General features: G+C 47.8%; 48 protein-coding genes (2 of these 48 cut by a window edge). 16 read left to right on the forward strand and 32 right to left on the reverse strand.

Annotation, left to right across the window (positions count from 1 at the left end):
• On the reverse strand, positions 1 to 592 hold the start of the coding sequence (locus M0415_RS09035) for a DEAD/DEAH box helicase (protein WP_249554242.1). Its footprint begins 740 nt before the window's first position; 592 of the gene's 1,332 nt are visible here — the first part of the coding sequence; it begins with the start codon at positions 590 to 592; its stop codon lies off the left edge, out of view.
• Between the two features lie 677 nt (positions 593 to 1,269).
• Between M0415_RS09035 and M0415_RS09040 the strand changes: the two genes are divergently transcribed.
• Positions 1,270 to 1,959 carry a hypothetical protein gene (locus M0415_RS09040; protein ID WP_249554240.1) on the forward strand — a complete coding sequence of 230 codons (690 nt, stop codon included), beginning with the start codon at positions 1,270 to 1,272 and terminating at the stop codon, positions 1,957 to 1,959.
• Between the two features lie 338 nt (positions 1,960 to 2,297).
• Here M0415_RS09040 and dnaJ read toward each other — a convergent pair whose 3' ends face one another.
• Positions 2,298 to 3,431, reverse strand: coding sequence for a molecular chaperone DnaJ (dnaJ, locus tag M0415_RS09045; protein ID WP_011716086.1), 1,134 nt, complete (start codon positions 3,429 to 3,431; stop codon positions 2,298 to 2,300).
• Positions 3,432 to 3,540: 109 nt separating this feature from the next.
• A complete protein-coding gene (gene dnaK, locus M0415_RS09050; protein ID WP_011716085.1) occupies positions 3,541 to 5,460 on the reverse strand; it encodes a molecular chaperone DnaK in 1,920 nt (639 codons plus the stop codon).
• Between the two features lie 285 nt (positions 5,461 to 5,745).
• On the opposite strand from dnaK, the gene M0415_RS09055 reads away from it, so the two are divergent.
• The 3 genes from M0415_RS09055 to M0415_RS09065 all read left to right on the forward strand — a co-directional run bounded on the left by M0415_RS09055 (position 5,746) and on the right by M0415_RS09065 (position 7,703).
• Positions 5,746 to 6,666: a DMT family transporter gene (locus M0415_RS09055; protein WP_249554231.1), complete on the forward strand. Its 921-nt coding sequence runs from the start codon at positions 5,746 to 5,748 to the stop codon at positions 6,664 to 6,666.
• Between the two features lie 133 nt (positions 6,667 to 6,799).
• Positions 6,800 to 7,276, forward strand: coding sequence for a Cys-tRNA(Pro) deacylase (gene ybaK, locus M0415_RS09060; protein WP_249554229.1), 477 nt, complete (start codon positions 6,800 to 6,802; stop codon positions 7,274 to 7,276).
• 124 nt (positions 7,277 to 7,400) lie between these two features.
• Positions 7,401 to 7,703, forward strand: a complete 303-nt coding sequence (locus M0415_RS09065) for a hypothetical protein (RefSeq protein WP_011716082.1) — start codon at positions 7,401 to 7,403, stop codon at positions 7,701 to 7,703.
• Positions 7,704 to 7,776: 73 nt separating this feature from the next.
• On the opposite strand, the gene M0415_RS09070 is transcribed toward M0415_RS09065, so the two are convergent.
• The 5 genes from M0415_RS09070 to M0415_RS09090 all read right to left on the reverse strand — a co-directional run bounded on the left by M0415_RS09070 (position 7,777) and on the right by M0415_RS09090 (position 16,684).
• A complete protein-coding gene (locus M0415_RS09070) occupies positions 7,777 to 9,054 on the reverse strand; it encodes a glutamate-5-semialdehyde dehydrogenase (protein ID WP_249554227.1) in 1,278 nt (425 codons plus the stop codon).
• A gap of 12 nt (positions 9,055 to 9,066) precedes the next feature.
• Positions 9,067 to 10,185, reverse strand: coding sequence for a glutamate 5-kinase (gene proB / locus M0415_RS09075; RefSeq protein ID WP_086903377.1), 1,119 nt, complete (start codon positions 10,183 to 10,185; stop codon positions 9,067 to 9,069).
• Positions 10,186 to 10,359: 174 nt separating this feature from the next.
• Positions 10,360 to 11,649: an NCS2 family permease gene (locus M0415_RS09080; protein ID WP_011716079.1), complete on the reverse strand. Its 1,290-nt coding sequence runs from the start codon at positions 11,647 to 11,649 to the stop codon at positions 10,360 to 10,362.
• A 406-nt stretch (positions 11,650 to 12,055) separates the two neighbouring features.
• Positions 12,056 to 14,221, reverse strand: coding sequence for a TonB-dependent siderophore receptor (locus M0415_RS09085; protein ID WP_249554225.1), 2,166 nt, complete (start codon positions 14,219 to 14,221; stop codon positions 12,056 to 12,058).
• Positions 14,222 to 15,145: 924 nt separating this feature from the next.
• The gene (locus tag M0415_RS09090) at positions 15,146 to 16,684 is read right to left on the reverse strand and encodes a M17 family metallopeptidase (protein ID WP_249554223.1); all 1,539 of its coding nucleotides are present in this window, start codon (positions 16,682 to 16,684) and stop codon (positions 15,146 to 15,148) included.
• A gap of 218 nt (positions 16,685 to 16,902) precedes the next feature.
• Between M0415_RS09090 and M0415_RS09095 the strand changes: the two genes are divergently transcribed.
• Positions 16,903 to 18,366 (forward strand): aminoacyl-histidine dipeptidase, encoded by a 1,464-nt coding sequence (locus M0415_RS09095; protein WP_249554221.1) that lies wholly within the window; start codon positions 16,903 to 16,905, stop codon positions 18,364 to 18,366.
• A gap of 196 nt (positions 18,367 to 18,562) precedes the next feature.
• Here M0415_RS09095 and dinB read toward each other — a convergent pair whose 3' ends face one another.
• From dinB to M0415_RS09180, 17 genes are all read right to left on the reverse strand, one after another.
• Positions 18,563 to 19,642 (reverse strand): DNA polymerase IV, encoded by a 1,080-nt coding sequence (dinB, locus tag M0415_RS09100; RefSeq protein ID WP_249554219.1) that lies wholly within the window; start codon positions 19,640 to 19,642, stop codon positions 18,563 to 18,565.
• Between the two features lie 150 nt (positions 19,643 to 19,792).
• The gene (locus M0415_RS09105) at positions 19,793 to 21,796 is read right to left on the reverse strand and encodes a methyl-accepting chemotaxis protein (protein ID WP_249554217.1); all 2,004 of its coding nucleotides are present in this window, start codon (positions 21,794 to 21,796) and stop codon (positions 19,793 to 19,795) included.
• Between the two features lie 298 nt (positions 21,797 to 22,094).
• Positions 22,095 to 22,562, reverse strand: a complete 468-nt coding sequence (gene bfr, locus M0415_RS09110) for a bacterioferritin (RefSeq protein ID WP_011716073.1) — start codon at positions 22,560 to 22,562, stop codon at positions 22,095 to 22,097.
• A 9-nt stretch (positions 22,563 to 22,571) separates the two neighbouring features.
• Complete coding sequence (bfr, locus tag M0415_RS09115; protein ID WP_249554215.1) at positions 22,572 to 23,045, reverse strand: bacterioferritin; 474 nt, start codon at positions 23,043 to 23,045, stop codon at positions 22,572 to 22,574.
• Between the two features lie 238 nt (positions 23,046 to 23,283).
• Positions 23,284 to 23,508, reverse strand: a complete 225-nt coding sequence (gene nqrM, locus M0415_RS09120; protein ID WP_007645837.1) for a (Na+)-NQR maturation NqrM — start codon at positions 23,506 to 23,508, stop codon at positions 23,284 to 23,286.
• An 11-nt stretch (positions 23,509 to 23,519) separates the two neighbouring features.
• A complete protein-coding gene (locus tag M0415_RS09125) occupies positions 23,520 to 24,578 on the reverse strand; it encodes an FAD:protein FMN transferase (protein WP_088211137.1) in 1,059 nt (352 codons plus the stop codon).
• Positions 24,579 to 24,676: 98 nt separating this feature from the next.
• A complete protein-coding gene (gene nqrF / locus M0415_RS09130) occupies positions 24,677 to 25,933 on the reverse strand; it encodes an NADH:ubiquinone reductase (Na(+)-transporting) subunit F (protein WP_011716070.1) in 1,257 nt (418 codons plus the stop codon).
• Between the two features lie 46 nt (positions 25,934 to 25,979).
• Complete coding sequence (gene nqrE / locus M0415_RS09135; RefSeq protein ID WP_006080469.1) at positions 25,980 to 26,588, reverse strand: NADH:ubiquinone reductase (Na(+)-transporting) subunit E; 609 nt, start codon at positions 26,586 to 26,588, stop codon at positions 25,980 to 25,982.
• A gap of 6 nt (positions 26,589 to 26,594) precedes the next feature.
• Complete coding sequence (locus M0415_RS09140; RefSeq protein WP_011621733.1) at positions 26,595 to 27,227, reverse strand: NADH:ubiquinone reductase (Na(+)-transporting) subunit D; 633 nt, start codon at positions 27,225 to 27,227, stop codon at positions 26,595 to 26,597.
• The gene (locus M0415_RS09145; RefSeq protein WP_011716069.1) at positions 27,227 to 28,015 is read right to left on the reverse strand and encodes a Na(+)-translocating NADH-quinone reductase subunit C; all 789 of its coding nucleotides are present in this window, start codon (positions 28,013 to 28,015) and stop codon (positions 27,227 to 27,229) included. The genes M0415_RS09140 and M0415_RS09145 overlap by 1 nt, the downstream gene beginning before the upstream one ends.
• On the reverse strand, positions 28,008 to 29,207 hold the full coding sequence (locus tag M0415_RS09150) for an NADH:ubiquinone reductase (Na(+)-transporting) subunit B (RefSeq protein ID WP_208661877.1): 1,200 nt from the start codon (positions 29,205 to 29,207) through the stop codon (positions 28,008 to 28,010). Before M0415_RS09150 ends, M0415_RS09145 begins: the two co-directional genes overlap by 8 nt.
• Positions 29,207 to 30,541: a Na(+)-translocating NADH-quinone reductase subunit A gene (locus M0415_RS09155; protein ID WP_249556578.1), complete on the reverse strand. Its 1,335-nt coding sequence runs from the start codon at positions 30,539 to 30,541 to the stop codon at positions 29,207 to 29,209. Before M0415_RS09155 ends, M0415_RS09150 begins: the two co-directional genes overlap by 1 nt.
• A 404-nt stretch (positions 30,542 to 30,945) precedes the next feature.
• A complete protein-coding gene (locus tag M0415_RS09160; RefSeq protein WP_249554213.1) occupies positions 30,946 to 32,997 on the reverse strand; it encodes a TonB-dependent receptor domain-containing protein in 2,052 nt (683 codons plus the stop codon).
• A 154-nt stretch (positions 32,998 to 33,151) separates the two neighbouring features.
• The gene (gene luxS, locus M0415_RS09165) at positions 33,152 to 33,661 is read right to left on the reverse strand and encodes an S-ribosylhomocysteine lyase (RefSeq protein WP_011716065.1); all 510 of its coding nucleotides are present in this window, start codon (positions 33,659 to 33,661) and stop codon (positions 33,152 to 33,154) included.
• Between the two features lie 155 nt (positions 33,662 to 33,816).
• On the reverse strand, positions 33,817 to 34,929 hold the full coding sequence (locus tag M0415_RS09170) for a TRAP transporter substrate-binding protein (protein WP_249554211.1): 1,113 nt from the start codon (positions 34,927 to 34,929) through the stop codon (positions 33,817 to 33,819).
• A gap of 260 nt (positions 34,930 to 35,189) precedes the next feature.
• Positions 35,190 to 35,510 (reverse strand): BolA family protein, encoded by a 321-nt coding sequence (locus M0415_RS09175; protein WP_011716063.1) that lies wholly within the window; start codon positions 35,508 to 35,510, stop codon positions 35,190 to 35,192.
• Between the two features lie 134 nt (positions 35,511 to 35,644).
• On the reverse strand, positions 35,645 to 36,304 hold the full coding sequence (locus M0415_RS09180) for an alpha-ketoglutarate-dependent dioxygenase AlkB family protein (protein ID WP_249554209.1): 660 nt from the start codon (positions 36,302 to 36,304) through the stop codon (positions 35,645 to 35,647).
• 190 nt (positions 36,305 to 36,494) lie between these two features.
• Here M0415_RS09180 and M0415_RS09185 point away from each other — a divergent pair, with 190 nt between their 5' ends.
• Both M0415_RS09185 and M0415_RS09190 read left to right on the forward strand, forming a co-directional pair.
• Positions 36,495 to 37,628 (forward strand): methyltransferase, encoded by a 1,134-nt coding sequence (locus M0415_RS09185; RefSeq protein WP_249554206.1) that lies wholly within the window; start codon positions 36,495 to 36,497, stop codon positions 37,626 to 37,628.
• 207 nt (positions 37,629 to 37,835) lie between these two features.
• On the forward strand, positions 37,836 to 40,979 hold the full coding sequence (locus M0415_RS09190; RefSeq protein ID WP_249554204.1) for a DUF2339 domain-containing protein: 3,144 nt from the start codon (positions 37,836 to 37,838) through the stop codon (positions 40,977 to 40,979).
• 75 nt (positions 40,980 to 41,054) lie between these two features.
• Here the strand turns inward: M0415_RS09190 and M0415_RS09195 are convergent, their stop codons facing one another.
• Together M0415_RS09195 and M0415_RS09200 are read right to left on the reverse strand one after the other, a co-directional pair.
• Positions 41,055 to 42,347 carry an O-acetylhomoserine aminocarboxypropyltransferase/cysteine synthase family protein gene (locus tag M0415_RS09195; RefSeq protein WP_249554202.1) on the reverse strand — a complete coding sequence of 431 codons (1,293 nt, stop codon included), beginning with the start codon at positions 42,345 to 42,347 and terminating at the stop codon, positions 41,055 to 41,057.
• A 205-nt stretch (positions 42,348 to 42,552) separates the two neighbouring features.
• On the reverse strand, positions 42,553 to 43,965 hold the full coding sequence (locus tag M0415_RS09200) for an aminotransferase-like domain-containing protein (RefSeq protein ID WP_249554200.1): 1,413 nt from the start codon (positions 43,963 to 43,965) through the stop codon (positions 42,553 to 42,555).
• A gap of 145 nt (positions 43,966 to 44,110) precedes the next feature.
• Here M0415_RS09200 and M0415_RS09205 point away from each other — a divergent pair, with 145 nt between their 5' ends.
• From M0415_RS09205 to M0415_RS09220, 4 genes are all read left to right on the forward strand, one after another.
• Positions 44,111 to 45,451, forward strand: a complete 1,341-nt coding sequence (locus tag M0415_RS09205) for a cytochrome ubiquinol oxidase subunit I (protein ID WP_249554198.1) — start codon at positions 44,111 to 44,113, stop codon at positions 45,449 to 45,451.
• Positions 45,452 to 45,506: 55 nt separating this feature from the next.
• Entirely contained in the window at positions 45,507 to 46,514 is a 1,008-nt protein-coding gene (cydB, locus tag M0415_RS09210) for a cytochrome d ubiquinol oxidase subunit II (protein WP_249554196.1), read from the forward strand.
• Positions 46,515 to 46,575: 61 nt separating this feature from the next.
• Complete coding sequence (locus tag M0415_RS09215; protein WP_084294915.1) at positions 46,576 to 46,710, forward strand: DUF2474 family protein; 135 nt, start codon at positions 46,576 to 46,578, stop codon at positions 46,708 to 46,710.
• Positions 46,711 to 47,171: 461 nt separating this feature from the next.
• Positions 47,172 to 47,558 (forward strand): GreA/GreB family elongation factor, encoded by a 387-nt coding sequence (locus M0415_RS09220; protein ID WP_011716055.1) that lies wholly within the window; start codon positions 47,172 to 47,174, stop codon positions 47,556 to 47,558.
• Positions 47,559 to 48,125: 567 nt separating this feature from the next.
• On the opposite strand, the gene M0415_RS09225 is transcribed toward M0415_RS09220, so the two are convergent.
• Positions 48,126 to 48,905: an AraC family transcriptional regulator gene (locus M0415_RS09225; protein WP_249554194.1), complete on the reverse strand. Its 780-nt coding sequence runs from the start codon at positions 48,903 to 48,905 to the stop codon at positions 48,126 to 48,128.
• Positions 48,906 to 49,097: 192 nt separating this feature from the next.
• On the opposite strand from M0415_RS09225, the gene M0415_RS09230 reads away from it, so the two are divergent.
• Both M0415_RS09230 and M0415_RS09235 read left to right on the forward strand, forming a co-directional pair.
• The gene (locus M0415_RS09230; RefSeq protein ID WP_249554192.1) at positions 49,098 to 49,988 is read left to right on the forward strand and encodes a DMT family transporter; all 891 of its coding nucleotides are present in this window, start codon (positions 49,098 to 49,100) and stop codon (positions 49,986 to 49,988) included.
• Positions 49,989 to 50,130: 142 nt separating this feature from the next.
• Positions 50,131 to 51,762 carry a methyl-accepting chemotaxis protein gene (locus M0415_RS09235; RefSeq protein WP_249554190.1) on the forward strand — a complete coding sequence of 544 codons (1,632 nt, stop codon included), beginning with the start codon at positions 50,131 to 50,133 and terminating at the stop codon, positions 51,760 to 51,762.
• 86 nt (positions 51,763 to 51,848) lie between these two features.
• Here M0415_RS09235 and M0415_RS09240 read toward each other — a convergent pair whose 3' ends face one another.
• The 4 genes from M0415_RS09240 to M0415_RS09255 form a co-directional block, all read right to left on the reverse strand.
• Positions 51,849 to 52,316, reverse strand: coding sequence for a hypothetical protein (locus tag M0415_RS09240; protein WP_249554188.1), 468 nt, complete (start codon positions 52,314 to 52,316; stop codon positions 51,849 to 51,851).
• Between the two features lie 56 nt (positions 52,317 to 52,372).
• Complete coding sequence (locus tag M0415_RS09245; RefSeq protein WP_249554186.1) at positions 52,373 to 53,221, reverse strand: FAD:protein FMN transferase; 849 nt, start codon at positions 53,219 to 53,221, stop codon at positions 52,373 to 52,375.
• Positions 53,221 to 53,772, reverse strand: coding sequence for an FMN-binding protein (locus tag M0415_RS09250; RefSeq protein WP_011621715.1), 552 nt, complete (start codon positions 53,770 to 53,772; stop codon positions 53,221 to 53,223). Before M0415_RS09250 ends, M0415_RS09245 begins: the two co-directional genes overlap by 1 nt.
• A 79-nt stretch (positions 53,773 to 53,851) precedes the next feature.
• Positions 53,852 to 54,760 carry a DUF6662 family protein gene (locus M0415_RS09255; protein WP_220054802.1) on the reverse strand — a complete coding sequence of 303 codons (909 nt, stop codon included), beginning with the start codon at positions 54,758 to 54,760 and terminating at the stop codon, positions 53,852 to 53,854.
• Between the two features lie 535 nt (positions 54,761 to 55,295).
• Here M0415_RS09255 and M0415_RS09260 point away from each other — a divergent pair.
• The 3 genes from M0415_RS09260 to M0415_RS09270 all read left to right on the forward strand — a co-directional run.
• Entirely contained in the window at positions 55,296 to 56,633 is a 1,338-nt protein-coding gene (locus M0415_RS09260; RefSeq protein WP_249554184.1) for a Na+/H+ antiporter NhaC family protein, read from the forward strand.
• 185 nt (positions 56,634 to 56,818) lie between these two features.
• Positions 56,819 to 57,511, forward strand: coding sequence for a hypothetical protein (locus M0415_RS09265; protein WP_249554182.1), 693 nt, complete (start codon positions 56,819 to 56,821; stop codon positions 57,509 to 57,511).
• An 11-nt stretch (positions 57,512 to 57,522) separates the two neighbouring features.
• Positions 57,523 to 57,671 carry the 5' end (the start) of a 23S rRNA pseudouridine(2604) synthase RluF gene (locus M0415_RS09270; RefSeq protein WP_249554180.1) on the forward strand. 562 nt of this gene lie beyond the right edge of the window, so only the first 149 of its 711 coding nucleotides appear in the window; it begins with the start codon at positions 57,523 to 57,525; the stop codon falls past the right edge of the window.

Consider the following 57,671-nt stretch of genomic DNA (forward strand, 5'->3'; position numbering starts at 1 on the left):
TAGGCATCATTGCCATCAGCTTTTGCACATCGGGCCAAAATCCCATTTCCAGTAAGCGGTCGGCTTCGTCTAGTACTAGGTATTTTACCGAGTCGAGACTGATATGGGACTGTGTGCATAAATCCAATAAGCGCCCTGGGGTTGCCACCACAAGCTGCGGGTTAGCGGCAAGTTCGGCTAATTGCTCTTCCTGCGCGATGCCGCCACAGAGGAGTTGAATCTTCAAAGGGACAGGTGATAACTGACTCGCCAGCGCTTGCAGTGCCATCGTTACCTGCTGCGCTAACTCCCGTGTCGGCACGAGCACTAAAGCCTGCGCCTTACAGGCCGAGGATGACACTGACTCGAGTTGTTGATGGATGGTTTGCAACAAGGGCAAACCGAAAGCCAAGGTCTTACCGCTACCAGTTTGCGACAGCGCTAACACATCTCGCCCCGCAAGAATCGCCGGAATCGCTAATTGCTGCACCCGTGTCGGATGCTTGAGCGCGGCAGGCAATACCGAACATAACGCCGAATTGATGCCAAGCTCAGCAAAGGTTAACGACTCAGGAGAAGGCTCTGGGGAAGTAGAAGGCTTAAGAATGGTCATCGCAACACCAATATAAACATGGGAGCGAAAGTTTACGCAGAGTTGGCAGTTAATACCAATGTTGTTTGGGCTTTGACTAAAGCCTTGGGGTAGTTTTCGACGGGATATTTAACTATTCACGTTACGTAGGCCCAAAGCCTAATTTTCAAACTTCATTTAAATTTTTAAATCAAAGATAAAATCAAAGTCAAAGTCGTGGGGCTTCACCCCACACCCGACCAAGGAGGACTGCTCGTCCTATCCTCCTTGGATGCTCCAAGACGCCCCTAGCGAAGTTGAAAGCTCCTTGTGCTCATTGCCAAATTTGCTATCGCTTCCGAAGGATGCGTCCCTGCACCTGCGAAAGCTAGCCGGTCATCCATGACCGGACTCACGCAATTTGTCTATTCGCCCTGCGGCAACTCCGAGGGGAGGTGTATTCCTTGGAGTTTTGAGTAGTTTGATAGCGATTCATCTGCAAAAAATAAGCGCTATAAATAATAAATCAAATAATATCAAATAATTACAAACAAAATCGTATGGAAACCGCTACCGCAAAAAAGCAAATTCCTATAGCATCATTTATATCAATTGACATGGATGTCGCAGCGGCCAAGTCCAACAAGCGATTTATGCCCTGCAAACAGCGCAGCGCATAAATACTAAGACGTTAGGTAACTAAATCAGGAGTTGTGAGTTTGAATCAAAGACAAAATCAGTTTCTACACTATCTTGGAAATACTCTCTCTGAGTTAGAGTATCGACTTAATGAAATTCTAAATTTACGTGATAGATCCATTGTACAATATCAAAATGGAAATTCAGAGCTCAAAGATCAAGAACTTAACTTTGCATTTTCTGCATTCAGTGGGCAATTACAAACCATAAAGGATGTATTACCTGTAATATCTGAAGATCAAATATCTTGGGCAATGCTTGAGACGGTTAGGCATGCAAAATTTATCAAAGGTTGTCGCAATGCTATAACTCATGATGGTCAACAAGTTATCAATATGTGGGTAAAAGGAAAATATTACGTAGCCTGCGACTTTCATCGGATAGCCTGTAAAGAGGTGGAGCTCATTACGGCACCTTCTGAAGATATTGCTACTATCTGCACTGAGTTTACGTTAGAGCTTCTCGACTTAATTAAGCAATGTTTAGATGGCTTAGTTGATGATTTAAGTAAGTGTCAACCTTTGTATGATGTTCACTTTTATGAAGCCGCAATCCGTCACCCTGCAATCAGCGATTCGGTTCGAGAAATGTACGTTGATGCAGATAAAAGTAAGTTAGATCGACCAGTCGACCTAACAGCTGAACTCAACTCTAAAATTGATAAATTGCGCTCGATATGCACCCCAATACTTACCGAACAAAGCATTTAAGAGGGATTCTCAACGCTTGGCACTTTATGCTTCTACTTCAAATTTAGTAGTCTACCGAAAGATCGGACAGGCATAACATTTATCAGATATACGCAGGACTTAAAAGGAATTAAGCGCTGCCATGGAAGTGACCGTTGACGGCATGGATGCCGTCGTCGAGCCCTCAGGGATGAGTTCATGGCGAGTCACTGAAATGACAGTGCTTAATTTATTGCTGCGGACAGAGTTTGAAATTTGAGCATGCAATCAAGCATAAAAAAGCCCCGCTAGTGTTAAACACTGCGAGGCTTTATTTATCTAGTGCGCAGCTAACATAACCGCTGCGCCACCAAACCTAATTAGCTATTTAGGTCTTGGAAAAACTTCTTCACGCCATCGAAAAAGCCTTCAGCCTTTGGGCTGTGCTTCTTTGATTCGCCGGTTAATGTCGCCTCAAACTCACGCAGTAATTCTTTCTGACGCTCATTGAGGTTAACTGGCGTTTCCATCACGACTTTGCAGAGCAGGTCGCCCACCGCATGGCTGCGAACCGATTTAACCCCTTTGCCACGCAGACGGAACATGCGGCCCGTTTGCGTTTCGGCTGGGATCTTCAGGCTGACTTTGCCGTCCAGTGTTGGGACTTCAATCTCGCCGCCGAGCGCCGCTTTGCTGAATGAAATCGGCACTTCGCAGTAGAGGTTGTTGCCATCACGCACGAAAATAGCATGTTCACGTACTGTGACCTGAACATATAAATCGCCCGGTGGCGCACCAAACTCGCCCGCTTCACCTTCACCCGCTAAGCGGATACGGTCGCCAGTGTCGACACCCGCAGGGATCTTAACTGACAATGTTTTGGTCTTCTCGACACGGCCATCACCATGGCACTTAGAACAAGGATCTTTAATGATCTTGCCGCGACCATGACAGGTTGGACATGGCTGCTGTACGGTGAAGAAACCTTGGCGCATTTGCACTTGGCCTTGACCATGACAGGTGCCACAGGTAGTCGCCGAAGAGCCTTTTTTCGCCCCGCTGCCGTCACACACATCACAGCTGGCTAAGGTTGGAATACGCAGTTCTTTGGTAAGGCCTTTTACGGCTTCTTCCAGTGATAACTCTAGGTTGTAACGTAAATCTGAGCCGCGGGCCGCTTGGCGTTGACCGCCACGGCGTCCACCGCCGAAAATATCGCCAAAGACATCACCGAAAATATCGCCGAAATCTCCCGCGCCGCCGTAGCCACCACCGCCGCCACGATTAGGATCCACACCCGCATGACCAAATTGGTCATAGGCCGCTTTTTTGTTGGCATCGGTAAGGATTTCGTAGGCTTCTTTAACTTCTTTAAAGCTCGCCTCGGCAGCTTTGTCGCCAGGGTTGCGATCGGGGTGAAACTTCATCGCCAAACGCTTGTAGGCTTTTTTAATTTCACGTTCGCTGGCGTCACGACCAACGCCTAATACTTCGTAATAATCTCGCTTTGACATAATCTCATGCTTCTCAGCTTAAGTTGAACGAACGGGCGTTAGGGTTTCCCCGTAACGCCCGCCTAGAAATTAACTATTTGAAATCAATCAATTTGATTGAGAGCAAATGTTATTTCTTGTCGTCTTTCACTTCTTCAAATTCAGCATCGACAACGTCATCGGCAGTCGCGTTAGACTGTTTAGCAGCACCTTCTTGTGCGCCGCCTTGAGTTTGAGCTTTAGCCTGAGCAATTTCCATCAGCTTAGCAGACGCTTCAATCAGCTCTTGAGTCGCTTTTTCAATGGCTTCTTTGTCGTTGCCTTTAGTTGCAACTTCAACTGCGCTCATTGCCGCTTCAATCTTAGCTTTGTCGTCTGCTGGCAGTGCATCGCCCGCTTCTTCAACTTGTTTCTTAGTTGCGTGAACTAAGCCGTCAGCTTGGTTGCGAGATTGCACTAACTCTTCAAACTTCTTGTCTTCTTCAGCGTGTGCTTCAGCGTCACGTACCATTTGCGCCACTTCTTCTTCGCTTAAGCCTGAAGAAGCTTTGATGGTGATGTTTTGTTTCTTACCGGTTTTCTTGTCGGTCGCAGAAACATGCAGAATACCGTCAGCGTCGATATCGAACATCACTTCGATTTGTGGCATGCCACGTGGTGCTGGCTCAATACCGTCAAGGTTGAACTGACCTAATGACTTGTTCGCGCTCGCTTGCTTACGCTCACCTTGCAGTACGTGAATGGTTACTGCACTTTGGTTGTCATCGGCTGTTGAGAACACTTGCTGTGCCTTAGTCGGAATAGTGGTGTTTTTCTCAATCAGCTTGGTCATTACGCTGCCCATGGTTTCGATACCCAGAGACAGTGGTGTTACGTCTAACAGCAGAACGTCTTTCACGTCGCCTGACAGTACGCCCGCTTGAATCGCAGCACCTACGGCTACGGCTTCGTCTGGGTTTACGTCTTTACGAGGTTCTTTACCGAAGAAGTTAGAAACCGCTTCTTGAACCTTAGGCATACGGGTTTGACCGCCCACTAAAATCACTTCGTTAATGTCTGATACTGATAAGTCAGCGTCAGCCAGTGCCACTTTTAATGGCTCTAAAGTACGAATGATTAAGTCTTCAACCAGTGACTCTAACTTAGCACGGGTGATTTTCACCACTAAGTGCTTAGGACCTGTTGCATCGGCAGTGATGTATGGCAGGTTCACTTCAGTTTGGTTGGTGCTTGAAAGCTCAATCTTCGCCTTTTCAGCCGCTTCTTTCAGACGTTGCATTGCTAATGGATCTTTACGCAGATCTAAGCCTTGCTCTTTCTTGAATTCGTCAGCTAAGTAGTTGATTAAACGGTTGTCAAAGTCTTCACCACCTAAGTGAGTGTCACCGTTAGTCGCTAATACTTCGAAGGTTTGGTCGCCGTCGTTGCTGTCGATTTCGATGATAGAGATATCGAATGTACCACCACCTAAGTCGTACACGGCAACGATGTTGTCACCTTGCTTCTTGTCGATACCGTAGGCCAGTGCGGCAGCCGTTGGTTCGTTGATAATACGTTTAACTTCAAGACCCGCGATGCGGCCCGCATCTTTAGTGGCTTGACGTTGTGAATCGTTAAAGTATGCAGGAACGGTAATTACCGCTTCTGTCACTTCTTCACCTAAGAAGTCTTCTGCTGTTTTCTTCATCTTTTTCAAGATTTCAGCAGAAACCTGTGGTGGAGCCATTTTGTTGCCACGTGATTCAACCCATGCATCACCGTTGTCGGCTGCAATGATTTTGAATGGCATGATGTTCACGTCACGTTGAACTTCGTCGTCTTTGAAGCGACGACCGATCAAACGCTTGATCGCGAAGAATGTGTTGTTTGGGTTAGTTACAGCTTGGCGTTTTGCTGGCTGACCCACGATGGTCTCATCATCGGTGTAAGCGATGATAGACGGGGTTGTGCGATCGCCTTCAGCATTCTCTAATACGCGTGCTTTGCCACCATCGAGGACAGCTACACAAGAGTTTGTTGTGCCTAAGTCGATACCAATAATTTTACCCATGAGGTCCTCCGAAAAATTTCTGTCTAACTAAATTTATAAGTTGGTTTTGATATGGGGCCGGACGGTTTTTTTTCAAGTCCACTGTTGGCCACCTTCTCTGCCTTAACACCTATATTGGGACAGGGAATTTAATTACAAGGGCCGATAAAAAATTTTTCTGATTTATCTTTTCAAAGGATATGACTGTATAAAATATTCAAAACCGCAAAATCCGCTTGCTTATCAGCAATAGCTGTTATTCAATCTGCGCACATTGAGTGATGTTTAAGCGCATAGGGTAATAGTGTGAAATCTTCAAATTTGGCATATGTGTACGGCATGGCCGCGGTATTCCTCTGGTCGACGGTGGCAACCGCCTTTAAGATTGCCCTCGGATTTTATAGCCCATTGCAGTTGGTGTTTGTGGCGGTACTCACCTCAATCATCGCCCTAGGTGCCATTCTCGCTTGGCAGAAAAAACTGCCACTCCTTAAAGCGCAGCTCCAGCGTCGCCCTGCGTTTTATCTGATTACCGGGCTGATTAATCCTTTTCTGTATTATGTAGTGCTGTTTAAAGCCTACTCACTATTACCCGCCCAGCAGGCACTCTCACTCAACTACACTTGGGCGGTATTGCTGCCGCTGTTAGCCGCGCCGCTGCTGAAACAACATTTGCGTAAGAGCGATATGATTGCGGCACTGATTGCCTACTCAGGGGTCTTTATTATCGCCACCGGCGGCGATGTCAGTGGTTTTCGCTTCGACAGTCCACTCGGGATTGGTCTTGCATTAACCAGCACTTTGCTCTGGTGCCTATATTGGATTGTGAACACTAAAGATCAAGGCGACCCCGTCGTCAGCCTACTATTGAGCTTTTTAATTGGTTTACCTTTTATTACCGTGACACTGCTGCTGACCGATACCCTACCCAGCTTTAGTTTGAGCGCCGTGATGGCGGGCATGTATGTTGGCTTATTTGAGATGGGCATTACCTTCGTGCTGTGGTTAATGGCACTTAAAACCGCGACTCGCACGGCTAATATCAGTACCTTAGTATTTTTATCGCCAGTAATGTCGATTGGTTTTATTGCCTGGATTCTGCAAGAAACTATCGCCACCGCAACGTATATCGGATTAGGTTTTATTTTGAGTGGCATGATGTTGCAGCAGTTATTCCCGCGTTACCTTGAGCGCAAAACCAAGCTTAATGCCAAGCTTGCAGACTGAGTAAGGTGTATCACATGGGCATAGGTAATTTATGCCCGAGCTAACATTTTAACGCCGCAGAAAGGGCTACTATGGCGGACTTTTATTGCCCCTAGACTTTTATTGCACCTAATTGGGGCGCGAGGACGAGAGCATGACACCAGCCGTACAAATGGCCAAGAAAGCCAAAATTCCCTTTGAAATCTTAGAATACAGTCACGACCCACACTGCGCCGCCTACGGCGAAGAAGCCGCCAATGTGTTAGGGCTCGCCCCCGCGCAGGTATTTAAAACCTTACTGGTCGCGACCGATAAAGCCCATCCGCCGCTTGCTGTTGCGCTCGTTCCAGTTGGTCATCAACTCAATTTAAAAGCCGTCGCTAAATGTTTAGGCCTGAAGAAACTGCAAATGGCCGATGCGGATTTAGCGCAAAAATCCTCTGGCTACCTCGTTGGCGGCATTAGCCCCCTAGCTCAGAAAAAACAGCTGCCAACGCTGATCGATGCGACGGCTCAGCAATTCGATAAAATCTATGTCAGTGCCGGCCGCCGCGGCCTTGAAATCTGCCTTGCGGCGAATGACTTAGCGAAATTATGCCGCGGATCATTTGCGGATATTAAAACCCTTTAAGGCAAAACATCAGATATTGCTAAAATATGCTGAGAGCGTCACAGCATTTATCCTCAACAGAGTTGAAAACTGCAGCATATCCGTCTATAAATTGAACTGTACGCAGACGACTAAGGATAGTCAGATGGAAAAATCAACTCAATGGAATCAAGAAGATGGCATAAGCCCTATCGGTTGGGTCGCCATGCTCATTTGTATTGCCCTGTTTATCTATGAGCATTTTTTCGGAAATGGTTTCACAACCATGGTGGTGATGCTCTATTGCACTTTTTTACTCCCCTCGGTACTGATCACCCGCAGAGTGCAGGAGAAGTATTTTTTGTATACCTTGGAGTACATTAGAGCCTTTCGTAAGTTCACCACTGCGATGTCGGTAGCATTTCTGTGCCTATGGTTAATTGCCACTTACACCCCGCTTATCCATTAACCGAGATATTTGCCAACAAAAAAAGCCGCTATTGCGGCTTTTTTAATGGAACGATTTGATAAAACGATAAGGACTAAGCGCGGCTAGTGTAATCACCCCATGCTAACCACTTATAGGTGGTCAGTGCCTCAAGCCCCATAGGACCACGGGCATGGAGTTTTTGCGTGCTTACGGCCACCTCGGCCCCTAAGCCAAATTGACCGCCATCGGTAAAGCGAGTACTGGCATTCACATACACAGCAGCCGAATTCACTTCGTTCATAAAATGCGTTGCCGCATGGATATCATCGGTGATAATCGCCTCAGAGTGCCCACTGGAATAGGTACGGATATGGGCAATGGCTGTATCAATGTCGCTCACCACTTTAATGCCTAAGGTCAAAGACAACCACTCTGTCGCAAAGCTTTGCTCAGTTGCCGAGGAAATATCAAACCCCAGCCCATCGAGCAGTGCATAGCTTTGTTCACACACCGAAAAACGCACACCTAAGCGATGTAAGTACTCGGCAATTTGCGGCACAAAGCGCTCGGCAACTGCGTTATCCACCAGCAAAGTATCCAGCGCGTTACATACCGTGGGACGTTGCACTTTTGCGTTGGCAATCACCTCGAGTGCGCGCTCAAGATCGGCATGTTTATCGACATACAGATGGCAGATCCCAATGCCGCCTAAGATCACAGGAATCGTCGCTTGCTCGGCGCAAAGCCGCTGCAGTGCTTGTCCGCCACGGGGGACGATCATATCGACATATTGGTCGAGCTTGAGTAAACCAGTGACTAAGGCTCTATCGGGAGAATCAATCAGCTGCACCGCATCGACTGGCAGACCTTGGCTCGCAATCGCGCCACGGATCACTTCACTAATCAGTTTGTTAGATTCGAGCGTCTCTTTTCCGCCGCGCAGAATCACCGCATTACCAGTTTTAAGTGCCAGCACAGCAATATCAACCGTCACATTCGGCCGCGCCTCGTAGATAACCCCGATCACCCCCAGCGGTACGCGGCGGCGCGTGAGCCTTAACCCATTGTCCAACACTCGGCTGCCAAACTCTTCGCCAACGGGATCGGCAAGACGAACCACATCGCCGATATCACCGATAATCCCCGCCAGACGCGACTCGTTAAGCAACAATCTATCGATCATTGCATCATTCAAGCCTTCAGCCTTAGCGGCGGCAACGTCTTTGGCGTTAGCCGCGAGAATCGCCGGAGTATTCTGCGTCAGGGCCTCGGCAATCGCCTCGAGTAAATCCGCTTTCTGTGCGGCGCTAAGATTCGCTAAGGCATAGCTGGCTTGCTTAGCCTGACTACCCAGTTGTTGTAAATATTGCGCTTGATTCGTTTGACTCAAAACAGACCTCGCTTATAAGACGACCATGTCGTTGCGGTGCACTATTGCGTCACCATAATCGTAACCGAGCACTGACTCGATTTCGTCGGAATGTTTACCCGCAATTAACCCTAAGGCCTCACCACAGTAGCGAGTGATGCCTCTGGCAATGATTTTGCCTTTTTGGTCAACCAATTGCAGGGTTGCACCACGTTCAAATTCCCCTTTAACGCCAATAATCCCCTTCGATAACAGGCTGCGACCTTTTTCGGTCACAGCTTTCACCGCGCCCGCATCGAGCACCAGTGAACCTTGGGCGGCAGGTCCCGCTAAAATCCACTGTTTGCGGCTCTCTAACGGATTTTCGATGGCACTAAAATGCGTGCCGACAGACTCTTTGCCGACCACTTTTTTAATCACATCGGGGTGATGACCCGAGGCTATCACCACTTCAATGCCCGCACGGCGAGCAATATCCGCAGCTTCTAGCTTAGTCGACATTCCGCCCGTGCCTAAGCCAGAAACCGAACCACCCGCTAACAGACGCAGACTGTCGTCAATTTTCTCGACCTGAGAAATCAGCTTAGCATTAGGGTTAGTGCGCGGATCGGCATCGAATAAGCCCTTTTGATCCGTCAACAAAATCAACAGGTCGGCATCACACAGCAGTGCAGCACGCGCCGACAAGTTGTCGTTGTCGCCCACTTTGATCTCGTTAGTGGCGACCGCATCGTTTTCATTGATGATGGGGATAATATTGTTTGCCAGCAAGGCATTAAGGGTATCGCGGGCATTCAAATAGCGCTCTCGATCGTGTAGGTCAGCACGGGTCAGCAGCAATTGCCCCACATGTAAACCGTAGATGCTAAAGAGTTGTGCCCAAGCGAGAATAAGTTGACTCTGCCCGACAGCGGCTAATAACTGTTTATTGGCCATAGTGTCGGGCAATACCGGGTATTGGAGATGTTCGCGTCCGGCGGCAATTGCGCCAGAAGTGCATAATACGACTTCGACCCCTGATCTCATCAGTGCGGCCATTTGACGAGCAAGCTCAACCATATGGGCTTTATCTAGCTGTTTACTGCCAGACGTCAGCACACTCGTCCCTAACTTCACTACCACGCGGCGATACGCAATCTCACTTAAATTCATTATTCATATGTAGAAAATAACCGGATAATCCTTATACCTAATCCGCAGAGCAATTGGTAGTTAGTGGGCCGGATGTTGGTAGAAATTTTCAATTCTGCTTGGGATCGCGCATAAAAAAGGGCCATCGATTAGATGCCCCTCAAAAAAACCGCCTAATTGGCGACTGGCTAAGTATCAGCCGTAAATAAATTTCGCAATAAACATCGCCGCGAGCACAATCACCCCGATATTTAAATCGCTAAAACGGCCTGTTAACAGTTTGATAGCAGCATAGGAAATAATCCCCAGCGCAATCCCCGTAGCGATAGAGAAGGTCAACGGCATTAGGATACAGACCACAACTACTGGCGCTGCTTCTGTTAAATCTTCCCATTCGACGTGAACCAGTCCGGACATCATCAGAATCGCCACATAGAACAGCGTACCAGCCGTGGCATAGGCGGGGATCATCCCTGCTAATGGTGATAGAAATAAGGCCAAGATAAACAGTAAGCCGACCACGACAGCGGTTAAGCCAGTACGGCCACCCGCGCTCACACCCGCTGTACTTTCGATATAACTGGTAGTCGTTGACGTACCTAAAGCTGCGCCCGCAATCGTCGCTAAACTGTCCGCAGTTAAGGCACGGTTTAAGCGAGGTAAACGGCCTTTTTCATCGAGGAAACCACCACGCTGCGCCACCGCCACTAAGGTGCCCGAGGTATCAAAAAGATCCACAAATAAGAAGGCAAACACCACAGACAGCATTGTCACTTCAAATACTTGGGATAAATCCATCGCCATAAAGGTCGGTGCGACGGAAGGCGGCATAGAGACGATGCCGTTGTAATGCACATCACCGAAGATTAATCCCAGTCCTGTGATGATAAGGATGCTTAAAATCACCGCTGACTTCATGCCACGTTGCACCATGGCGATGATCAGGAAGAAACCTAACACGGCCATTACCGCAGGGAAGGCGGTGATATCACCCATGGTCACTAAGGTCGCAGGGCTTGCTACCACAATGCCAGCACTCTTGAGACCGATCAACGCGAGGAATAAACCAATACCCGCGGCAATACCGATACGCAGCGACATAGGAATACTGTTCACAATCCACTCGCGAATACGCACTAGAGACAGAATTAAAAAGCAAATTCCCGACAGAAAAACTGCGCCGAGTGCAGTTTCCCAGCTGTAACCCATTTCACCCACGACTGTGTAGGTAAAAAAGGCATTGAGTCCCATACCTGGGGCCAGTGCAATGGGATAGTTCGCCATGACACCCATCACAATACAACCCACCGCCGCCGCTAAACAGGTGGCCACAAACACGGCGCCATGATCCATACCCGCATCGGCTAACATCATTGGATTCACAAAAATGATGTAGGCCATAGTCATAAATGTTGTCAAACCTGCTATCGCTTCCTGCTTGAGGCTCGTTTGATTTTGTTTCAGTTTGAACAGCTTTTCTAACATGGAACTGTGTTCCTTTTCTTTTAAAGTAGGTAGGGTCAAAAATGTAAACACTATGTAGTCGTGTTTTTCGCAGGGGATTATAGGGAGTTTGTGCTGGTCAGGCCAGAAAATTGATGGAGATTTTCTTGATAGAAATCGCTAAACAGAACAAAAAACCACCGAGCTTAATTTACATTAAAGCTCACGCTAAATAGGGGTTAGTAAGCCAATCTTAATACCGGGAAAATTCGAATACCGTTCAGGATGAACAGCACATTGTTTTTAAAGCGAAATAATCACAAAACAGCACAATGCTTATCCCATACCGACATATTCGGTCGCCTCTGCGCAGCAAATAGGATTGAAGTCGATAGCAAAAAGCCGGTGCCCTTAAGGGCACCGGCTTTTTGAGTTCAACGGGAAATGCTTAGAAGCGATAGTTAAAGCTAACGGTAAAGTTACGTGGCGCGCCGTAGTGATACGCACTGTAAGCAAGGCCAGACGCTGTCATATAGGCATAATATTTCTCATCCAACAGATTCTCTACGTTAACCTGCAGATCCATATTCTCAGCCAGATCGTAGCGCGCCATCAGATTCACTAAGGAATAGTCATCCTGCTTAATTGCTACACCACTGACATCAGAGTAACTGTCACTTTGCCAGTTCACCCCACCACCTATGGTTAACTCGGGCAATAAATCCACAAATTGGTAGGTAGTAAAGAGTTTAAATTGCTTCTGCGGGCTGGTCGTCGCGACTCGTTTACCCTCTGCATCTTCGGCATTAAATTGCGAGTAACCTGCAGAGATATTCCAGCCATCGGCAGGCTCACCTACGACTTCTAGCTCAAAACCCTTACTCTTAGTGCCTTGTGCGGCTTCATAGTAATTCACGGGTTTGCCACCGATATTAATTGTCCCGGCTAAGGTTGCCAAGTTATCTTGGTCAATTTGGAACAAGGCCACAGTGGTATGCAGGCGATCGTCAAGATAGGAACTCTTCAAACCTAATTCGTAGGCTTTACCTTCTAATGGATCGAGGTAATTTTGATTGGCATCGAAATTATTCTGCGGATTAAAAATCCCGGTATAGCTGGCGTAAATACGGTGCTCTTCATTGATATCGTATAATGCACCAACATAGGGCACAAACACACCATCATCGCCAAAGTTAGTATCGGTACCATAGCTCACGCCTTCACGGTTCCAGCTTGAGATACGTCCACCGGCAATCAGTTTGAAATCATCGGTGATGGTCAGGCGAGTCGCCGCATAAAAGCCTTTTTGCTCGGTATCCATATTGAGCTGACGGTTCGCATTGGTCGACCATTCAGGCTCGGCAAACTGATTTTGTTGCCATTCGTAGAAGTTATCGACCACTTGTGAGTCCCAACCCGTCATATCGTCACGGATAGGCTCATAGGTATCGGCGTAGGACTTTTGCTTACTATACAAGGCGCCCGTCACAAACTCATGGGTTTGACCAAAGAGGTCATAGTCGCCTTTAAGCTGCACATCAAAGTTATTCGAGTTACTTTCACCATGGCTGTGATAACGCTGACCAGTAAGCCCTGCCCCGGTGTCTTTATCGAGCATACCCGACATGTAGATCATCTTAGTGGTGGTCTCATACTCCATGCGGTTGTAGTTAGCGACTAGTTGCCAACCATTGCTGAAGTAATGATTTAGGTTAGCAAAGTAGTTGATATTCTTGGTTTCCCAGCGGCTCCAATCGGCGGCTGTGGTGGCGGAAGTATCCCAATCTGTGGCTGAGCCATCGCTAAAGACGGCGGGCAACGCGCCCCACATCGCGCCTTTTGGATCGTTGTGGTTATAGCTAGCACCGACACGCAGTAAAGTGTTGGCGGTGATATCGCTATCGACCACACCATAGAGAATGGTTTTACGGTCTTGATACAGATTTTGATAGGAATCGCTATTCACATACTTAGCGACTAAACGGCCACGGACACTGCCGTCTTCATTCAAACCATTGGACACATCCGCAGTGACTTGTTTTTTATCCCAACTTCCCGTTGCGACATCCACATAACCTTTAAGATCTGAGCTGTCGGCATGCTTACGCACTAAGTTAATCGAGGCCGAAGGATCGCCTGCACCCGTTAATAAACCGGTAGCACCACGCACAACTTCAACACGCTCGTAGATAGACACATCCGATACAGTTTCACCGGCATCGCCGCCTAAACTCCAAGATAAAGGCACGCCATCAATTTGATAGTTTTGCACGGTAAAACCGCGGGCCGAAAAACCGTTACGCACGTTATCGGTTTTTGAAGAAGACAGGCCCACAGTGTTATTCACCACGTCGACCACAGTATTTAACGCCTGATCTTCAATCCGATCCGCCGTCATGATGCTGACCGACTGTGGCGTTTCCCGTAATGTGAGTCCGAGACCTGTCGCTGTATCAATATTTCGACTCACAGTGTATTTACCCATCACTGTGATTTTTTCGATATTTTGATCTTGTGTCTCTGTTTTAGAAGAGGTTTGTTCTTCGGCCATCAACGCCAAAGGATTCAATGCTAGTGTTACCGCAGCCGCAAGAGGAAGTAGATTAAAACGCATAGTCGTTCAGCAAGTTTTGTTAAGGTGCGCATACGGTAACACCATTGAGAACGATTTGCATTTGTATTTTATGTGATAAATATAACAAATTTGTCATTCTTAAGTCGTATCAAATAAAAGCCGCACTAACAAAAAAGTTTTACGCTTTAAAAACAAATAATTAAAGAGACTCATCAACACAGGACATTTTTTGCCATTAGGCAAAAAATTTTTGACGAGATACTGGGATATGAGCGAAATCAGTTATCTAAGCTGAAAAACAGGTAAAAAAAAGCCTGCTCAATGAGCAGGCAAGACATATTTCAAGCGTCCCTTTCGGGGAAGTACATTACCGCGCTAGCGGAAAAACCTGGCATACCCATGCAAAAACACCGATATGCTACTTGAGTCTAAACACGCCAAAAAAGCGATACAAAGGTTGATGGATGATGGATGATGGAAACTAGGTTTAAAGGGATAGTTAGCCCTTAAAGCTCATAGCGAATAAACCGCCACGCAAAACATCTGAGTTAATCCAAGTGTTTTGCCAAACAAAGTGATTCTTGCCTGTATAAGACATAGTCAATTACTCCTAAGTAAAGTTGAGATTAAGTACTCTAGTAAAGCTTGGCTCGGTTCCTTGGAACTAGAGATTCTCAAATCCGTTGAGACGACTTGTCACTCGGGTCCTTGGAGAAGGATATCCATCCTGGATAGACTAGAGGGGATGGGCGCATTGCCCTGTCCACGAAAACCATTATATGTTTTCGTAGTTTTATTACAAGTTTTATTTGTATTTTTTTAATTAAGGCTTTTTAATGTAATTCAATTACGTAAAACCATCAGAAATCTTGGCGACCTGCGTCACATAAAAACAGAAATAATCCTGTAACCACCTAATAAGTAAGATATTACAGAATTATTTCTATTTGTTACGTAAAATTGTTAACGATTGATCAGATATTGATACAGACCGACTAAGGGACTCGCAGTGGGTTTACCATAGAGCGGATCGCCCTCAGTGGCACTGCCAGCGATATCTAAGTGTGTGTAAGCTAAAGGAATTGCGGCGTTAATACCGTGATCAAACAATCCCGAAGCCTTGAGCAGAAAGGCCGCAGGATATTGATGCCCACGGGCCGTCACCGAAGATGGCGCATTGTTAGAAGATAAAATATCGGCCGCCCCCGACACTTCGCGGATCTTGGCAAAGTCCTCGCGACGTAATGTAGAAACCTCAAAGGGTTCGCCCCATTGGCTTGCCTGTAGCGCGAGTGTCTGCGCACACTGGGCGCCACTGGCGACCGCATTTTCAACCGCAGCAGGATAATTACCATAGCAACGCACCACATGGCCCGTCAGCGTCGCGACCGAGAACAGCTCTGGTTGCACCGCCGAAACCGCTTTAATACGCAGATGACTTAACAGGTCTGCCAATACTAAGCGCCCTTCCGCATCCGTATTACCAATTCGTACCCGCACGCCCGCATGGCTAGTGATAATTTCATCGGTGACAAAGGCTTCGCTGCCAATGCTATTACGCACTAAGCCCAGTTCGGCGATCACTCGGATACCTTTAGGCTTGAGCATTGACAAGGTTTTAAATAACCCCGCCACGGCAGAGGCGCCGCCTTTATCGCGACTCATGCCAGCCATTGCGCCACCGACTTTCAGATCGGCACCGCCCGTATCATAGACCACACCTTTACCAGCAAATAAGAAGGTACGAGTAATCTCACCTTCGGGCAGATATTCGAGTTTCACCACCCGCGGTTGATGTCGGCCAACGGCAAAGGAAGAACGCGCCACCGCACTTAACAGTGGATAATCTCGCTCGAGAATATCCCTATCTTCCACCACAGCGGTTTTAATCACGCTGCCTTTAAAGGCTTGTAAACAATATTCGGCAAAGGCCTTAGCCGACATACGCTCAGGTTCAGTGCCACATAAATCCCGAGCCAACACACGGCCAGCTTCTAATGCGTTGAGCAAGTGACTCTTTTCAGATGATAAAGACAACAACCCTATGGCTTCAAAGGCAGGCGTTAAGCCCGTTGCCTCGCGCAATTCTAAGGTTTGCCATAATTCTTGGCCGCAGGCGAGCGCCGCAACTTCACTCGCAAAACCAAACTTAGGCGTGGTAGAAGGCACCACATACAGTAAAGGACGCTTAGCGCCCGCGTCCTTAGCAATAGCAATCGCGGCTCTTGCCGCATCGCCATATACGCGCACATCGGCATAATCATCAGCCACTTGAGTGACGGGCGCTATGATTAAACGGCCACCGGCTAAACCGGGGGCAAACAGTAACGTCGGGCTCTTACCGACACGCTTATCGACCTTAGTGCCATGCTCGGCCAATAAACTGATCTCATCAATTCCGATAGAAACGAGATCCGGAGTGACCACCACAACCGCATCCCAACCTTCGCCATCAAAAATGGCATTTTCTGCTTGTACATCAACAAAGTTAACTTGAAACATGACCCATCCTTTTTCATTATTGTGCCTGCATTATTCCCGCTATAACGCTTAATTACCAATCAAAAAATCCCTTTGTCCCCATCGAAAAGACTGAGGGTGGCAACTTTCGCTGCCACAAGCACACGCTGGCTTATCGAGAAGATTAATCGGCCGAGCAGAATGTGGTAGGATCAAGCAAAATTTGCCCTATACCCACAAGACCTGATGAGGGACCTCCTGTGACAGCGTTAAGTCAGTTATACCCACAGCCTTTATGGCAATGGTTCGAACAAATCTGTGCAATTCCCCACCCTTCCAAACATGAACAAGCACTCAGCCAACACATCCAAGCCTGGGCTAAGAGTAAACAGCTCGATGTCGTGGAAGATGCGGTCGGCAATTTAATCATTCGCAAACCCGCAACCGCGGGAATGGAAGATCGCAAAATCGTCGTGATCCAAGCGCACATCGATATGGTGCCGCAAAAGAATGCCGACAAAGTGCATGACTTTACCAAAGATCCTATCGAAGCCTATGTTGACGGTGACTGGGTAAAAGCCAAAGGCACTACCTTAGGCGCCGACAATGGTATTGGCATGGCATCCGCCTTAGCGATTTTAGGTAGCAACGATATCAAACACGGCCCACTGGAAGTGCTGCTCACGATTGATGAAGAAGCGGGCATGACAGGCGCCTTCGGCCTGCAAGCGGGTATGCTCGATGCTGAAATCCTGATCAACACCGACTCAGAGCAAGAAGGTGAGATCTACATGGGCTGCGCTGGCGGCGTCGATGCCCAGATCACTCTGCCTATGGTATGGCAAGCTTCAGAGCAAAGTTACGCATCATTTAGCCTACATTTATCTGGCTTAAAAGGCGGTCACTCTGGGGTGAACATCCATTTAGGTCGTGGTAACGCCAACAAGCTTCTGGCACGCTTCCTGTTTGAAAATGCCGATGACTTAGCGCTGGAATTAACCCAATTTACCGGTGGTTCACTGCGTAATGCTATCCCACGCGAAGCCAATATCAGCTTTATGTTACCCGCTGAAAATGTCGATGCACTGAATGAAAAAGTGCGTGCTTTTGAAGCCTTAGTCCGCGCCGAGCTGGCAATTGCCGACCCAGACATGCGTTTAGTGTTGAGCGAAATCCCAACACCAAAACGTGTGATGAGTGAAAACAGCCAAAACACCCTGATAGACCTGCTGCATGTATGCCCTAATGGCGTGATGCGTATGAGCGATGAAGTCGCGGGCGTGACTGAAACCTCACTCAACGTAGGCGTGATCAGCACTAACGATGAAGAAGTTAGCATTCTGTGCTTAATTCGCTCGCTCATCGATTCGGGCCGCACTCAGGTTGAAGGCATGCTCAATGCACTGACCAACCTCGCTGGCGCTGAAATTGAATTCAGTGGCGCTTACCCAGGTTGGAAGCCTGATAACAGCTCACCCGTAATGGCGATTGTGCGTGAGACCTACGAGTCTATCTACCATAAAGAACCTGTTATCATGGTGATCCACGCGGGTCTTGAATGTGGTCTGTTCAAAAAGCCTTATCCAGAAATGGACATGGTGTCGATTGGCCCTACCATCCGTTATCCACATGGCCCGGATGAAATGGTCAATATCACCACAGTTGGTCAATACTGGGATCTGCTCCTTGCTGTGCTAGAACGCATTCCCGCTAAAGGTGAATAATCACTACGGGTGAATAGTCGCTAAGACTTAAATAACAAAGGCCGCAGAGGGTTTACCCATGCGGCCTTTTTGTTGCTTCTATTTGCCTACTGCGTAAGGCTGATTGTCGCGTTAACTTACATAACTTAGCTAAGCTTAGCTAAGCTTAGCTAGGTTAGATTGGCGCTGAGCGAGATCCGCCCAGATTAAATTGACACTAAAACACAAAATCCAACTGCTTAGTCTCGCGGGCCATGAGCGGCGAAAGCGTGTCTTTACTCTCGGCAAGGCCAACAGAAACCCCGAGTAACCGAATTCCACGTCCCTCTTGCCTCGCCATTGCTTGGCTCAGTAGCTCATAGAACATCACCACGGACACCTCGTCACTACGATGCTCGATTGTGGTCTGTTTAAAATCATTAAATTTAAGTTTGACCACCTGCTTATGGATTTGCCTCCCCTTAGCGCTTCGCCCTAAACGGCTGGACAACTCTTGGATTAATCCCGGCATCACCTGCTGGCATTGCTCCAGCGTGTAAATATCCTGAGCGAGTGTAGTCTCAACGCCTACGGATTTGCGCTCGCGGCTTACCGAAATCCCACGATCATCGATGCCATGGGCCCGCTCGACTAACACGGCGCCAAACTTACCCAAACGGGCAATCAACTCTTGCTTAGGATAAGCCTGCACATCGGCGCAGGTATTTAAGCCTAGCGAAGACAGTTTCTCAGCGGTCACCTTACCCACACCTGGGATTTTCCGCAGGGATAAGCTTTTAACGAACTCGGCGACTTCATCGGGTGGGATAACACATTGCCCATTGGGCTTATTTAAATCAGAGGCAACCTTGGCGAGAAATTTAATCGGTGCCACGCCCGCCGATGCCGTCAGCCCAGTTTCGGCCAAAATATCCCGGCGAATTGCCTCGGCGATTAAAGTGGCAGAGCCCTTAAACAGCTTACAATCGCTGACATCTAAATAGGCCTCATCTAGGGAAAGCGGTTCGATTAACTCTGTGTATCGGCAGAAAATGGCGCGAATTTGTTGCGACACCTCTTTGTAGACCTGCATACGACCGGGAACGAGGATAAGATCGGGACACAATTTCAGTGCGTAGCCCGTCGCCATGGCAGAACGCACACCAAATTTTCGCGCCTCATAATTACAAGTGCTGATGACGCCACGCTGCACCCGGCTGCCGCCAACGGCCAAAGGCTTACCGCGGTATTCGGGAAAATCCCGCATTTCCACCGCAGCAAAATAGCAATCCATATCGATATGAATGATTTTTCGCACCTTGCATTCCTCCGACACTCAAAATACTGTATATAAAAACAGTAATCAAGTATCACTTATCAATTTGCGACGGTGCTGTTTGCACTTGGATTGTAAGTGCTCAAAAAACAAAGGGAGCCCTAAGGCTCCCTTGATTTACAACTATTTGAATTAAATCTTAAATTGGCCAATGTTGCGGGTCAGTTCGTGAGTCGCTTGCTCAAACCCCTGCAAACTTTGGGATAAATCTTGGCTTGAGAGCAAAGACTGATCGGATAGACCACGCACGCTAACGACGTTTTGTGCCACCTCTTCAGCCACAACGGCCTGCTGGCCAATCGCAACGGTAATTTCCACCGTTTGCTGCTGAATCGACACAATCGCACTGGCGATATCACTTAAGGCTTGCTCCACTTGCGTGGTCAAGTCTTGCCCGACTCTTGCCTGGTCAACCCCAGACTCCATCACCTGCTCGGCTTGTAGCGCGCTCTGTTGCAGGGTTTGGATAATTCCTTGAATGTTGGCGGTAGAATCTTGGGTACGAGACGCGAGAGTTCGCACTTCATCGGCCACCACGGCAAAACCTCGACCTTGCTCACCCGCCCGCGCCGCCTCGATGGCCGCATTAAGCGCCAGCAAGTTGGTTTGGTCGGCAATGTTGCGGATCACGCTTAACACTTCGCCAATTTGCTCAGAACTGCTACGTAACTCCTTGATGACTTTGGCCGCCTCAATCACTTGAACCGATAATGCCTTCATGCCTTCGGTCGCGCGCGACACAATTTGAGTACCGTCATGGGCCTGAGTCTGCGCCTTTTCGGCAAAATCATTCGCCCGTTGAGCGCTTATCGCCATTTCTTGGCTCGTCTGTGCCATTTGGGTGGCGGCCGTGGCCACTGAGTCGATTTGTTGTTTCTGCGATGACACCGAAGATACCGCTAAATCACAAACTTGGCGTGCATCCATCACCCCTGTTCCAACCTCTTGGGTTAAATTGCGAGTATGCAACAGCATCTGCTGCACCTTTTCGGCAAAGCGATTGAAGGCATCGCCCAGCTTGCCTAACTCATCTTCCCGTTCCATTAGAATGCGTTGGGATAAATCGCTATCACCTTCGGCAATGTCTTCCATCGCATCGAGTAACTTGCTGAGCTGGCGTCTAAAGGGCAATAACATCAACCATACTGTGATGCCGACTAAGAGCATAATCCCCAAGGCAACAAAACAGGCATTCCAGAAGGCTTCGGTCACAGGCGCTTCAATCACCTCATGGGGCAACATAAAGGCTAAGTGCCATTTCTGCTTAGGATAATCACCGCCCACAGACACAAAGGTTACCCGCTGTGGCACACCGTTAAAGGTGACTTCGGCAAAGCCCTGCGCTTCGCGCTGCATTTGCTGTCTTAAGGCGGTAAAGCCTGAGGTGTCCTTAAACTGGCTATCGATTTGATTCGCAAGTGAGCCCGGCGGGAACTTATCCGAGAATCCGGGGAAATACACCAGCTTACCTTCATCCGTCATCAGGAAAGCTTGGCCGTAATTGCGATATTTGATTGGCGCTAACAGGGTTTTACCAATGGTATCGATGAGAATATCCATACCACCAATCCCAATCAGCTCACCATTGGTGCCATAGACTGGAGTTTTAACTGTGGCCGAAATCGAGCCATCGTTGGCATCGACCGCAGGATCGCCCACAAATAGGCCGCGCTGATCGATAGCCTCCTGCCACCAAGGACGTTTATTGGTGTAATAGTTTGGATCGCCATCGAAACGGCCATTGAGGTCGAAATATTCGAAGGTATTTGCCGAGCCGAAGAACACTGACTTCACATCGGTATCACGGTCGGAAAACGAGCGGAAATAACGAATAATATCTTGATACTGCTGGTCATTGGTTAGGTTACTGCCACGGGCATGGTATTGGCCAAACCAGTTGATAAGCCCTGGCTCGGCAAAGACCGAGTGGATCACTTGCCCCTTAGCCACAAAATAACCACCAATCTCATTGGCTTTTAAGGCAACGAGCGCCGAAATGTCCGCATCCACTTGCTTACGTGTGTTATTACTTTCTTTATTCACGAGCAAAGCGGCAACTAAAGTAAGAAGTACAGCAAGGGCACCGACGATAGTGACCACTAACTGCAAACTTAGAGAACGTTTTATATATCTCATTCATCTTCCCGTCTGGCTGACCAACCACTTAACAAAAAATCATGCAAAAACAGTTTCACACGGTAACAATTTTTACCAGTCAACAACAGATGAAAATGTGAGAAAAAACGTAAACAAGTATTTGTAAAGAATAGATATTAATCTAACAACAGGAATCACTAAAGATTAAATGACACTCAGAACATCAGATTGCATAAGCAATATTTTACAGAGTGTTAGACTAAATACTCGAAATAAAAAAACAAAGGCCAGTCGTTTAGTGACTGGCCTTTGTGCTTGAGCCGCGCAACCGGCGCTATTACATCTTAGTTTGCAGGTAATTCGCTAAACCGATACGGTCAATCAAACCGAGTTGTTTTTCTAACCAATACATATGGTCAGATTCGGTATCGTCGAGTAAGACTTCTAAGATCTCACGGGTTTGGTAATCTTTCTTCGATTCACACAGGGCAATCACCTTACGTAAATCATCGGCCACCTTGTACTCATAGGCCAAATCGTTACGCAGCATCTCTTCGACGTTTGCGCCGATATTGAGCGCTTCCCGCGCGGCCACATTCGGCACGCCTTCAAGGAATAAAATACGTTGTACCAGCTTGGCCGCATGGTGCTTTTCATCATCCGACTCATGGGCAATACGCTCATAGAGTTCGTTCAGGCCCCAGTCTTCGTACATATGGGCATGCACAAAATACTGATCCATCGCCGATAACTCTCCCGTTAGGAGTCGATTCAACGCGTCGATGACTTCTTTATCACCTTTCATATTCTGCTCCTATGACTCACTAATTTGCGATTGAAGATAGTTTTGAATGCCAGTTAAGCTAATCAGCTCCTGCTGCGATTCGAGCCAATCTAAGTGCTCTTCTTCATCTTCAAGGATATCTTCGAGCAGATCGCGACTCACATAATCCTGCTCCGCTTCGCAGAGGCTAATGGCATCCCGTAACAGAGCGAGTTGTTCCTGCACCATGGCTAAATCGCAATCGAGCATCTCTTGAGTGTGCTCGCCAATACGCAGTTTTTCGAGCTGTTGCAGATTCGGTAATCCCTCTAAAAATAATACCCGCTCGATAAGCTTATCGGCGTGTTTCATATCTTGGATGGATTTCTTGTATTCGACGTGATTTAGCTTCTCGAGGCCCCAATGTTTGAACATTCTGGCGTGGAGAAAATATTGATTAATGGCCGTTAACTCACAGGTAAGTACCCGATTGAGTTGTCCCACCACTTTAGGATGACCTTTCATAAGTAACTATCCTTGATATGAGTGAAAGATTGATCTAAATCAAGCTTCTAGCCTAGTACAGTTTTCAACCCAACTCAAATTTTCTTTATTTTTCACAAACTTAAAGATAAAAAGCATTCTCATTATCGCTTAGATTAGCCCGCTATCCTCCTCATATATCAAGGATTAATTTTGCCAGTGCTAAAATCGAGGCAAAAAAATAGCCTCCAGAGGAGGCTATTTCAGTTGAAGCGGATAATTAAATGATCCTGTCTTTCGTTAACTTCTCACGGCGCGCTTCTTCTGCGGCCATACGACGCTTACGCTTGTCGCAGGGATCATCACAATCGCAGGCTTTTTCAATCCCTAATACACCTAAACCGCCACAGCTTCCTTCAACGGCTTTGCGCTTGATGAGATAACCTATCGACATAAGCAAAAAGAACAGTAATAAAATCACAAATGCCGCGATAAAAGTGCTCATGTTAACTCCAACTACTTAAGGAAAGGCTTGAAGGCGTCACTGTAGTAGACTTTAAATCCTTCGCCTTGCTTTTCTATTAGCATTATCGCCAAGTGTTCTTTCTTGGCAAGCTCCAATGACGCTTCTGTGCCTAAAACCATCATCGCCGTCGCAAAACCATCGGCCGTCATACATTCTTTATGCAAAACGGTCACAGATGCTAGCTTATGATTAATAGGCAAACCGGTACGTGGATCAATTATATGAGTAAAACGCTGACCTTCTTCCTCATAATAATTACGATAATCCCCCGACGTTGCCATCGCCATAGTGCCGGGCTCAATCACCTGCTGCACCGCCATGCCATCGTCGGTCGGTTTCTCTATCGCGACGCGCCACGAACTGCCATCGCCTTTCGTGCCCTTAATGCTCAGCTCGCCACCAATTTCGACTAAGTAGCCGCTTGCATGGTACTTATCTAAAATCGAGGCCACTTTATCCACGCCAAAACCTTTGGCGATTGAAGACAGGTCCACATATAAATGCGCATTGTGTTTGCTTAAGCGGTTGCCTTCGATAGAAAGCTCACTGATACCGGTTTTGGCTTTAGCCGCATCGATATCCGCTTGAGTCGGCACTTTGGTTGGGCGCTTATCGGGGCCAAATCCCCATAGGTTCACCAGTGGCCCTAAGGTAATATCTAAGGCTTTGTCTGTCACGTTATACAAACGCATGCCTTCTTTAACCACTTTGATGGTATCAGGAGAGACTTCTACACTCTGCTCGAGCGGTAACTGGTTGAAACGAGACAATTCTGAATTGGGTCGATAGGTCGACATCTGGTTATTGACCAGCTCTAAGGCTAAGTCAATCTCGGCCTGCAGTAATTGGGCCGTCGGCATTTGCTCATTGGGTACCACTTTAATGTGGTAGGTCGTGCCCATTGTGCTGCCCGCGAGGGAGATAACCTCATCCTGTTTGCTACAGGCTGAAATAAAAAAGGCTAGACCTACAAGGACCAGCCAGCTCACTGAATGCTTCAACACTGAGGTTTTTAACACAGGGGTTTTTAACGCTAGGGTTTTAAACATAGTGACTAACAACTCTTTTGGAAGCCCTTTAATGCAAAAGTTGCAGATGAGAGCTTTACTCCACATCTGCAACTCTTCTCACCTTGGGCTAATTCACATTAGCCGCCGAAGTCATCCAACAGGATGTTTTCGTCTTCGACACCAAGATTTTTCAACATACCGATCACGGCCGCGTTCATCATTGGAGGTCCACACATGTAGAACTCACAATCTTCTGGCGCTTCATGGTCTTTCAGGTAGTTTTCATACAGTACGTTATGGATGAAACCTGTGTAACCATCCCAGTTGTCCTCTGGTTGAGGATCAGACAGGGCCACATGCCATACGAAGTTGTCGTTTTCAGCCGCTAAGCCGTCAAAGTCTTCAACGTAGAACATTTCACGCTTAGAACGTGCACCGTACCAGAAGCTCATCTTACGTTTAGACTTCAGACGCTTCAGTTGGTCGAAAATGTGTGAACGCATTGGGGCCATACCCGCACCACCACCGATAAACACCATTTCTGCATCGGTATCTTTCGCGAAGAATTCACCGAATGGACCAGAAATCGTGACTTTATCGCCAGCCTTCAGGCTCCAAATGTAAGATGACATCTTACCGCATGGTAAGCTCAGGTTACGTGGAGGTGGCGTTGCGATACGCACGTTCAACATGATAATGCCAAACTCTTCTGGGTAGTTAGCCATTGAGTAAGCACGGATCGTTTCTTCGTCAACTTTAGATTCTAACTTGAAGAAGCCAAAGTGTTCCCAGTCACCACGGTATTTTGCTGGTACGTCGAAATCAGCATATTTAACATGGTGTGCAGGCGCTTCGATCTGGATGTAACCACCCGCACGGAACGGAACAGATTCACCATCAGGAATTTGCAGCTTCAGTTCTTTAATGAAGGTCGCCTTGTTATCGTTAGAGATAACAGTACATTCCCACTTCTTAATACCGAAGATTTCTTCGTCAAGTTCGATTTCCATGTCGTTCTTAACGTTCACCTGGCAAGACAGACGGCAACCTTTACGGGCGTCACCCTTGCTAATGTGATCTAATTCTGTTGGCAGAATATCACCGCCGCCAGACTTCACCACTACGCGGCATTGGCCACAAGAACCACCGCCACCACAGGCGCTCGATACGAAGATACCACTGTTCGCTAGCACGCCTAACAGCTTGCCACCGGCACCGGTTGTAATCGCTTTTTCTGGATCGTCGTTGATGCCGATCGTGATGTCACCGCTAGACACTAGCTTAGATTTAGCGAATAAAATCACTAACACTAAGACGAGGACGATAGCAGTAAACATACTCACACCGAGGTAAACCTCGAGCGGAGTAGATTTAAAAATACCAAGAATATCCATTAACTTATCCTTAGAAGGTCCAATTCAAGAAGCCGTTTGGTGTCTCTTACAGAGACACACCAGAAAACGACATGAAACCTAAGGCCATTAAACCAGCGGTAATAAAGGTAATACCTAAACCACGCAGGCCATTCGGCACATCGGCATACTTCAGCTTCTCACGGATACCGGCCATCAATACGATAGCTAATGCCCAACCTACTCCAGAGCCGAAACCAAACACCACACTTTCGCCCAGCTTGTAGTCACGCTCAACCATGAATGATACCGCACCGAAAATCGCACAGTTCACAGTGATCAGAGGTAAGAAGATACCTAACGCGTTGTACAAAGGAGGAAAGTACTTATCCAGTGCCATTTCCAGAATTTGAACTAAAGCCGCAATCACACCGATAAAGGTAATGAATTTCAAGAAGCTTAGGTCAGCTTCAGGTGCACCAGCCCAAGCCAGTGCGCCAGGTGCTAACAGCCCTTGGTAAATAACTTGGTTAGCAGGAACAGAGATAGTTAACACTACAACTACCGCAATCCCTAGGCCCATCGCAGTAGTCACTTTCTTCGATACCGCTAAGAAAGTACACATACCTAAGAAGAAGGCCAGTGCCATGTTTTCGATGAAAACAGAGCGAATTAACAGGCTAATATAATGTTCCATCTCAAATTACCCTTTTGCTTCAACTTGCTCTGGCTTATAGGTACGAATAATCCAAATCAGAATACCGATCAGGAAGAACGCACTTGGCGGCAGTAATAACAGACCGTTTGGTTGATACCAGCCACCTTCAGAGATCTTGTGCAGGATTTGAACACCGAACAGAGAACCGTTACCAAACAGTTCACGCACGAAGCCAACGGCTAACAGAATCGCACCGTAACCTAAACCGTTACCGATACCATCCATAAAGCTCATCATTGGCGGTGTTTTCATCGCATAGGCTTCAGCGCGCCCCATTACGATACAGTTCGTAATGATAAGGCCCACGAATACCGATAACTGCTTAGAAATCTGATAAGCATAAGCTTGCAGCAATTGGTCAACCACGATTACCAAAGAGGCAATAATGGTCATCTGTACGATAATACGTACGCTGCTAGGAATATGGTTACGGATCATTGAGATAAACAGGTTAGAAAACGCTGTTACCGCAGTTAATGCCAACGCCATTACCAGTGCAGTTTCGAGTTTGCTCGTTACCGCTAACGCACTACATACACCAAGGACTTGTAATGCAATCGGGTTGTTGTTGACGATAGGTCCAGTCAGAACCTGTTTCAGTTCTTTAGCGTCAGACATTAGCTGAGACCTCCATTGCGTGCTTTTTCAATGAAACTCGCAAAACCTTCTTTACCTAACCAGAATGTCAGAGAGTGTTGAACACCGTTACTGGTCAGAGTCGCGCCGGATAATGCATCCACACCGTATTCAGTGCTAGCCACAGCGGGGTTTTTAGTTACGCTGATAGCAATGTTACCTTGCTCATCAAATAACTTTTTACCGTGCCATTTAGCTTTCCACTGAGCGTTTTGAACTTCACCACCAAGACCTGGGGTTTCGCCTTGCTCGTAGTACACTAAGCTTTGAATCGTGTTTAGATCAGCATCTAACGCGAGGAAAGCATACATAGTCGACCACAGGCCATAACCATGAACTGGCAGGATCACGCTGGTTAACTTACCTTGCTCATCGCGAACTAAATAAACCACTGCATCTTCAGCAACACGCTTAACCGAAGCGATGTCGTTTTCAGGTACAAAAGAGGTCTTCACATCGCGAGACGCTTTGCGTTGATCGAATGTGTTGGCATCAACACCTTCAACCCAATCACCGGTTTTTAAGTTAACTAACTTAGCTTCAATGTGCTTGCCGTAAGTATCCAAAATCTGAGCTTTGGTTACTTTGCCCGCTTTCGTGTCAATCAGACCCGCAGCTTCGAGGATGTACTTTTGCTTATCAAGCAGCTTGTTTTCTGCTTGAGTTGGGCGCAGTAATACTGCCGCAGTCGACACGAATATCGCACAAATTAGACATAAGCCAACGACGATAAATAACGTTCTGCCGAACGAATCTTTATTACTAGCCACGAGCAATCCTCCGCTTGATATTTGCCTGAACCACGAAGTGGTCGAACAATGGCGCGAACAAGTTAGCAAACAGAATCGCTAACATCATGCCTTCTGGGAATGCAGGGTTAATCACGCGGATAAACACAGCCATTGCACCAATCAAGATACCGTATGCCCATTTAGCTTGGTTAGTGAATGACGCAGATACTGGGTCAGTCGCCATAAACATCATGCCAAATGCAAAACCACCTAACACTAAGTGCCAGTACCAAGGCATTGCAAACATTGGGTTAGTGTCGCTACCGATCACATTTAACAGTGTAGAGATAGCAATCATACCGACCATCACGCCGCCAACGATGCGCCATGAAGCGATACGGGTATAGATGATAACCAGACCACCTAACAGAATCGCCAGAGTCGATACTTCACCCACAGAGCCTGGAATGAAACCGAAGAACGCATCCCACCAGTTTTGGTTGAATGTGTAATCTAAGGTACCCGCTGCCGCTTGGCTCAGAGCCGTTGCACCAGAGTAACCGTCAGCCACAACCCATGAAGTGTCACCTGACATGTTCAGTGGGTAAGCGAAGAACAGGAAGGCACGACCGGCTAATGCTGGGTTTAAGAAGTTACGCCCCGTACCACCGAACACTTCTTTAGCCACAACCACACCGAAGGTGATACCTAAGGCCACCATCCACAATGGGATAGTTGCTGGCAGGGTTAATGCGAACAGGATAGAGGTAACGAAGAAACCTTCGTTAACTTCGTGGCCACGGATAGCGGCAAACAGCACTTCCCAAATACCACCGATGGCGAAGGTCACCGCGTAGATAGGTAGGAAGAAACAGGCGCCGTACCACATCAGTGCTGGCCAGCCAGAGTTGGCGGTCAGTTCGGTACCGAACATGCCGAACAGGCTCACTTGCCATACGTCAGGGGTTGCAAAACCCGCGATTAACGCAAGTTGTGCTTGCAGACCGACGTTGTACATACCCACGAACATCGCTGGGAAGGCACAGGCCCAAACCGTGATCATCATACGCTTCAGGTCAATATTGTCGCGAACGTGGGTTTTGCCCTTGTTCACTTTACCTGGCGTATAAAAAATGGTGTATGCCGCTTCGAAGAGGGCATAAAACTTTTCGTATTTACCGCCTTTTTCAAAGTCGGGTTCAATACGTTCGAAAAAATCTTTCAAGCTCATTAGCCTTCCCTCTCGATCGTATCTAAACAGTCACGCAGATATGAACCGTAGTCATATTTGCCTGGACATACGAACGTACACAGTGCGAGATCTTCTTCATCCAACTCTAACGCGCCTAAAGTGGCAGCACCGTCAAAGTCACCTGAGATCAGGTCACGCAGCAACATAGTAGGAAGAATATCCAATGGCATTACACGCTCGTAGTTGCCGATTGGCACCATAGCGCGGTCTGAACCACCAGTGCTCGTTGTCATGTTGAACAGACGAGAAGCGCTTAAGTGGCCAAGGAATGCACGGGTAATAGAGTATTTGTTTGAGCCTGGTAACACCCAACCAAAGAATTCTTTTTCAGTGCCTTCTTCTAACAGACTCACCTGCGCGTGGTAACGACCTAAATATCCTTGAGGACCTACAGCAGTACGGCCATTCAGCACAGAGCCTGAAACAACACGTACGTTACCGTCTAAGGTTTCGCCCGCGGTCAGTTCAGTCATGCTTGCACCTAAAATAGTGCGAACCAGACGTGGCTTAGCCGCTTTAGGACCGGCAATTGCGATCACACGTTCGGTATTCAGTTGACCGGTAGTAAATAGCTGACCAATGGCTATTACATCTTGGTAACCGACATGCCAAACAGTACGTTTTGCAGAAGCAGGAAGTAGGAAATGGATATGAGTACCAACAAGACCCGCAGGGTGAACACCGGCAAATTCTTCAACTTGGGCATTAGCGGCAGGAATATCGGCGCCAGGCGCTTTACAAAGGTAAACTTTACCTTCGGTAAGTCTTGCTAAGACCTTAAGACCATTAGCAAAATCTTCTTTATGCTCACGGATCACTACAACAGGATCGGCGGCATGGGGTTGCGTATCAATCGCGGTGACGAAAATACCAGCGGCAGAAGAATCTACGGCAGGCACTTTGCTGAAAGGACGTGTACGCAATGCCGTCCACAGACCCGATTCAATCAGGTTGTCGCGGACTAATTGCGAGTCTAGCGTATCGAGTGCAGCTGCGTCAAACTTAGCAAAGGCAACACTTTCGTTACCTTCAACTTGAATAACTACAGACTGCAGCACGCGCTGGGCGCCCCGGTTAATCTCTAAAATAGTACCACTGGCTAAAGCCGTATATTTCACGCCAGGATTTTTCTTATCTTCGAAAATCACCTGACCTTTTTGAACTTTATCGCCCACTTTGATCTTCATCGTTGGACGTAAGCCAATATACTCTTCACCCAAAGTAGCTACATGTTTAATGGCTGGGCCATTATGGATAACTTGCTCTGGTCCGCCTGCTATAGGCAGTTCCAATCCTTTCTTAATTGTAATCATATCCACAAGCACTACGTTTTGAAGGAAAGACAATGCGCCGCGTTCCTGCTAAATACTGAGGTTTTTAAGCAAAACCTACTGCATTGAGCTAGCGCAGATTTATCACAGAAATGCGATCGCAATCACGCTGGTCGCGCGCATTTTACCCCAATTGCCGTGGCATCGCCACGAAAATTATAGGTGATTTCAAACCTCAAATAAGGATTTAAAAGAATCATGCACTACAGCGTTCACCTTCCGACCGAGTGAGGGCGCAGAAAGAGAAAATATTACGGTCGACAAATACTATAACATTAATTTTTAAAGAAATAATTTAGCGAAAGGTCGATACCTCTTTATGACGATAGCTAAAACGACCTTTTCGCTTTCTCGTTGAATAATCTTTAAACAAGATTTAATTCAGTTTAGAAACGCCACTGATAACCCAAATAGCTGATCCGTCCATTTTCAGTCCGAATTCCGCTATTTGATGCTGTGGTCACAAGGGACTCATCGAGTAGGTTTTCGACCCTAAAATACAGCCTATGGTGTTTATCAAAATCATAGTTTGCCGCTAAATCGACCCGCCACTGGCCTGATACCCGTTGCAACTCACTGCCAAATTGGCTGAAATCGCGCTCAGATTGATAGGCCGCCTCAAGATTTAATTGATATTCGCCATAGTTAACCCCTGCACTCAATTGCAATTGATGTTCGGGTAACCAAGCTAATCTATCGCCCTCTAAAACACAGCCTTGGACATCGGTGCAAGTGCTGGTTTGATACTCGGCGCTAAGATATTGATAATTTAGCCCTAAGGGTAGCTCTACTCCACCCAAGTCCCAGCGATAGTCAAGGCCAAGTTCTACACCATAGGTGAGTACATCGGGAATATTCTCTTGGGTTAACAAGCGTGCATCGGCGCACATCGAATAGCTATCACAGTCCACATGCAAATTATCGAATTCTTGCACATACGCCCGTAAATCGGCTTTTATTCCTTCGCGCGCATATTGGGCGCTCACTTGATAATGCAGCGACACCTGAGCCTCTTGGGTGGTATTTCCCGCACTCGCCGCAGTCCAAGCCCTACGGATATCGGTACTAAAACGCCAATCGCCCGCATCATAGAGCACACCTAATTGCGGCATCCAATCACTGTCGGAGAAATCCGCTTCATCGAGTCCCACAACAGCCTGATCCACTTCACGATTAACACTGACATGCTCGTAAGTCAGCCCTAACTTGATTTGCATGCCTTGCCAGCGCAATAGCGAATCAATGGCCGACGTCAGCGCAGTCGCATCATCGGTATAAGCGAACAGCGCGTTTGACTCATCAACCGCAAGGCTTCTATCCGCTTGCCATAACGCCGTTTGCTCGCCAAAGCGCATTTCCGCCTTATCCGTATGATAACGAGCGCTGTAAATGATTTGATGTTCGCCGTACTGGTTTATGGCTTGGGTCTGGGCGCCAAAGGCACTGTAATCGTTATCTTGAACGAGCAGATTTAAATCGGCGCCATTTGCACTTGGAGCTCGATCAAAGGCGGCGATATCGGCAAGCGTTGCTGCGTCAATCTCTTGCCCATTAAACAAACCAAGTTGATTCAACTGTTGTGAATAGGACTGATAGTAAAAGTCACTGATCACTTTACTGCCACCTAAATCCACTTGGTGTGAAAGCTGATACTTGTGCTGCCGCCCTTTATGCTTATCCTGCGCCGTTGCCGAGTACAAGAGTAAGGGATCCTGCTGCCAGTCCGCCGCGGTGACGCCAAGCTGCGAGCGATAACTGTTATCATCGATAAATTGGTAGGTAAATTCCGTCTGCTGCGGACTACGAGCCCCGAGCAAACTTGCCGCATTCACCTTGAACAACATATCCGTTTGGGTTCTATCGGCATCGCTGCCATTGAAAAAATTCGCATCACCTTGTTCTTTCTGGTAATTCGCTGCGAATAATGCACCATATTCTTTTTGCTTAACGCCCCAACTCATGCCGGCATTCAAATCCGACTCTGTCGAACCTTCAACGAGAAAACTGCCAGACTGAGGTCGGTTAGCTATTTCAAGGCTCTGATAATTCACCACACCGAAAGCGCCCTGCCCGCCTACCGTCATATCCGCCAGTGGTGTGCTAGTGACATTTTGCTGTAGTAAAAGGTTAGGCAATAACTGCAACTGCGGCGCCGAATAAGGCGCGGGTGAAAAATACACCCGATCTTGCATCACGGCCACACCTTGGCTAGCGGAGCGCATACTGATATTCGCGGTATTTCCACTGTGATCGGCCCGCAATAAGGTTAAGCTATTTAAGTAACTCAGCTGCATCCCATCATCACTGGAGTGATATTGGTCATTGAGCTCAATCAGATCGAGTGTTTGAGAATAGAGTGGGTTTGCATTGAGGGGATGAGTGTAAACACAGGAAACCGCAAGCGCGGTCAGCGACATCACAAAGTAGCGACTAGACATACCAAGCTCCCAAAAGTGTTTGTTAGCGTACGGCGTTTTTGTTGTTATTTTGTAAAATAGCTGAATTTGCTCGAAAAAAAAAGCGACGAATGTCGCTTTCTTGACGCTAAAGCCTTAAGTCTAAGCACCACGCCTTGTGGCGCCCTAGCAAAGCTTAGAGTTGACCTAAGATCTCATCGCTGAGTTTTAAGTCATCATTACGGTTAACACTCACACCTGCGGCGATAATGTTACGGGCGATATCTTGGGCTTGTTCTAACGAGTGCATCTCGTAAGTGCCACATTGATACTCGTTAAGCTCAGGGATTTCAGATTGCTCAACCACTTTGAGCACATCTTCCATTGAGGCAAGCCATGCATCAGCCACTTGGCGCTCACTCGGCTCACCAATCAGGCTCATGTAGAAACCGGTGCGGCATCCCATTGGTGAAATATCAATAATTTCAACATCGCTGCCGTTTAGATGATCACGCATAAAACCCGCAAACAGATGCTCTAGAGTATGGATACCACGCTCGCTGAGGATATCTTTATTCGGTGCACAAAAACGTAGATCGAATACGGTAATCGCATCGCCTTTTGGGGTACTCATATGTTTGGCAACACGCACGGCTGGCGCATTCATCCGAGTATGGTCAACGGTAAAGCTATCAAGTAATGGCATAGGAAACTCCAAATTCTTAGGGCGATACAACCGCTATCGGTTTATGGGCGCAAGCATAACACCAAATGGATTAGGTCGATAACAAGATAATGTAAGATGAAATCATCTCACATTAATCAGACGCTAATATGAACATTTTGTTCAAATTAGCGGCATTAGTGCTGGCGCTGCTGGCTGTAAGCATCCTCTGAAATCTTATGATACTCACGCACTCCCTGCTCATAGGCATGGTAAGCGCGGTACACTTTTCGCATCATAGGATCCTGCTCGGCCTGCTCTTCAATGACCTGCTGCGAGATACGTTCAAGCTCGGTGAGCACCTGGGGTGGAAAAGCCTTAAGCACTACACCTTCATCTTTGACTAAGGTGTCAAGGGCTGTCACATTACGTGTGGTGTATTCGTCTAGCATATCTTGATTGATGGCGCGTGCAGCCGTTTTGACTATGGCTTGTAAATCTTGGGGAAGACTCTCGAACGCACCCTTATTAATCAAAAACTCCATATTGGAACCAGGCTCGTGCCAACCGGGGTAATAGTAATATTTGGCGACTTTATGTAAACCAAAGGCGAGGTCATTCACAGGCCCAACCCACTCAGCTGCATCGATAGACCCCGTTTGCAAAGCGCCATAAAGCTCCCTGCCCGCCATATTGACGGGTACAGCACCGACACGCTTGAGCACTTCGCCCCCCAAGCCCGGCATACGGATCTTCAAGCCTTTAAGATCGGCAATGCTATTAATAGGTTTATTAAACCAACCGCCCATCTGCATCCCAGTATTACCACCCGCTAATGGAATGATGCCAAAGGGGCGATAGACTTCTTCCCACAATGCCATGCCGCCGCCATAATGCAGCCAGCCGTTCATCTCTTGGGCCGTCATGCCAAAGGGGATCGAAGAAAAAAACTGCGAGGCGGGCGCTTTCCCCTTCCAATAATAGGAGGCGGCGTGGGCCATTTGAATTTTACCTTGGCTCACCCCGTCGAACACCGCAAAGGCGGGCATTAATTCTCCCGCACCGTACACATGAATTTGTAAGCGGCCGTGGGACATCTCGTTCACCAGCTTGGCAAAACGCTCAGGTGCCATACCTAAACCTGCGAAATTTTTCGGCCAAGACGTGGCTAAACGCCACTCGATAACATCTTTAACGGGAGTCGCATCGGCATGAGGTGCTGCAGTCTGCTCGATATGCTGGGGCGCGGGATTACACCCACCGAGACCAATAAGCAATACCGTAAAGATTAGGCACCCCAAATGACGCATCGAACACTCTCCCTGAATGCGAAGTTAGTTAACAGTATGAAAATTAGCGCTCTTAAGTATCGGCTGATGTAAAGCACTCTTGTTTAGATGCTTACGACTTACATTCCATTCACTATAAACAGTGAGCACTAATTCAGTACAAAATAGAACATATTGTTAACACAGAAAATTCAACAGGGAAACCGCATATTGTCGTCTATTTGACCTAAAACAAAAAAGCCACGTTGATAACGTGGCTTTTATAAAGTTCGGTGGCCGAATTAACCGCGGCAATTTGGCGTTTTAGGCACTTCAACATCCTTAGCCCACTCACTCTGAGTGAAGGTATGGATAGAAAGTGCATGCACACCATTAGCTAACTCGTTGGCTAAACAGTTATTTACCAAACGATGGCGGGCGAGCAAACGAAGCCCATCAAATTCATCACTGACGACAACCACTTTAAAGTGAGTCTCTGAATTAGGCGGAACATGGTGACGGTGACTTTCGTTAAGGACTTCTAAATGAGTTGGCGAAAAGCTTTCAGTCAGCTTCTGATCAATGGTCTGTGCCACTGTGCCCTGCGCATGGGTATTGGACATATTCAAATCTCAACATGGGAAAATCCAGTGGCCGCAGAGTACTGCTTCAAGTACAAAAGATCAAATTTCAACGTCAGCTTTGTGGCTCTAAACTGAGCCAATTTAGTAACAGTATGAAATGATTTGCCTTTCAATCAGCCATGATAATTAACAATCAATTGCCTAAAGGTGTAGTTCCAGCGAGGTGCTTTAACATTTAAGCGCTTAGGCACACTGTGCAACCAATCTTGCTGCATTGGCCAGTGCATAATGAGTAAATCACCGCTATGCAAACTAATAGTGTATTTCACTTTGCTGTGTTTATGTTTAATCACAAAATCCCGCGAGGCGCCAAGGCTGATAGAGGCAATATCACTGCCGCTCGCGATCTCGGGCTCATCATCGCTGTGGGCGCCCATGCAATCTTGACCATCTGCATAGCGATTCACTAACACACCATTGCTGCCAAGGCTAAAGTCCCGCTGCAACTTGTCACGCAATTTTTGCAAATACTTAGGCCAAGGCAGAGCACGAATAAATAGCCCCGAATATAAATAGTCGCATCCCGCATCGCCATACCAAACCTGCTGCCTTGGAATGGCATGATATTCACCAAACACTTGAATTTGTGGGCGACTCAATGGGTAAGACTCGGCCTCCTTGAGTAGGGCATTCTGCTGTGCCACATTCAAATAATCCCTAACTAAGGTGATAGGCGGCTCGACTTGTGCCGCACCTTGATGATGGACGCAAGAGGTGCCGCTATCAGCTTCAAGATTGACCTCTGGTTCGAGTCCTAAATCGACTTGTTTCATACAGTACCTTATACCACTGACGACTGTGATTGACCCCACCCAATCACTCATAAATGCACGAGCAGATATACAACCTCAGGCAAGCATCGCACGATAAAGGGAAATCTGCGATAATCTGCGCCTTATTTAATTGGCGCTGTTTTAATGGCAGCGTTTTTATTCGCACCGTTTTTATTGGCTTAGCACAAAGATGACGACACAATTTTCAGTGGCAGGGATTGAGCTTGAACTCTTTCGCTACCCCGCTTCGCAGGAATCCAATCTCCAAGCTTGGGATGCGGCAGACGAGCATTTGATTAACACCCTAGTCGAAGGCGGACAAACCGCGGTGCCAACGGCCATTATCAACGACAGCTTTGGCGCCTTAAGCTGCGCCCTATCGCGACTTAATCCCGATTGGCCGCTGAATGTCGAAACCGATGCCAGAACCAGTTTTTTAGGTGCAGAGCAAAATCATCATCGCAATCAGTTGCCTATGGATAACCTAACCAGGTTTACCAGTCGCGATGCCTTACCAGGCGATCTCGCTCTCGTATTGATGAAGCTACCTAAAAACCTCACTTACTTTGCCCACCAGCTGATGCGCTTGTCCCAAGTGTTGCCCGCAGGCTGCAAAGTGTTAATTGGCGCAAAAGCCAAGTCTATCAACGCGAGCTTATTGGAAGTATTTGCAAAATACTTAGGGCCAGCGAGCGCCAGCCTCGCTTGGAAGAAAACCCGCGTCATCACCTGTATTAGCGATGGCAAACCACGTGCCTTACCGAAGGAAGTCACTTGGGATATTTCCGAATTCAACCTCCACATCAGCAATTTAAGCAATGTGTTTGCCGCCAATAAGCTCGATATCGGCGCGCGCATTATGTTGGATAACCTCCCTCAGGGAGACTTTAAAACGATTGTCGACCTGGGTTGTGGCAATGGCGTGCTCGGTCTGCGTGCGGCCCAGTTATACCCTAATGCCGATATCCATTTTATTGATGATTCCGAAATGGCAGTGGCCTCGGCAAAAGCCAACTGGGCAAACAACCAACTCCCCGCAGGTAAAGGCCATTTCCATTGGGATGATTGTATGACCCACCTACCCGATGGAGTAGAACCCGATTTAGTGCTCTGCAATCCGCCCTTCCATCAGGGCGAGGCGATTACCGACCACATTGCTTGGCAGATGTTTTTAGACGCGCGGCGCCGACTCAAAAATGGCGGCATTTTACATATAGTGGGGAATCGACACTTGGCTTACCACGTCAAATTGCAGCGTTTATTTAAAAACTGCACCACAGTCGCCTCCAACGGCAAATTTGTGATCCTGCAAGCGCAGAAATAACCACTTTCATACGGCAAAGATAGGGCGAAATCATTGCGCTATCTTTGCCTCATCTCCTCCACGTTCGCATTCGCACATACTGAGTAACGGCTTTTTACTAGCCGTTATGCCTAGTTGCCAGTACAATCTTTCACAGTAAAAGCATAAAAGTGAGTCACTTAGACTTTTATGCCCCATGGATATGGAAAGCATATTTAGGATATTGAGATGCCGTTAAAGGATGACGTTGACCAACTCAAGGCAGAATTGGCGCAGTTAAAACTGCAGCATCTGTCGCAGCAATCTTCACTCAGCCGCCAACTGGCAGAATTCTCGGCCAAGCTCGATAGCATCAGTCTTCAGCTTGAGCAGCAAGACAATGGCCCTCTCACCAACACATCCGCCAGCACGGACGATATCACAGCGCCATTCGGCACGACGATTGAGCCAAGGGATGAGCGCGCCTCGCTGCAATCTGAAGAAATGGCTCCCCATATCCAGCCACAAATGCCCGAGGCAAATCCTTGGCAAGACGATCCTTGGCAGCGCCATGCTAAGGCCCCCTCAAAAGCCGTGCATTCACCAGTGGATTCGCAGCAGGATGATTTGCAGCAAGATAAGGCCTTTTCTCAGCAAGCCGGACTTGAAGTGGGCGTGCAGGCTGCAAGCCAATTAGAGACCTTATTATCCCAAGGCGTTGCCGCCATCATGGCGCCATTTGCGGCCATCACTGAACAGGTCAAAGGTTTCTATCAACATTATCAAGCCAAGGGCTTAGGCCCGGTATTTTTGATGACGGTCGCGGGCATCATCACACTCACCCTAGGTTTTGGCTACCTACTGCAATATTCCATCAACCATTGGTTTTCCGAACTCGGCAAAGCCCTGCTGGGTTTTGGCTGCGCCAATGCGATTATTGCGGGCGGGATTTTTATCCGCCAAAAAAGGGCGGGCATGGCCGACTTTGGCTCTGGGATTGTCGGATTAGGCCTTATCCTAAACTATCTCTGCGCCTATTTTATTGGCCCCTACTTTGAGATTATCCCTAACAGTGCCAGCTTTATCCTGCTGCTATTGATTACCTTAGCGGGCTATGGCCTGTCGATGCGACTCGATGCCAAAGTTATTGCCGTGATTGCCCTAGTCGGCGGCTCGATGGCACCTATGATGCTGTTATCCCAAAGCTATGCGCCGCTACTGTATATTCCCTATCTGCTACTGATAGGTGCGGGCGCACTCGCCCAAAGCCGTAAATTACACTGGCCATTACTGCTGGAAATCACAGCCTTCCTACATATCGCCTGCATCGAAGCCTTCAGCTATTTTGTCGATTTACCGCTCACCCAATGGGGCGGCGCTGCAGTGCTAGCTCTAGTGAGCATTAACGCACTCCTTTATCTCTATGGTCTATATGGGTGTATCGTTAATTCCTCCTCGACCTCACTCAGCCATAGAGCCTTGGTTCTGCCGATAGCCCTACTGGCCTTTGTTATCTTCGAACTCACCCAATTTACGCCATTCGCCGGGGAGATTTTTATCGCCAATGCTCTGGTATGCGCAGGTTTATACGTTAAGCTCAAGTCTCGACTCGCCCCGTCCCAGCGCAGTCTCTTATTAGTCTTTGGCGGCAGTTTTGCCGCCTTTGCCGCCCTTTATCTCTTAAGTCATGATTTCCTGGGCTTAGTGCTCATTCTCGAAGCATTGCTCCTGCTGTGGATTGGCCTTAAGGAGAAACTGATTTCGGTGCGCGCCGAAGCCTATGTGTTATTGCTAACAGGGCTGGTTCTCAATTTATATGCGGTGCTGACAGGTTTTTCCCTACTCGGACTTGGCGAGCAAACGCCGGTGGTGGCGCTTGGGTTCCCGCTGCTCGCGTTAGCCTTAAGCGCGGCGGCCCTGCTATTTGTTATCCGCCAAATCCACTGTGATGAGTTACCACTGTCGCGGCTCGAACGGCAATTGAGTTATTTATTCAAAGAGTTACTCAGTGGCTTTTATGTGGCGACCCTTTTGCTGGCGGCTTACCTTGTCAGCAGCGATTATTACCTCGCCATCATCCCGCTTGTGAGTCTGTTGCTGTTGTATTTAAGTGGTAAAGACAAGTTGATGGTCAGCGAGTTTGCCGCTTGGCTCTTGCTGCTGCCACTCCTATTTACCGTGGTCGAAGGCGTGACCCTCTCTGGCAGCTTGAGCTTTAGTGCGCAGCCACTGATGGCAAAGCTGGCACGCATTGAATTATTCGCCGCCCTGTTGCTGGCCCACTATTGGTATCGTAAGCACTATCCAAGCTCGCTGTTCGCCCAGGCCGCCAAGCAGATACAACTCTGCTGTTATCTGCTGCTGCCACTAATCTTATTGCCTAAGGTGATGCGCAGTTATTGGGAGTTTACCGCGGTTGCACTCTGGCTCAGCAGTTTGTTCAGCCTCGCCCTTGCCTATGTTATCAAGCATAAAGCCCTTGAGATTGAAACCAAGATTTTGACTTGGCTAGCGATCCTCACCACCGCCAGCTTGTGCCTATTTGAAGTTTGGCAAGGACTTATCGCGCTGCTGATAGGTGCTCTAGTCATGGGCTTTATACTGCTGCGTTATCGCAAGTTTGCCAAGCCTTGGGCATCACTGCTAACCCTGCAATGGCAACTTAGCCCTTATTATTTCGCGCTGGTGCTGGCCGTATTAGTCTATGGATTTAACCGCGTCGATGTAGTGGCATGGTCGATGACAGCTTTAGCACTGAGCGGCTACTTTGCCCTCTTGCTCCAAAGACGCATCAAACATGGCGCCGTGCAAACGGGATTAATGGCGCACTTAGCCATCGAAATCCAAGCCGCGGTGCGCTCAAGCTACAGCTTGGCCTACGGGCTTTGTCTAGGGCTCGCGCTGCTGCCAATAATGCTGCACTTTGAGTTGTCGCTAAGACTCGATCTGGATAACGTGTTATTGATCCTCTGTGAATTGATGGCATTAGCACTGCTCGCGCTACTTATCTTACGCCGCGGCGTCGCTATTCGTTTGCATCAGCGTTTCTTACCGCTGCAATGGCTCAAATGGGGCTGGCATGGATTGCTCGCGCTGAGTTATCTCACCTGGAGTTATGCGTTCGATAATATGATTGCCGCGCCACTCAGCGCCATTTTGCTCGTCGTGCATGGCAGCGTGTTGATGTTTATCAGCTTAAAACCCCAGCATGCGGATATGATCCGCCTCGCCGCCGGACTCTTTACCTTAGCCACACTGAAAGTGTTATTGCTGGATATGGCATCCTTCGAGCTAGTGCAAAAGGTTATCGCCTTTATGTTGATTGGGGTGATCTTACTGACCGTCTCTTACTTCTATCAAAAGGCGCGTAATCGCCTACAAGAAGCAAACTAATAAGTCGTCAGTTTTGTAAAGTAAAAGGCCGCTAACATTAGCGGCCTTTTTCATTCTAATAATCAATCTACTAATTTAAGCCAAGGCTTTTTCCAGCGCCTGCGCCACATCGGCAATAATATCGTCGATATGTTCAATGCCAACGGAGATTCGAATTAAGTCCTCAGACACTCCTGCTCTGGCAAGCTCGTTTGCATCTAGTTGTCTGTGGGTGGTACTGGCGGGATGGCAAGCCAGCGATTTGGCATCACCAATGTTCACTAAGCGTAAAATCATCTGTAGCGCGTCGATAAACTTGCCGCCAGCGATTTTCCCCTCCTCAGGAGTGGCCGCTTTAATACCAAAGCTGATAATCCCAGAGGCTTTACCGCCGGTGATTTTTTGGCAATTCTCACGGTAAGGGCTACTCGGCAAAGCGCCGTAATTCACCCAACTGACCGAAGGATGCAGTATCAAATATTCGGCCAAGGCCAACGCATTCGAGCAGTGACGCTCCATACGTAGGCTCAAGGTTTCCAGCCCTTGCAGCAGCAAAAATGCACTGTGAGGTGAGAGCGCCGCCCCAGTATTACGCAGCGGCACCACGCGGCAACGTCCAATAAAGGCCGCGGCACCAAAGTCCTCGGTATACACCACACCATGGTAGGAAGGATCGGCTTGATTGAGCAGAGCAAAGCGTTCTTTGTTCGCCACCCAATCGAACTTGCCCGAGTCAATAATCACGCCGCCAATCGTCGTTCCATGGCCGCCAATGTATTTGGTCAACGAATGGATAACGATATCGGCGCCATGTTCAAACGGGCGACATAGAACAGGGGTAGCGACAGTGTTATCGACAATTAAAGGCACACCGTGTTTATGGGCTATCTCGGCTAAACGTTTAAGATCGACAATATTGCCGGCGGGGTTACCGATGGACTCACAGAATAGCGCCTTGGTCTTAGCATCGATTAAGGCATCGAGCTCTTCAAAGTCATCGAAGGCTGCCATCCGTACTTCGACTCCTTGGCGCGGCAGCGTATGGGCAAACAGATTATAAGTGCCGCCATAGAGTTGGCTGGTACTGACAATATTGTCCCCCACCTGAGTAAGGGCTTGAATCGCATAGGTAATGGCCGCCATTCCCGAGGCTAGTGCGAGTGCACCTATGCCGCCTTCAATGGCCGCAAGCCGCTGCTCGAGCACGCTGGTCGTCGGGTTCATAATCCGCGTGTAGATATTGCCTGCGACTTTTAAGTCAAATAAATCAGCACCATGTTGGGTATCATCGAAGGTGTAGGAAGTGGTTTGATAAATAGGTACCGCAGCGGCTTTCGTGGTCGCCTCTGATTCATATCCGTGGTGTAACGCCAGTGATTCAAGTTTCATCTTTGTGTCCTTCCCCAATAAATTCCCCAAGCCGTTCCTCAAACATAGCCACTCCCCAAGGCAAATCGAGGGGTACGCTACGCAAATTGATGCTCCGATCGCACAAGATTTGTGCACTGCATCCAAGTTAACAGATGGACATCTAGAAGTCTAAATCTTTTTAAATCACCATCGAATTTACCGCAACGGCTCACACTTTGGCGTATCAATTCGGGGAGTGTTCTAGGAGCTGCGCGAGCGCTTTTACCGCACGCACTATCTCGGGTGAGCAATCGTAGGAGGCATTAATGCGCATAAAATGGCGAAACTCTGCTTGATTACTAAAGAGATTCCCCGGCGCGATACTGATCCCTCGCTCAAGCGCGCTATGGTATATCTGCGTCGCGTCCATATGACTAGGCAACGCCAACCAGAGGAAATAACCGCCCGGCTCAAAGTTCACACTTACAGACTCCGACAAGTGAGCCCGCAGCAACTGATACATGGCAAATTTGCGATCCGCTAAGGTGTGGCGTAAGCGCTTTAAATGACGCTCATATTGGGGCGACTGAATAAAATCGGCGATGGCCAGTTGCATAGGCGCACTGGTTGAGAGGGTCGACATTAATTGCAAGCGTTGCAATTGAGGGGCATGGCGCCCCGCGGCAACCCAACCGACTCGATATCCCGCAATCAAAGATTTCGAAAAGGAACCACAATGCAGTACGCAGCCTTGGGTGTCTAAGGCTTTAATCGGCCTAGGCGCACTCGAACCGACATAAAGCTCTTGATATACATCATCTTCAATCAGACTGACATTATGTTCACAAAGCAGTTGATAAACAGCCTGTTTTTTCTGGTCAGACAAACTACAACCTAAGGGGTTTTGATGCAGACTCATCAACCAACAGGCTTTGACGGGATAGGTCTTCAGCACTTCAGCCAAAGCATTAAGATCAATCCCTTCGCGGGGTTCCGTTGCGACCGCAATCGCCCTCAGCTTGAGGCGCTCAATGGCTTGCATCGCACCATAAAAGGCGGGCGATTCAATCACGACCCAATCCCCCGCCTGAGCCAAGGCCGCTAAGCTCAAGTTCAGCGCCTCCATCGCCCCTGAGGTAATTAAAATTTCATCGGGCGCCACGCTCATGCCTAACTTGGCATAACGTTGGGAAATCGCCTTGCGTAACCCAGCATTACCGGGGGGAAGATTATCGGCCGCAAACGACGGTGACATCTGCCGAGTGACCTTGACCAACGAGCGCGCTAAGGCTTGCTGTGGAAATAAACTGGGATCGGGAAATGCCGAGCCAAAGGGCACAATCCCCGCCTGTTTCGATGCCTGCAATACGTTAAACACAAACTCGTTAATATCGACCTTATCGGAGAAATAGATCTGCCGTTGAGTCTCTGGATAACGAAAGGCTTCAGGCTGAGGCGCCACTATGTAACCGGATTTTGCCTGCGCCAATATCACGCCTTGGCTTTCGAGTAACTGATAGGCGTTCAGCACCGTCATTAAACTCAGCCCCGAATCCGCCACGGTTTGCCGCAATGATGGCAATTTATCCCCCGTCTGCCAGACACCTTGAGTAATTCGGTTTTTGAGATCCTGCGCTAACTGTTGGTACTTAGGCATCTGTTATAGCTAACTTAGTCAATTCTGTATCTGTTATAGCCAGATTACCCCATGGTCTAATAGCACACAAGCCATCAGCGGTACGAATCCGAGGCGCTGAGCGACTTGCTTTTACACATCCCTTTGCTGCACGCCTGAGGACACTATGTTTGATTTTGATGCCACCGTACTCGCGAGGATCCAATTCGCTTTTACCGTTTCTTTTCACATTATCTTTCCCGCAATCACTATTGGGTTAGCCACCTATTTAGCCGTGTTAGAAGGACTCGGGTTGAAGACAAACAATCAGATTTATCAGCAGCTTTATCAATTCTGGGTCAAAATTTTTGCCATTAACTTCGGCATGGGCGTGGTCTCAGGCATAGTGATGGCCTACCAATTTGGCACCCACTGGAGTGGCTTTTCGGCCTTTGCGGGCAGCGTAACCGGCCCTCTGCTCACCTATGAAGTGCTGACAGCATTTTTCCTCGAGGCGGGATTTCTTGGGGTGATGCTGTTTGGGCAAAATAAGGTTGGCAAAAAGCTGCACTTTTTTGCCACTTGCATGGTGGCCACGGGCACTGTGATTTCAACCTTTTGGATCCTCGCCTCCAATAGTTGGATGCACACACCTCAGGGTTTTGAAATCATTGATAACCGAGTCGTCCCCATCGACTGGTGGCAAATCGTGTTTAATCCTTCATTTCCCTACCGTTTAACCCATATGACGGTTGCCGCCTTTCTCTCCTCGGCCTTCTTTGTTGGCGCCTCCGCCGCATGGCATTTACTCAAAGGAAACGATACTCCCGCGATTCGTAAAATGCTTTCCATGGCCATGTGGATGGCATTGATTGTTGCGCCGCTGCAAGCAGTGATTGGTGACTTTCACGGGCTCAATACCCTTGAGTATCAACCGGTAAAAATCGCGGCGATGGAAGGTCATTGGCGTAATGAAGGGGATGAACCTACGCCGCTCATCTTATTCGCGATGCCCGATATGGATAAGCAAACCAATCATTTCAGTTTGGAAATTCCAGGATTAGCCAGTCTGATTTTAAAACACGATATAACCAAGCAAGTGCCAGCACTCACTGAGTTTCCTGCCGAGGATTGGCCTAATGTGCCCTTAGTGTTTTGGAGTTTTAGGGTGATGGTGGGCTTAGGCGTGCTGATGATTTTGGCGGGAATCTGGAGCCTCTATCTTAGACGCAAGCAGACGCTATACAGCAATCGCCTGTTCCTGCGCTTGGTACTGCTGTTAGGTCCCGCGGGATTAATCGCAACCCTCGCGGGCTGGTTTACCACTGAACTTGGCCGCCAACCTTGGGTTATCCAAGGGTTAATGCGCACTCAAGATGCGGTTTCGTCCCACAGTGTGACCCATTTAAGCCTCAGCCTGATGATGTTTGTTATCTGTTACTTCGGCATTTTTGGCGTGGGTTATCGCTACATGATGCGGCTCATCAGTAAAGGGCCGATAGCGCAAGGGATTGAGCACCATGGATAACAAATCCGACTTTTTAGCATATCAATCGATTAATCAACCCATTTAAAGGCACAACATGGAATTCGACTTACCCCTGATTTGGTTTGGGATCATCATCTTTGCCACACTCATGTACATAGTGATGGATGGCTTCGATCTTGGCATCGGCATCTTATTTCCCTTCATCCATGATGAAGAGGATAGGGATGTAATGGTCAATACCGTCGCGCCAGTGTGGGATGGAAACGAGACTTGGCTAGTACTCGGTGGTGCTAGCCTGCTCGGCGCCTTTCCCCTCGCCTACGCCATAGTGCTCGAAGCCCTGACCATTCCCTTACTAATTATGCTGCTCGCGTTGATTTTTCGCGGCGTCGCCTTTGAATTCAGGTTTAAATCCAGTACAGAAACCAAACCCTTTTGGGACAAAGCCTTTATGTTCGGCTCGATTATTGCCACCTTTGCCCAAGGCGTAGTGCTCGGCGCATTTATCTCGGGCATTTCGGTCGATGGACAAAGGTTCAGCGGTAGCAGCTTCGATTGGTTATCGCCCTTCTCACTCTTCTGTGGTTTTGGGCTGATGCTGGCCTACGCGCTGCTTGGTGCAACTTGGTTAGTGAAAAAATGCACAGGTACACTCAAAACGACTATGCAGCAGCTCGCCAAAGTCCTCGCAATTTGCCTGCTGATGACCATAGGAATCGTCAGTTTATGGACGCCCTTCGTACAACCCAATATTGCCCTGCGCTGGTTTAGTCTGCCGAATTTATTCTATTTTGCGCCTGTACCTCTGCTGGTATTACTCTGCACTAAGGCACTTATCCGCGCTTTAAATACTGAGGATGACTATCGCCCCTTCTTGCTGACGCTCGCGTTAATCTTCTTAGGCTTTAGTGGCTTGGGCATCAGCATCTGGCCACATATTATTCCGCCAACGATCAGCCTATGGCAGGCGGCCGCACCTGAGAGTAGCTTAGGTTTCATGCTCATCGGCGCACTGATGATTATTCCCTTGATCTTGGCCTACACCTTTTGGAGCTATTACGTGTTTCGCGGCAAAGTCACCAAGGATGCGGGTTATCACTAAAAACGACTTCATGCAGCCGATATCGACTCGGCTGCCAGCAACACACTCTTAGGAGATTGCTATGACGACTCAAACTTCATCGCTCCCCAAACGGCTCGGCTGGTTACTGCTGATTTGGTGCACCAGCGTCAGTTGCCTACTGCTGGTTTCCCTCTGCCTTAAAATCATCCTGCAAGGTGCAGGGCTAACAACTTAGCGGCTTAACATTCAGCCACGTTAATCAATTTATGCGCTAATAATTGCCTAAAAATATCGCCGGTTATTAATAAAATATTTTTATTTAATAGGAAAACGTCATTCCAGAAATAAAGAGCCTAGAGTTAAAACATGGGTTGCTTTATTTTTTCAGTTGGCCTATGGTATGGACAGTTTATTAGTCATTAATCACCAACCCAATTGGATGATTAATTTAGCCTTAATTTGATATGGAGATGTAGCAACATGTTAAACAATGCATTTTCATCTATCACATTTGAATCATCGCCTTTTACGCTAAATAAGCCTCATTATTTAGCCGGCTTTGTACGCCTTTCACTTAAATTTCCAGTTTAAGCCGAGTGCCACTCGCACTCGGCATCGAATTCCCATATTTTAATTTATCGCTTCCATTTTTATTTTGGGGCACGGCAGTTATCTAGCTCATATTTTGAGGTAGTTATGTTTTATTCTTTTTTTAGCAATCTATTTCAGTCTTTTATGTTGAAAACTGAAACCTATTACCTGCAAAACAGTTTTAATGCCTCACTTCGCCCGACTTCATTAGCCGCGGTGATCGCAAAACTGGATCAACTTAAGAGTGAAGAAACCCAAGATAAAGTGACAGTTGGTCGAGAAATTTTACTGGTTAACCAACAGGACCAGCAGGAATACCGTATCGAGCTGGTGTATCCGCCAAGGCACAAACCCAGAGCGGGGCGTTATTCGGTGATCTCCGATCTCGGCGTCAGCTTACTCGGGCGCACTAAGGGCGAATATGCCGAAGTCAATATTCTAGGTAAACCCGTATTATTTATGGTGAAAGACATCACCCTCAGCAAAAAATAAATTAACGGTAAAAATAGTTTTATCAGCATAAAGCATGTTCAAATTTCAGTGGCAGCATGCTTTTAGGTCGCTATTTGCGGCGGCATCTAGCATTGGCATAAAGAAAATAGGGAGAGCGCTATTTTGAAGTCTTTAACAGGCCGCGACACAAATTAAAGCCGATGAGCCAAGGCTTAGACCTCTTGGATATTTACCGAGTATGGCAGCGCTTATGTAAAAACCATCAAGAGGTATAAGTTTATTTATCTGGCTCATTTGGCTTTTCATGAGTTAATTTTGCCGACGGGTAATATTAACGACACTATCGGTAAGAATGCGGCGCTACAGTCGATAGTCTCATTTTATGAAGTTTCACTTTACTAAGTATCACTTTGCTGAGTTTAGATTCAGTTAGGAGTCATTGTCATGAGTAAAGAAAAAGCGAAAAAACCGCCGATGAAAACCTTAAAAGAGAAACGTCAGGATAAACGGAATCGACAGAAAAACTCCGATTAATCCCTGTGTAAAAAATCCCTTAAATCCTCTCTTTATGAGCAAGAGGGCGTGGTGATTATCACGCCCTCTTTTTTATCCCAATTGTCGGCGATATTGCTCAGGCGAATATTGGGCATATTTTTTAAACATCACAATATAAGGTGAGGTTTGGTTATAGCCCAAGGTCAGTGCCACCTCCTTGATTGCCAATCCTTCACGCAAGAGCTGTAACGAATAAATAAACTTATGTCGCTGCCGCAGCTCGGTAAAACTCATCCCAAGGCTGTCTTGGCATCGCCGAGCCAGAGTTCGCTCAGTGGTATGCAACTCAATCGCCCAACTCTTAAGACTCTTTTGGCTGGCGGGATCGAGTTCGAGTTGCTGCAAAATGGGCTGTAATAATTTATCGCCACTCGAGGGTAAAAATTGCGGCTGTGCCTGACCTAAAATCAACTGATCGATTAACACTTCAACTAGACGTTTATCCGCATCGCTCTCGGCCACTCTTATTTGCCGCTCCCTCAGGTCGTTCACTATCGCCAGAGCGATGGGCGTGATCGCCAGCAGGCAGGTTTCATTCGGAAAAGCCCCCGCACGACTAGCCACGATATTCATCGAGCAATAATGGATACTGCGACGAGTAAAGCTCTCATGTTCAATCCCAGCCGGCACCCAAATCGCATATTGGGAAGGCGATAAAAACCGCTGCCCTGCGGCATGCAGCTCCATAATACCACCGCTGATCAGCTGCAACTGCCCCCAAGTGTGACTGTGTTTTGGGGTGATGGTATTAGGGAGAAACGCTTCATAGTTGAAGAAAATATCGGCAATAGGCGCTTGTTCTGCCTTGAGCGGATGATAAACGGGACGCATCAGACCTCCGAAAATAGGCTGGCAAATTCGAGGCGAATACTGAGACTTAAAAAGGATTGTCCGCCGACGAACTGACATTGTCTTTTAAGCGATATTTATATCATAAAAGACCAGAGATAATAGCAGCAGCCTAAAACATCGGGTTTAAGCCCCTTCGCCTAACCCCGTCTCCACACCAATTAAGACTGACCTATGCTGTATTTATTTCCGCTTCTCGCCGTCGTGATTTGGGCGGGCAACGCCATTGTTAACAAACTCTCCTTTGGGATCATCGCCCCCGAAGCGATAGCCTTTTATCGCTGGTTTTTTGCCATGCTAGTATTAACACCTTTTATGCTAAAACCCGTCTGGCGTAAGCGTAAAACGATTGCACCATTACTGCCCAAACTCGCCACCTTGGCCGCCTTAGGCATGGTATTAAACCAAAGCCTGGCTTATTTTGCGGCGGCAACCACAACTGCGACCAATATGGCCCTAATCAACTCGCTAGTGCCTATGGTGAGCTTGTTCTTGGCCGTGCCACTACTCAAACAAAGGCTGACGCCTTTGGTCTTTGGTGGCACAGTGATTTCGCTCTTGGGCTTAGTGTTTATGTTAAGCCACGGCGATATGGCCAATCTTGCCATCGGTGTGACCCAAGGGGATTTACTGTTACTCATCAGCGCCTTTGTGTACGCACTTTATGGGGTATTGCTTAAACGCTGGCAATTGCCGATATCGACGTGGGAGTCAGTGTATATTCAAGGGATTATCGCGGTATTGATGTTAATCCCGCTGCTGTTTAGCGCGCCAAGTACAGCTATTAGCAGCCAAGCAGCACCGTTAATACTCTATGCCGCTCTGGGGGCCTCACTCATTGCACCTTGGGCCTGGATTAATGGCATCAGCAAGTTAGGAGCCGAGCGCACCAGTATTTTCTTCAACTTGATGCCGATCCTCGCGGCAATCTTAGCGGCGCTCATCTTGAATGAAACCTTAGCCGTTTATCACTATATAGGTGGTGCTATGGTCCTCTTTGGGGTGATGTTAGTGCAGGTAAAACCTAAACCGAAAACACCCACACCTATCGCCTGCACCGAATAACTCGCTTAACTCAACGCCCCAAAACCTTGGGGCGTTTTTTATCATCGCTTCTAATACAGACTTTTCGCAGGCTGCTGCAAACAACCAAATAGCGACTAAGCTATTTAATAAGTCGTTTTGTCAGAGAGTTATGGAGAGTCCCATGTTTAATAGCATTAGAGTCAAGTTTTCGCTGATGTTTGCCATTATGGCCACAGCCTTAATTGTGATGGCCGTGACGGATGCGATGCAAAACCGCACCACCCTTAAGCAAATGCAGGAGTTTAGCCAACGATTTAATCCGGCGATTTCGGCTATCCTCAACGCCGACCGCGATCTCTATCAGGCCCAACTAAGTGAAGAAGTACTGCTTAGGGCCGAGCTCAGCAGCGAGAACCGTAAGAGTGAGATAGACAACTGGCAGGAAAACGTCGACCAAGCGCGCGACCGCATGGGGGAATTTAAAAATTATCTGCAAGACCATTTAGAAGTTATCAAGTCCACCAGCGGTTTTGAGGCGCAATTTTCACTCTGGTATCAAGCCTCATCGGAAGTGATCAATGCTGTGAAAAACAATGACTTTGAACTGGCAAGACAACTCCATGAAAACAAATCTAAAAAAGAGTTTAAGGCCTTAAGGAGTATCTACAACACCGCCGGTGAAGCCGCCGATAACCGCGTTAAAGAACTGGATTTACAGGCCTCAGAGCAGGCCACCACGCAAACCCAAATTTCGGTCACCATAGCCACCTTAGTCGCGATAGTCGCCCTCGTGGTCGCCTACTTTGGTCCCAAAATCATAGTCAATGCGATCCGCGATATTACCGACAGGATCAACGATATTGTCGATGGCGACGGAAACTTAACCCAGCGAATTCCCATCACCCGCCAAGATGAAATTGGTGAGCTGGCCAATGCCTTTAACTTGTTCGTGGCTCAATTGCAGCAAATGGTTATCGCGATTATCAGCCAAACCAAGGATGTCAGCCAAACCGTTGAAAATCTCGCGACAAAATCAACCACCACCATAGGCATCAGTTACGAGCAGGAACAGTTTGTCGATACCATAGTCACGGCGGTGAATGAGATGAGCGCTGCGGTGCGAGAGGTGGCCAGCAACGCCCTGCATACCGCCACCGAAATCACTAAGGTCAACGACCAAACCATCGAAGGTAAAAATATCCTTACCCAGTCGGTTAACCATATTCAGCAACTGTCTGAGTCGGTGAAACAAGCCGTGGCGGTTATCGAAAAACTCTCAGTGAATTCCGCCAATATCGCCTCGGTATTGGATGTTATCCGCTCGATTGCAGAGCAAACTAACCTACTCGCCCTCAACGCCGCCATTGAGGCGGCCCGTGCGGGTGAGCAAGGACGCGGCTTTGCGGTGGTTGCCGATGAGGTGCGGACACTGGCGAGCCGCACCGAAACCTCGACCCAAGATATTCAGCGTATGATTGAGGAGTTACAACGGGGTGTAAATGATGCAGTTAAGAGCATTGAATCGGGCGCCAGCCTCACGAACTCGACCGTGACCCTCGCCAGTCAGACACAGGATGCCTTAGATGAGATCCTGAACTCCACCTCTAAGGTCAGTGAGATGTCGACCCAAACCGCCACAGCCACCGAAGAGCAAACCCATGTGACCGAAGAAATCAATCGCAACTTGACCGAGTTGTCTGACAAAACCCGCTACTGCAATACCGTCATCCAAGAGACTCAGCAAATCGTCGTCAACACCCAAACCATTTGCAGCAATCTGCAAAAAGAAGTGTCACGCTTTAAAGTCGCTTAAGGCGAGTAACGCGCCCAGATGTCCCTGACTTCGCGTCGCTCAAAGACAGATAAAAAAAGAGTGCCTAGGCACTCTTTTTTTATGGATTAGAGGATACGCTGACGCGTTAAGGATTGCTGCCGAATTTGCCGGCCGTGCCAGTAATGCCAACCAAAGCCGCCACAGAGTAATAGCCCTAAAAAGGTGTGTAATAAACTCGCGGCCAACTGCGCCGATTCTGAGCTTAAGTAATACAAGCCTACGCCCGTTAACGCTAATGCCAACAAACTGAGTGACATTACTAAACCACTCTTATGATTAAGCTTTTTACGCCAACCTGCACGGATATGGCTATGCCACAGAGCGCCGAGCAAGATGAGCATCAGCCAGCCGAGTAGCACATGCATCACAACCGCGGGTAAACGCAGATCCCCGCTCAAGCCAAAATCCACATCCCACTGCAGCTTAAACTCCATCACCCAAGGCAGCATAAATATACCCGTTATGCCCGTCACTGTGATGGCAAGGATGATCAACCAGAAAAACCAATTGGGATAACCACTTAATTTTTTCATTTTTATTTATATCGTTAAAAATACTAAAGAATAATGCAAAGCTTTATCGACACATCTTAGGGCGCGAAGTTGACTAAATCGCCACCCAACTGCTGAATTTTTGCTGCGGCGGTAGCATCGTCAAGGTAACCCGCGACCTTGGTTAACGCATCGGCGCGCCAGGCAAATGGTGCCCGTACACTCACAACTCTTTCTTGATTGCTGGCATACTGCTGCTCGTCTAAATTACCCGTCGGCAACAATAACGCGGGGTAATCGTGGCTTAACTGCTGGGAAACCCGCGAACTGGCAAGGGCGGTATTGCTGACGTTGATCTTTTGACTCAATCCGTTCGGCCCACGGCACAACACATTTAATGAAGCGCTACCAAACACTTTTAAATCGCCACCCGCATTCACCCAGCCGCCGCACACGCCGGCCCGTCGCAATTCAGTGACCGCCATATCGACCGCATAGCCTTTAGCGATGCCATCTAAGGTCAAAATCAGTGGGCGAGCCAATCTGGCTTTATCCGCTTGGATTTCAATATCTCGCCAATCCCCCTGCAACAGCAGCGGCATACCAAGATAAGCGGGCAAAGCACCACGGGACATCATCTCGCCACCCACTGTGCAGTTGAACAGGTTGTCACTAGCTCGGCCAAACCACTTGGCGAGCTTCAACACCCTCAGACTGTCAGGACTTAAGGCAATCCACTGCCCCGGCTGGCGATTCAGTAAATTCAGCTCACTATCCTGCTGGTGAAAACTGAGTAAGCGACCAATATGGGCCACACGCGAAAAAGCCGCTGTTATAGCGGCTTGAAGGGCAGACTCATCCAATGAAGGATGAGCATTGTGCTCGGCAACGGACTCAGCGGCAATTTCGACTAAGGTACCGAGTAAGGGTTTGGCTCTACGTATCACTATGCGACTGACTGCGACAAAAAGAGTTGATGGATAACAAGTAACCGTTTTACGCCATCGAGTAAATTACGGCAACTTAATGTGGCCCCACTAATATTGCTGACATCTTCATCGAGTTTAAAGGGATCTTTGAGGGTTTTACCGTGGAACTGATCGCGCCAACTCGCTTCACGCACTTGGCCGCCGTGGGTTTCACGGTAACTGAGCACTTCTAACCCGAGCACTTCGCCCTGCGGACTAATACCGATGGCGTAGGTAATATACTCATGTTTACCGACAACATCATCCACCACAAACCAACCGAGAAACTGACCGTCCTTTTCCACTTTCCAGATAGGTTGCTGATCTTGACGTTGGCGAACGCCCGATAAATCTTTGATCTGATCTTTCGCATCGGAGCTCAGTAAGGTTGGACGCTCACTAAATACTGCTGCCTTATCAAAAATCAACGCCTGCGCTTGGGCCACTGTTAAATAATCCGCAGAAAATGCAGGGGCGGCCACGACGACCATTGGCATAAACCACAAGCTATTCAGATATGTATGCGCCATTTCAATACCTAGTTTTAAAGCAAAAACTTGATTCATCACAGGCAGAGCAACGCTGCCCTACCTATGAGTAAAGTACAAGTTAGAAGTTAAATGCCACTTTTAATCTGACTTCTTGTTCCGTTTTTTCAATCAGATGCAGGCTAGTATCCTTTTGACCTTCGTACTGCTCACCGCCACCACTTAACTGGGGTAACCAAGTGAGAGTCGCCCACCAATCGGCACTGCCGTAATGTAATGAGGGACCGGCGAAGAATGACCAACGCTCTTGACCAATCTCGGTCTCAAATTCGGTTTCGAATAACACTTCGGCACTGATAAACCAGTTAGGGGCGAAACGGTAGCTCAGGCCAGTGCCCATTTTCAGCTCCAGTTCCATCTCTGGATCGGTTGACCAGTCAAAGTCTTCAGGCAAATTGGCAATTGGTGCCCGGTCGGCATAGGTCGATTCCATGCCAAGATTGCCAACCCAAATTAACTCGCCTTCGAGCATGTACTTTTGAGTCTGCAAGCCTAAATCAAGTGATAGGGTATCTTTGTCTTGACCAGAGTGCACATCAATCCAGTCATAGTCTAAGGAGGCGGTCATAGACAGACCAATATCATCCTTAGCAGGGCTTAAAAACATGTAACTTAAGCCGACTTCAGCGCCAGAGGTGGCAAAACCAATGTTTTTCTCTTTCGGCAGGTAACCATCGATGATTAAGCCGCTGGTATCTAGAGACATAAACTTAGCCGAACCCGATACCGCAAACTTGTCGGTCACACCGTATTCCAGCTCAGTCTCGTAATTAATGCCGCGGTAAGTACCTTGGCCTTTGTCGTTTCGCAACGTCACTTTTTGATAGAGTTCAATGGCTTCTTTAGGCATAGCCTCAGCGCCTTTGACATAACCAAATAAATCTTCACCTGCAGTGGCAGTGTGGCAGATGCCGAGTGTTAACACAGAGGCAGCGACTAAACTCAGGCGATGACGAGAAAATGTGCGCATTTAAACAAAGCTCCAAAGAGTTATTAACATAATTGGGAGGCGATTCTAGTAGAGCAACAAAAACAACGCAAATCATTATCATTAGTGTTTTATTGGATAAAGTACCAAATAATAAGGATATTTCATTTAAAACATGATGTTACAAATTAATGTTGAATTAATATTTTTTTGCTATGCAATCGGCTAATGGCCTAAATCGGCACATTTCTGCCTAAAGGCTATACTCACCATGGCATTTGTTACAGATCACCCCCTATACAGCTTTCATGCCCTGTATCTTTTCGAAAAAAGTGCTATAGGTAATAGATTGATTAATAAGGTCTAAAATGGCTGTTCACCACGATTTAAACCTCTTTTTAACGAACAGATCACAACGGAAGTAAAAACATCTAGACGTCTAGATTGACAGTAAAATGGCAATCCAATATGCTTGGCACCAAGTTGCTAGGATATGATGCCAAAGCGGCATAGATTTTAAGCGAGTTCGACTGCCAAGGATCACGCGGACAACCCGCCGAGTAAAAGAGACATTACATTGAGTCAATCAGCCCAAACCACTGCACCGAGTAGCCCGGCATCTTTTATTGCCCTGTTACCCTTATTCGTTTTTTTAAGTCTGTTTATTGGCGCAGGCGTCTATTTCCAAAGCCAAGGTGTAGACTTTGCCTTCTATCAATTACCGAGTGTGATTGCCATTCTGCCAGCCATTATTCTGGCCTTGGTATTATCAAAACAAAAACTCAATCAAGCGATTGATACCTTTATCGGCGGTATTGGCCACAGCAATATTATTGCTATGTGTTTGATTTACTTGCTAGCTGGCGGTTTTGCGGCGGTAGCGAAAGCCACAGGTGGTGTCGATGCGACCGTTGCCTTAGGTTTATCCCTTATTCCTTCAAACCTATTACTGCCCGGCTTTTTTGTGATTGCCGCCTTTATTGCCACCGCAATGGGTACCTCAATGGGCACCATCGCCGCCGTGGCACCTATCGCCTTAGGCGTTGCCGATCAGGCACAAATTGATTATGCCCTGATGGCGGGCGCCGTGATGTCTGGCGCACTGTTTGGCGATAACCTCTCGATTATTTCGGATACCACTATTGCAGCCACTCGTACTCAAGGCTGTGATATGAAAGATAAATTCCGCGAGAACCTGATTTTTGCAATCCCGGCTTCACTGCTAACCTTTGTCGCCTTTGTGATTGCAGGCCAAGGCCAAGCCGATCTAGCCGCTCAGGATATAGACTTTATCAAGGTGATTCCTTACTTGACGATTCTAGTATTAGCGGTCGCAGGGTTAAACGTGTTCGTCGTCTTGACCTTAGGCATTCTGCTGGCGGGCGCTGCGGGATTCCTGACCATGGACTATGGCGTTATCCAATTTGGTAAGGATATCTACGCGGGCTTTAGCAATATGCAGGAAATCTTCATCCTGTCGATGTTAGTCGGTGGTTTAGCCGCGCTGATGCAGCAACAAGGGGGTTTAGCCTTTGTAAGCAAACAGATTGAAAAGCTCATCACCCGTTTCTCAAAAGCTCAAGGTGAAGCCTCATGCCGCGCGGCTGAATTAGGCATGGCAGGGATTGTAGCCGTCACCAACAGCTGTGTTGCCAATAACACAGTGTCTATCGTTGTGACGGGTGATATTGCTAAAGAACTGGCTGAAAAACACGGTGTTAGCCCCAAGCGTGCGGCCAGTGTACTCGATATTTTTGCCTGTATTATCCAAGGATTAATTCCCTATGGCGCCCAAGCACTGCTGATCGCTTCAACCTTTAGCATCACACCGCTGGCGGCCGTATCCCACGCTTGGTACTGCATGATCCTTGCGGCTGTCGCGATTGCGATTGTGATTTTCCGTAAGCGCCACTAATCTTATTCGACTGTCGATAACACCAAGGGAGCCATTCGCTCCCTTTGTTTTTATCTGCCTAAGGTTCAAATTAGCTCAAGACTTGCCATCAGTTTCGGATTCAGGCAAGTTACAGCGGGTTATTCGCGCGGTATTAACCTTAATTTACGCCATAGTCATTCACCACAAAATGCATCCATCACAATATGAATCCGCAGCATGAACCCAGCTTTTACGACCTACATCGCCTGATCACTTGGTTGATTGTGGGTGCGGCGCTGCTGAGTGCCACCGGGGTTATCATCGCGCTCTACGCCGAATATCAAACCGTGGGCACTCCTGCCCTGTTTATGCGTGCCGATTTTCTCGGTGACTATATCAACTCGCCCCTCGCCTATGTATTTAACCTCGGATTACTCGCCGCGGGGATTTGTATGTTGGTCTCTATGGCTGGGCTCTACTTACTCAAACTCGACACCTTTAGCCAATATATTGCGCTCACTGGCGCCTGGGTTGGTACCTCGGTGATTTTGATGGGGATTTTTCCGATTAACTTTTTAACCATGCACAGGCTGGTTTCGACGAGTTATCTGTTAAGTACGCTAACCCTGCATGCCTTGGTAATTATCGCAGGAATCGTGCCTAAGCTTATCTGTCCAAGACCCTTGTTTTACTTAAGCTTATTAAGCTTTATCAGTGCCGTTTGTCTGAGCTTACAACTGGATTGGAGCCAACTGGATTTCCCGCCCTGCGAGACAGGCAATCACTTCTGTTTTGTTGCCGCCAATATGTGGCTGCAAACGAACCTCAATATTATTTGGTGCTTAAGCCTTGCATTTGCCATGCGCCGTTTATCCAAAATCCTGTATTATCGCGCCCAAGTCCATCACCCGTTTTAGCTTAGTCATTTATGCGTCTCGCCAAATACCTTGCCCAATGCGGCATTAGTTCACGCCGTGAAGCCTGCCGCTTGATTGAGGCCGGACGCATCAGCCTAAATGGCAAAATTGCTCTGCATACCGATGCCGTGCATTTCGATGCTGACGGCCAATGTCTTGA

It is taken from the genome of Shewanella sp. 10B, from assembly GCF_023475885.1.
Lineage (GTDB): Bacteria > Pseudomonadota > Gammaproteobacteria > Enterobacterales > Shewanellaceae > Shewanella > Shewanella mangrovisoli.

Coding starts and splice junctions, on each gene's coding strand:
- dnaJ (WP_011716086.1), bottom strand. CDS start 3,431: ATGTCAAAGCGAGATTATTACGAAGTATTAGGCGTTGGTCGTGACGCC.
- dnaK (WP_011716085.1), bottom strand. CDS start 5,460: ATGGGTAAAATTATTGGTATCGACTTAGGCACAACAAACTCTTGTGTA.
- ybaK (WP_249554229.1), top strand. CDS start 6,800: ATGACACCAGCCGTACAAATGGCCAAGAAAGCCAAAATTCCCTTTGAA.
- M0415_RS09065 (WP_011716082.1), top strand. CDS start 7,401: ATGGAAAAATCAACTCAATGGAATCAAGAAGATGGCATAAGCCCTATC.
- proB (WP_086903377.1), bottom strand. CDS start 10,185: ATGAATTTAAGTGAGATTGCGTATCGCCGCGTGGTAGTGAAGTTAGGG.
- M0415_RS09080 (WP_011716079.1), bottom strand. CDS start 11,649: ATGTTAGAAAAGCTGTTCAAACTGAAACAAAATCAAACGAGCCTCAAG.
- M0415_RS09085 (WP_249554225.1), bottom strand. CDS start 14,221: ATGCGTTTTAATCTACTTCCTCTTGCGGCTGCGGTAACACTAGCATTG.
- M0415_RS09090 (WP_249554223.1), bottom strand. CDS start 16,684: ATGTTTCAAGTTAACTTTGTTGATGTACAAGCAGAAAATGCCATTTTT.
- M0415_RS09105 (WP_249554217.1), bottom strand. CDS start 21,796: ATGAGATATATAAAACGTTCTCTAAGTTTGCAGTTAGTGGTCACTATC.
- bfr (WP_011716073.1), bottom strand. CDS start 22,562: ATGAAAGGTGATAAAGAAGTCATCGACGCGTTGAATCGACTCCTAACG.
- bfr (WP_249554215.1), bottom strand. CDS start 23,045: ATGAAAGGTCATCCTAAAGTGGTGGGACAACTCAATCGGGTACTTACC.
- nqrM (WP_007645837.1), bottom strand. CDS start 23,508: ATGAGCACTTTTATCGCGGCATTTGTGATTTTATTACTGTTCTTTTTG.
- M0415_RS09125 (WP_088211137.1), bottom strand. CDS start 24,578: ATGTTTAAAACCCTAGCGTTAAAAACCCCTGTGTTAAAAACCTCAGTG.
- nqrF (WP_011716070.1), bottom strand. CDS start 25,933: ATGGATATTCTTGGTATTTTTAAATCTACTCCGCTCGAGGTTTACCTC.
- nqrE (WP_006080469.1), bottom strand. CDS start 26,588: ATGGAACATTATATTAGCCTGTTAATTCGCTCTGTTTTCATCGAAAAC.
- M0415_RS09140 (WP_011621733.1), bottom strand. CDS start 27,227: ATGTCTGACGCTAAAGAACTGAAACAGGTTCTGACTGGACCTATCGTC.
- M0415_RS09150 (WP_208661877.1), bottom strand. CDS start 29,207: ATGAGCTTGAAAGATTTTTTCGAACGTATTGAACCCGACTTTGAAAAA.
- M0415_RS09155 (WP_249556578.1), bottom strand. CDS start 30,541: ATGATTACAATTAAGAAAGGATTGGAACTGCCTATAGCAGGCGGACCA.
- M0415_RS09160 (WP_249554213.1), bottom strand. CDS start 32,997: ATGTCTAGTCGCTACTTTGTGATGTCGCTGACCGCGCTTGCGGTTTCC.
- luxS (WP_011716065.1), bottom strand. CDS start 33,661: ATGCCATTACTTGATAGCTTTACCGTTGACCATACTCGGATGAATGCG.
- M0415_RS09170 (WP_249554211.1), bottom strand. CDS start 34,929: ATGCGTCATTTGGGGTGCCTAATCTTTACGGTATTGCTTATTGGTCTC.
- M0415_RS09175 (WP_011716063.1), bottom strand. CDS start 35,510: ATGTCCAATACCCATGCGCAGGGCACAGTGGCACAGACCATTGATCAG.
- M0415_RS09180 (WP_249554209.1), bottom strand. CDS start 36,304: ATGAAACAAGTCGATTTAGGACTCGAACCAGAGGTCAATCTTGAAGCT.
- M0415_RS09185 (WP_249554206.1), top strand. CDS start 36,495: ATGACGACACAATTTTCAGTGGCAGGGATTGAGCTTGAACTCTTTCGC.
- M0415_RS09190 (WP_249554204.1), top strand. CDS start 37,836: ATGCCGTTAAAGGATGACGTTGACCAACTCAAGGCAGAATTGGCGCAG.
- M0415_RS09195 (WP_249554202.1), bottom strand. CDS start 42,347: ATGAAACTTGAATCACTGGCGTTACACCACGGATATGAATCAGAGGCG.
- M0415_RS09200 (WP_249554200.1), bottom strand. CDS start 43,965: ATGCCTAAGTACCAACAGTTAGCGCAGGATCTCAAAAACCGAATTACT.
- M0415_RS09205 (WP_249554198.1), top strand. CDS start 44,111: ATGTTTGATTTTGATGCCACCGTACTCGCGAGGATCCAATTCGCTTTT.
- cydB (WP_249554196.1), top strand. CDS start 45,507: ATGGAATTCGACTTACCCCTGATTTGGTTTGGGATCATCATCTTTGCC.
- M0415_RS09215 (WP_084294915.1), top strand. CDS start 46,576: ATGACGACTCAAACTTCATCGCTCCCCAAACGGCTCGGCTGGTTACTG.
- M0415_RS09220 (WP_011716055.1), top strand. CDS start 47,172: ATGTTTTATTCTTTTTTTAGCAATCTATTTCAGTCTTTTATGTTGAAA.
- M0415_RS09225 (WP_249554194.1), bottom strand. CDS start 48,905: ATGCGTCCCGTTTATCATCCGCTCAAGGCAGAACAAGCGCCTATTGCC.
- M0415_RS09230 (WP_249554192.1), top strand. CDS start 49,098: ATGCTGTATTTATTTCCGCTTCTCGCCGTCGTGATTTGGGCGGGCAAC.
- M0415_RS09235 (WP_249554190.1), top strand. CDS start 50,131: ATGTTTAATAGCATTAGAGTCAAGTTTTCGCTGATGTTTGCCATTATG.
- M0415_RS09240 (WP_249554188.1), bottom strand. CDS start 52,316: ATGAAAAAATTAAGTGGTTATCCCAATTGGTTTTTCTGGTTGATCATC.
- M0415_RS09250 (WP_011621715.1), bottom strand. CDS start 53,772: ATGGCGCATACATATCTGAATAGCTTGTGGTTTATGCCAATGGTCGTC.
- M0415_RS09255 (WP_220054802.1), bottom strand. CDS start 54,760: ATGCGCACATTTTCTCGTCATCGCCTGAGTTTAGTCGCTGCCTCTGTG.
- M0415_RS09265 (WP_249554182.1), top strand. CDS start 56,819: ATGAATCCGCAGCATGAACCCAGCTTTTACGACCTACATCGCCTGATC.